Raw genomic sequence first — 57085 nt, forward strand, 5'->3', positions numbered from 1 at the left:
GGCCGCGACGTGCTGACCGCGATCGTCGCCGGCTATGAAGTGTGCTGCCGGCTCGGCAACGCGCTCGACCCGACCTCGCATTACGCCCGCGGCTTCCACCCGACCGCGACCGCCGGCACCTATGGCGCCGCGGCGGCGGCGGCGAAGCTGTTCGCCCTGTCGAAGGAGCAGATCATCTCCGCCTTCGGCGTCTCCGGCAGCCAGGCCGCGGGCTCGTTGCAGTTCCTGGTCAACGGCGCCTGGAACAAGCGCTACCAGGTCGGCGCCGCCGCGATGAACGGCGTGATCGCCGCGACGCTTGCGCGCAACGACTTCGTCGGCTCGAGCGAGGCCGTCGAGGGCAAGCACGGCCTGCTGGTCGGCTACAGCGACAATGCGCATCCGGACAAGGCGGTGGCGGGCCTGGGCCACACCTACGAGACGCTGAAGATCGGCGTAAAACCGTATCCGAGCTGCCGCTACACCCATGCCGCGATCGACGCGCTGATCGCGATGCGGCGCGAGCACAATCTGACCCCGGACCAGATCAAGAAGGTCGAGATCGGCCTGCACCGCAACGGCATCACGCTGACCGGCGACGCCGCCACCAAGCGCCACCCGACCTCGGTGGTCGGCGGCCAGTTCTCGATGTTCTTCACCGGCGCGATCGCGCTCGACCAGGGCCATTTCGGCTGGGACGATTACAACCGGCTCGGTGATGCGGCGATCGACGCGCTCGCCGACAAGTTCGACGTGGTGCAGGACGACCGCCTCGAGGTCGGGCGCACCCACCCGTTCGGCGCCCGCGTCTCGATCACCACCGACGACGGCGTGCATGAGCGCCTCTATGCCGATCCGTCGGGTGAGCCGACCTCGTTCCCCGATGCGCAGGCGATGCAGCAGAAATTCCTGACGCTGGCCCGCCCGGTGCTCGACAAGCGCGCCGACCAGCTCGCCGACGCGATCCTGACGCTGGAGCGGTTCGACCGCGTGGAGAAGGCGACGCAGCTGGGGCGGCAGTAGGGCTGCGCTCGCGCCATCCAGGCGGTGTCATCACCCGCGCATGCGGGTGATCCAGTGTTCCAGAGACAGAGGTGCTTGAACCGAGAGGCCGCGGCGTACTGGATCGCCCGGTCGAGCCGGGCGATGACAGTGTGGGTGGGGACACAGCTTCGCGTTCTCGCGACATGAATCGTCCGAGCTTTGCTCTTTCGTTCCGCTCTCCTCTCGCAGAGGGCGCAGGGAAAGCCGGGTGCCGATCGCACCCATGGGCCCCGTGCAAAGGTAGAAAGCACGGGGGTAGGACCACAGGTGTAACCGGAGCAATCCGGCTTTCCCTGCGCGATGGGTTACGGCTTATTTCGTGCTCTCCCCGGCGAGACTGGGCTTGTTTGTCACCGCCTTCGCAGAAACGCATTCGCGTTTCGCAAGGGGACACCGGCCGCTAGGGCGTCAGGACCACACGACTTCACCGTCCGCCTCAATCACGCTTCGTCCGTCGTGATCTCAGCGTCCACCGCATCCCACACCGCGTTCGTGACGACCGCGAAGCGCCCCTCGATCGGGTGAGACGGGCAAACCATACACTGAGTTATATTTCTGATAAAGCGAAATATTTTTACCGTCCTGGCTTGACCCGCCGGGCAACTCAGTGATTGAGCGCGTAAGGGAGCCACAGATGGAAGGGTTCCCTCCCCCTGAGGCTCGCCTACTCCGCGCCATCGATGATCACAAAATCCCCATCCGAATATTTCTGCCGGATCGCTTTCGCGGCCTGATATTCGGGGCAGGTGTAGCATTCCATCGCGGTAGCGCGATCCTTGAACTCGATGACGAAGTTGCGCTGGCGGGTCGCGCCTTCCATCAGCTCATAGGGACCGTTGCGCACGATGAAGTTGGCGCCGTATTTCGCGAACACCGGCATCGCGGCAGCGAGATATTCGGGATAGCGGGCTTCGTCGTGAACCGTGACGTGCACGATCCAGTAGGCTTTCGGCATGATGGTCTCCGGCTGAGGCAATCTGAGGGAACTGCGGCGCATCTGGTGCGAGATGCGCCGCGGCATCAGAAAATTCCTCACGCAGAGATTCAAATCACGATCGCGCGGGTGTGTGACGTGCTAGAGCTATTTCCGTTCCGATGGAATCGGAACGGAGCTCTAGATTCTTGTTTTGACGCGTTTTCTTCACGCGAACGGGTATCCACTTCGCTGGAAAACGCTCTAGTCAATTGCCGCCCGCGAGCCGCGCGCTGGTGGACGTCGCTGTGACGACGTCACGGACCAGGTCGAACACGCCGTCCGCCGCGGGCGGCATGTTCGGCGAGCGGCCGAGGCGGACGATGACGAGCCGCTGCGACGGCACGATCACGACATACTGCCCGATCGTGCCCTTGGCGAAGAAGGCGTCGCGCGGCATGCCGTGCGCGACACGATAATTGGCGCCAAAGCTGTCGCCGAGATTGGTCCAGAAGCCCGCGCCGATGCCGACCCAGGCATTCGCCGTCGGCGCGGCCGAATACTTCACCCAGCCTTCGGGCAGGATGCGTTTTCCCCCGACGACACCGTCATTGAGATAGAGCTGGCCGAGACGCGCCCAGTCGCGTGCGCTCGCCATCATCGCGCCCGATCCTTCCGGCGTGCCCACAGCATCGAACTGCATCACGACATTGCGCATGCCGAGCGGACCGAACAATTCAGCCCGCGCGAACCGTATCACATCGGCGGCGTGGCCACCGGCCGCGTTGCGGATCAGATGCGAGAGGATGATGAAATTGCCGTCGTGGTAATTCCACGCCTTGCCCGGCGCCGTCTCGAGCGGAATGCTCTCGGCGTACGCGGCCATGTCCGGCTCCATAAACTTCATCCGGTTGACCGGCTCGAGCGCGGAGGCCAGCGAGGCCTGCAGCGAGCTGCCGAGCGCGAGGCCCGCGGTGTGGCGCAGGAGCTGATCGACCGTGATCGCGTGGCGCGGATCCTTCGGATCCTGCCAGGCGGCGATCGGCACCGGCTGGTCGACCGCAAGCTTGCCGTCGCGCACCAGAATTCCGATCAGGGCCGAGATCACCGATTTGGTTGCGGAGAAGCCGAGCAGCGGCGTGTCGATGCCGATGCCGTCGGCATAGCGCTCGGCGACGATGCGGCCATCCTTCATGACGACGACCGCGCGGGTGCGGCGGAACGGCGGCTCGGCCGGTTCCGCAAAGGCGCGATCCAGCGCGGCCGCAAGCTGCGGGGTCTGTGGTGCAACGATCGCGGGACCGGCGATCTCGGGCAGCAACGCGGCCTGCGGCCTCGACGGCGGCAGCGGGCCATCGGCGAGCACCGCGCCGTGGTCGAGCGTGCAGCCGAGCCCCTCGCGATAGACTGCGTGGCTGCGGCCAAGCCCGAACAGCGTCACGGTGACGTCCTTGCGATCAAGGTCGACCTCGGTGTCCATCGCCCAGGTGATCAGGCTGGTTCCCGGCATCGCGTCCGTGGTCTCGGCCAGGTTTCGCTTCGGGTCGAGCCCGCTGACGAAGGTCTCCGAGCAGACGATGTTCGCAACAAAACCGGTCGCGACCCTAGGCACATCGCGGGCGCGGGCGGCAGACAGCGCCAACGCACCGAAAGCGGTGGTGGCGGCGAGAACAAGAAAGAGCTTTCGACGGGTCACGGGATCCTCCGGCAATGACGCGATGGGCGTGGCCGGGATAGGCCGCAGGGGGCACCAGAGCGCTCGCCGGATTTGGAATCGGGCTGGCCGACAAGTTGGGGCCGCTCGCCGATTCTGGAATTATCGCGTGATTACAATAGGCTGCGTAACAAGTCCCCTCTTCCCTTCTCCCCTTGTGGGAGAAGGTGGCGTGGACGCAGTCCACGCCGGATGAGGGGTCTCTATCCGCGGAGAGAGACCCCTCACCCGGCGCCTTCGGCGCCACCCTCTCCCACAAGGGGAGAGGGTGCAGCGGAGCCGGCGGCAACCCTCACACCACACCCGCCTTCACCTTTCGGTACTCCGTCGGGGTCACGCCGGTGGTCGCCTTGAAGGCGCGGTTGAAGGGGCCGAGCGACTGGAATCCGGCGTCCATCGCAATGGTGATGACGGGGACTTCAGCCTGCGAGGGATCGGCGAGCGCGGCCTTGGCTTCCTCGATGCGGTGGTTGTTGAGGAAGACGTTGAAATTGCGGTAGCCGAGCCGCTGGTTGATCAGCCGCCGGAGACGATATTCGGGGATCTTCAGCCGGGTTGCCAGCGTGCCGATCGTGACGTTGTCGTGGCGATAGACCCGCTCGTCCGCCATCAGCCGCATCAGGGCATCGACCAGCCTCTGGTCCGCCGCCTCCTCGACCGCGGCCGGCTTCGTCAGCACGACGGCCTCCGCCGGCACCGTGAACAACTCGGCGCCGTCGACGCGCATCATCGCCCAGGTGATTGCGGCCACGATGGCGGTGAGCACGGCCGCGTTCAGCAAATTGGCCCATTCCACTGTCACGCGGCTGCCGGCATAGGCGATCTGAAGCAGCGCGTTCATGCCGCCGTACAGCGCAGATGCGGCGACGATGAAGACGCGGACACGGCGGCGGCGCTCGACCAGATCTGCCGACCACGATCCGATGGTTTGCGCCACCGCGAGCGCAACGAAGACGAGCGTGAGCGAATTGACCATGATGATCGCGATCCGCGCGTGACCGGCGGGTGCGATCCACATGCAATTGACGAAGCTGTAGGCCACGACCGCGGCCCAGATCAGACCGTGCCACCAGCGTAGCTGAAACGCGTCATCAAACAGCGCGCGCGTGAACAGCCAGAACACCACGATATCGCCGGTCGAGAGCGCGATCAGTGGCGCATGCCAGTCCGAGACCGGCGGCCCGGCACCAATCGACGCGGTCACCGCATGCGCGGCCGAACCAAGCGCGAAGGCGGCCGCAAGGCGCCCGGACAGCACCTTGCGAAAATCAGTGAGCAGCAAGGCCGTTAGCACCAGCAGCAGCGCCACGGTGGCGCTGCGCAGGGAGAGTTCGAGTGCGGCCGATGTCATCGCCGAACAATCGTCGGTTGGACTGGTTTTTTCAAGATGGCTCGCGCTGCCAACGATCGCGCGTCGTCACCCAGATATCGACGACATCGCCCTCAAGTTGGCCCGGGCCCTCGTTGACAGCGCCGAGCCACCGCGCCACGGCCTGCGAGGCGACGTTGGCCGGATCGATGCAATGGATGATGCGGTCGACGGTGAAGTTGGCGAACACAAAGTCGATCGCGGCGCGCGCGGCTTCCACCGCATAGCCCTTGCCGCGATGTGCTTTGGCGATACCCCAGCCGACCTCGAAGCCCGGCCATTCCGGCGGATAATATGGGCCGACCCGGCCGATATAGCGGCTTGAGGATTTCTCCTCGACCGCGAACATGCCGAAGCCATGCAGCGCCCAATGGCCCGAGATGACGGCGGCATTGCGCCAGCCCTTCAGCTCCGAGGTGACCGGCTGGTGATCCGGCGTGATGAAGCGCGCCGTCTCCGGATCGGACAGCATCGCTGTGTTGTCCGCGATGTCGGACGCGCGCCACGGCCGCAGGATGAGACGCGCGGTTTCGATCACGGGACCATCGACCTGCAACAGTTTTGCGCCCGGCTTGATCAGAGAAACCATCGCCTCCTCCAGTTTCCAAGTTTACGCTGTTATCACGCGCGCTCACGCGTCAGAAGTATGTCGTCGTCCCGGCGAAGGCCGGGACCCATACCCACCGCTATCAGTTGGTGCGGAGAGCTGGGGCCACAGCGTTCGTAACGTAAGCATCCGTGGTTATGGGTCCCGGCTCGCGCGGAGCCTGTCATCGGACGGCGCTTCGCGCCGACCCGTTGGCTTGGCCGGGACGACGATTGGAGTATGATCGCGGCAAAAGAGAAGGAGACTTTCCATGAGCTGGCAGCCCTCGACCGATCCCGAACTCGGCGATAGCAAGACCTGCGACGCGCTGGATCTGATCATCGTGCCGCGCACCCGCGATCTCGGCGACGGCTTTGCGGTGCGCCGCGCGCTGCCGCATGGCAAGCGGCAGATGGTCGGGCCCTTCATCTTCTTCGACCATTTCGGGCCGGTGCAATTCCTCGCCGGCAAGGGCATGGACGTGCGGCCGCATCCGCATATCGGGCTTGCCACCGTCACCTATCTGTTCGACGGCAGCATCATGCATCGCGACAGCGAGGGCAACATCCAGGAGATCCAGCCCGGCGCGATGAACCTGATGACCGCGGGCCGCGGCATCGCGCATTCCGAGCGCACCCCCGACGTGCAGCGCCGCGATGGCCAGAAAATGCTCGGGCTGCAAAGCTGGATCGCGCTGCCTGCGGGCAAGGAAGAGATCGCGCCGTCGTTCCAGCATTATGGCGCGGGCGACCTGCCGATGATCTCCGAGCGCGACTTCACCGCGCGCGTCATCGCGGGCTCTGCCTTCGGCATCACCTCGCCGGTCAGCATGGTCTCGCCATGGTTCTACACCGAGGTGACCGCCCAGGCCGGCACCTCGGTGCCGCTCGACCCCGATCACGAGGAGCGCGCGATCTACCTGGTCGACGGCGAGGTCGAGATCGCGGGCGACCGCCATGAGGGACCGCGGCTGCTGATCTTCCGGCCCGGCGACCGCATCACCGTGAAGACGCTGCGGCCGACCCGCATGATGTTCTTGGGCGGCGACGCCCTGGAAGGGCCGCGCCACATCTGGTGGAATTTCGTCTCCTCCTCGAAGGAGCGGATCGAGCAGGCCAAACAGGACTGGAAAACCGGGCGTTTCGCGCAGGTTCCGCACGAACACGAGTTCATTCCGCTGCCGGAGTGAGCTATTTCCTGTGATAGTCTCTGGCGCCCGCACGCCTCGTGCGGGCGCACGTCTTTGCAAGCGACCTAGAAAGACCAAGCCGATGTCTGCGATGCTCTCAAGCGATTTGCCCCTGCCCCGGATCGGCCGCGGCAAGGTGCGCGATATCTATGCCGTCGGCGACGATCGGGTGCTGCTGCTCACCACCGACCGCATCTCGGCGTTCGACGTCGTGATGGCGGAAACCATTCCGATGAAGGGCGCGGTGCTGACCCAGATCAGCGCCTGGTGGTTCCGGCAGCTCGAAGGCACCGTGCCGCATCACATGATCAGCGCCGATGCCGACGAGATCATCCGCGCGGTGCCTGAGCTCAAGAACCATCGCGCCGACATCCTGGGGCGCGCGATGCTGTGCAAGCGCACCACCGTGTTCCCGGTCGAATGCGTGATCCGCGGCTACATCTCCGGCTCGGCGTGGAAGGAATACGCGGCCGACGGCACGCTTGCCGGCGAGAAGCTGCCGGCCGGCCTGGTCGAGAGCCAGAAGCTTGAGCCTTCGATCTTCAGCCCGGCGACCAAGGCTGAGGCCGGCCATGACGAGAACATCACGGTGGCGCGGGTGCGCGAGATCGTAGGCCTCGAGGTTGCCGCGACGCTCGAGAAGATGGCGCGCGACGTCTACGGCTATGGCGAACAGACCAGCCGCGCCCGCGGCATCATCATCGCGGACACGAAATTCGAGTTCGGGCGCGACAAGGATGGCCGCATCATCCTGATCGACGAGGTGATGACGCCGGATTCGTCGCGCTTCTGGGCGGTCGACGCCTACAAGCCCGGCCAGCCGCAGCCGAGTTTCGACAAGCAGCCGCTGCGCGACTATCTCGACGTCGAGCGCCACGCCGGCCGCTGGAACGGCGACGCACCCGCCCCGCCGCTGCCGGCCAGCGTGGTGGACGCGACCAGCAAGCGATACCTTGAAGCATATCGCCGCGTGACGGGGACCGAGCTGAAGGTTTAGCTACCGTCCTCATATTCGATCTATCACCGTCACTTTTGATCTATCACCGTCACCCTGAGGTGCTCGCGAAAGCGAGCCTCGAAGGGTCGACGGCCACCAGCGAGGCCGAGCATCCTTCGAGGCTCGCTCCGCTCGCACCTCAGGATGACGGGGAAAGAACGGCGTGCGCCGCGACGTCCACCCTACGGAATTGTGCTGTCTGTCACGGGATTGCGCGCACCTCGCCACTGATGTCACTCTCTGGGCACAACAAGAACAGCCCAGGGAGCGCCCCATGTCCGATGCCGATACCGTGCTCGTCGAGCGCGATGGCCCGATCACAATCATTTCCATCAACCGTCCGCACAACCGCAACGCCGTCGACGGCGCCACCGCGCGCAAACTGTATGACGCGTTTCTTGCCTTCGACGCCGATGCGAGCGCGTCGGTCGCGGTGTTCACCGGCACCGGCGGCTATTTTTGTGCCGGCGCCGATTTGAAGGCGGTGGCGGCAGGCGACCCAAACAAGAAGCGCGAGGTCGGCGGCCACAACACGATCGCGCCGATGGGACCGAGCCGGCTGCGGCTTTCGAAACCCGTGATCGCCGCGATCGAGGGTTTTGCGGTGGCTGGCGGCATGGAGCTCGCGCTGTGGGCCGACATGCGCGTGGTTGCCGAGGACGCGACCTTCGGCGTGTTCTGCCGCCGCTTCGGCGTGCCGCTGATCGATCTCGGCACCATCCGCCTGCCGCGGCTGATCGGCCATTCGCAGGCGATCGATCTGATCCTCACCGGACGCCCGGTCGGCGGCGCGGAGGCGCATCGCATGGGCCTCGCCAACCGATTGGTGCCGAAGGGCGAGACGCGCGCGCACGCGATCGCGCTTGCCAATGACATCGCCCGCTTTCCGCAAAACTGCATGCGCGCCGACCGCTTGTCGGCGCTGCGGCAGTGGGACCTCGACGAGGAAGAGGCGATCAGGAACGAGATGCGCGGCGGGCTCGATGTGATCGCCTCGGGCGAGACGCTGTCGGGCGCAACGCGCTTCGCCTCCGGCGTCGGTCGTCACGGCGCCTTCGGCAAGGAATAAGATCATCTGTTCCGACGGATGCGAGGCGGCCTCTCCACGCAGCAGAGGCCGCAGCGCCTGCCGCGGGCGTGAAGCCGATTCAGCCGAGCGATCAGCACGTTGCGCCGCGCGCGCGGGAAGTGTGACCACGCCGTAGGACAAGATCACATGCTGCCATGAGAAGCTTTGCCGATTTTTAACCTGACAACCCGCTCGCCGAATTGCATCGTTGAGATGACACAATCCCGGGGCGGCGACTGTCATGGAGCGGCTTATTGAAGTAAGAAGGCGGAGCGAAATATTTTCGCCAGCCTTCAATTTCAAAATGTTTCTTCGTTTCGCAAAAAAAATATCTTCGCTACGGACAACGCGCGCACTATCTCAGATCAAGATCGTCGAATTGCCTCGCCTCGGCGCAATCACCGGCGATGCGATGTCCGAGCGACCGGATGTTCTGCGGGATGTTTCAGCGACGGCGCTGGAACACATGCAGCGCTGTTTGCCGCAATCCTGGTCGGGGCTGACCCGCGCGGATCTCTTATACGTGTTTGCCTCAACTGCGGCGCATAATCTCAAGCCCTACGGCAAAGGATGCTCGTCGCAGGACTACAGTGAGCTGCTGCGCTCGGAGCATCTCGACTGCTCGAACTACGGCCTGCTGACCTATTACTTCTCGCGTCTTCTCCTCGGCGAAGCAGATCGCAGGCCGCTCTCCTTTGTCGGATGGGACGGAGGCGCCGTCGGAAATCATCAGATGCTGTTCCTGAGCGAACCCGGCAAGACGCCGCATCTGGCAATCGATCCGACCCTGGGCATCGCCTGCATCGCGAGCTTTGACGATATCGCATCGGGCAAGCCGGTTCCGGCTGATGCGATCGCGATCATCGGCGCGACGGAACAACTCAACGCTTCGAGAATTGTCTTCATTACGGCACTGCTGGAGGGGCAATTCCGACCATCCGATCTCCTGTACTATTTCCCGACCGTCGAGGACTATCTCACGCGGTACGGCAACCCGTTCGATTGGCCGACGCCGGCCATTTCCATCCTGCGAGACCGGCATTCCGGAGATCGTTGAAGCAGCCGCCAGCCGATGCACAGCGTCATCCACACCAGATCGCACAGCATTCTCGTTCTCTACGACCCGAATGCCCTGGCCACCGAATTCGTCCGTCAGCACCTGATGGCGATCCAGCGCCATTCGAGGCATGACGTGGCCTATGCCGCCGCGACGTTCGATTGCAAGGCCGACTTTCCACTCGAATTGTTCGATGCGCTTGTCATTCATTTCTCGGTGCGCATGCCGTTCGAAACGATGTCGCCCTCGTTCGTGGAGCTTGTGTCCAGGTTCAGCGGACCCAAGGTGCTGCTGATCCAGGACGAATACGACATGCCGCGGAAGGCATGCGCCTTGATCAGGAAGCTCGGCGTCGACACGATCTTCACGACCGTGCCCAAGCCGTTTGTCGAAAAGTTCTATCCGTCCGCCGAACTCCCGAACGTGAAGTTCAGATCCTGCCTGACGGGCTATGTTCCCGACGAACTGCCGTTCGAGTTGGCCACGCCGCTGGCGGAACGACGCCTCTGGCTCGCTTACCGTGGAAGAAAGCTGCCGATCTGGTACGGGCAATTGGGATTCGAAAAATCCACCATCGCGCAGCGGATGAAGGCTGAATGCGCCGCTCGCAATGTCCCTCACGACATCGAATGGGAGGAAGACAAACGAGTTAACGGCTCCGCCTGGTTCGCCTTCATGACGGATACGAGAGCCATGCTCGGGACCGAGAGTGGCGCCAATATCATGGACGCGTGGGGTGATATTCGCAGCAGTGTTGAGGCCACGGCAAGGGCGCATCCCGACCTCAGCGACGATGAGATCTACGCGCGCGTCGTGGCTCCGCACGAGAACAACGTCAGCATGGGCCAAATGAGCCCAAAATTCTTCGAAGCGATTGCACTGAAGACCGGGCTGATATTGTTCGAAGGTTCCTACTCCAATGTGATCCGACCCGACGAACACTACATTCCGCTCCGAAAGGACTACAGGAATCTGGATGACGTGCTGAAGCGGCTCGCCGACGTACCCAGCCTGCAAAAAATGGTCGATCGCGCCTATCACGACGTCATTCTAGGCGGCGCGTATGGCTACCACCGATTTGTCAGCGACATCGACGAGGCGATCGAGCAAGCCAGCACGCTTGGTCCACCGCGCGAGCGGCGGCCGACATTCGCGCTGGTGCGTATCGATGCGCAACAACAGAGCTGGTCGGCACTGACGCCGCACCTGCCTCTTACCGCACCAATTGAGCTGCGGTCGCCACAGCCGCATCCGCTCATCTCGGGCAAGGCCCGCGACCTCTGGCTGAGGCTGCCGGAACGGGTGAGAACGCCCTTGGCCAGCTTGTTCGGGCCCCCGGCAAGGCGCATCAGGGCGCTCATCGGCAGTGATAGCCATTGAGTGCGCGCGCGACGCGACAGACGTCAGTGCCCGTGCGTCGGCTCGTCGTGGATCGCTTCGCACACGACAGGCGCGGATGAAGCTGAGCGCGTCCGGGAGTGTGCGCGGTTACAAGAACCCCGGATTTCGCTTCGCTGCATCCGGGCTACGAAGGTCGGTTTAAACTACAGCAATCCGCGGCTTTCGCTTGCCGCGAGTTCGTCCATCAGCGCCTTGTCCTGATAGCGCGCGAGCGAGAGGCTGCGGGCGAAGGCCGGCACGGGCGCACCGACCACCGCGCGGGCACAGAGATCGCCAGTGGCACACGCGCCCATCGTGCCGTAGCCGGACAGCGCGGTGGCAAGGAACACGCCTGATGTCTTCGCCGCCCCGATCAGCGGCCAGTTCTCCTTCGTCATCGGATAGTAGCCGCCATAATGCACGCGGTCGCGCGGCAGCGCGCCGAGATAGCGCGCGAGCCGTGGCTGCAGCCGGCTCGCGGCGCGCAACACCACCTCGGGGAAATAGGGATTCAGCTCCGGCTCGCGGACCGGCTCCGTGGTCTGCTCGGCATTGAAGGCCCAACCGAGCTTGATCCACTCGCCATGATCGCCGCCATCAGGCCGGCAATGGATGCTGCCCGGCATTGGCTGCAGCAGGCGCGAAAATTCCGGCGCCGCGGACAGCGCCTCGCGCTCGTCATCGGACCAGGCCAGGGTCTGGCCGTCGAGATCAATCGCAAACGGCATTTTGCGATCGACCGCCCGGTTGCGGTCGGCGAACGCGATCTTCTGCTGCAGCACGTTGACGATCGGAAGCTGCTCGCCATGCATCGTCGCCACATGCGCGGCAAATGGGCCAGCCGCATTGACGATGATGTCGGCCTTGATGGTCTGTCTCGCGCCATCGGCCAGCACATCGACGGCAAAGCGATCGGTCCTCGCAATCCCGACGACTTTTGCCTGCTGGAATTGCGCACCCAGAGGTCGCATGGTCTCCAGCATGTACTGGCCGAGCTGCTGCCCGCTGATATCGCCGGCGCGGCGGATGTGCAGGGCGGTCGCGACCTCCTTGTCGAAGGACGGGTAATGCGCCGCGATCAGATCGCGGCCGAGCAGGACGTCGACACCTTCAGGGGCGGTCTGCCAGTCCGCCGAATGCGGCGGCAGATAGCCGCGGCTTGCGCCCTCATGCAGGCGGATCAGCTTTGCAGCCTGCTCGCCATAGCCGGCGTAGAGTTGCTGCAGCAATTCCTCAGGTCTCTCCTCGCGCGTGACCAGGAGATATCCGCGCCGCGTCATGTGGATGCGGTTGTCGCTGCGGCGCGCGATCTCTTCCATCAGGTCGGTGGAATGGTCCGTGAAATTGGCCATCGTCGGATGTGGCCACCAGTTGCGGTAATTCTCGCCCGACTGCGCCGAAGTCAGCGCCATCGGCTGTCCCTCATCGACGATCAGCAGACGCGCGCGCTTGTGCTGGACGGCGAGGTAATAGGCCGTGGCGATGCCGACGATGCCCGCACCGATCACCAGGATTTCGACGTCATTGGTCTTCACGCGTAGTCTCCCAAAGGCCCGCAGCGCGGCCTGTGACGATTCAAATTGTCCGAGCGATCAGGTGGAGCTAGCCCGGATCGCGTAACGCCTGACGCTGTGCCGATCGCAGCGTCTTCTGCGTTTCCTCGATATGCTCGCGCAGCAGCCGGACCGCCTTCTTGGCCTCGCCGTCGCGGCAGAATTCGAGCAACTTGTAATGCTCGCGTTGCGGACGTTCCTTGCCGGTCGCTTGCGACACCAGCGCCCGCGTGAAGCGGCCGACATGGCCGTAATTCGCCTCGATCATGCTGAGCAGCCGCGGGCGATTGCACGGCGCGTAGAGCGTGGCGTGGAATTTCCAATTGAAGGCGCCCCATTGCGCCGGATCAGGCTCAGCGTCGTAGGCGCGCAGGATTTTCGTCGCTTCCTCGAGATCGATCTCGCCCATGGCGGGGATCGCCAAGCGCAACGCATGACATTCGAGCGCGATCCGGATTTCGAGCAGCTCGATCACCTCGTCGATCGACAGGTCGGAGACGACCGCGCCGCGGTTGGGCAGGAACGTGACAAAGCCCTCGGCCTCGAGCTGGCGCAACGCCTCGCGCACGGGGATGCGGCTGGTCCCGAACCGCGCGGCGAGCTCGTCCTGACGCAGCTGCAATCCGGGCGCGAGCTCGCCCGAGCTGATCGCAGCCCGCAGCGCTTCGCGCACGGCATCCGGCGCGGAACCGTGGGGTCCGGCCGCTCGAGGGCTTGTTGCGGTTGCAGGTTCCATCTGACTGCTCTCTCGCTGGGTGACCTGGGGGAAGATATCCGACTAGGTAACGATTGTATAAAATCACTTTGCCGATTATGCAATGCTGTGTATAAAATCTAATCTTATCATATCCAATTCTGCCGACCACCGAGCATCATCCGATGAACCAGCCTCTCAAGCAGTTGATTTGTATAACCTTTCTTTCGATTGCGACGTCGGCACTGGCCCAATCGCCCGGCGGCACGCTGGCCAAGATCCGCGACGCCGGCGAGATCCGGCTCGGGCACCGCGACGTCTCGGTCCCGTTCTCCTATCTCGACGACAACCAGAAGCCGGTCGGCTTCGCCATGGACCTCTGCGCGCGGATCGTCGACGCGGTGAAGGGCGAGCTCAAGCTGCCCGCGCTGCAGACCAGGCTGCAGCCGATCCAGCTCTCCACCCAGATTCCGCTGATCGAGAACGGCACCATCGACATCGTCTGCGGTCCTGCCACCAACACGCTGGAGCGGCAGAAGGTGGTGGCCTTCAGCACCACGATCTTCGTGTCGAGCATCCGCGCGGTGGTGCAGAAGGACGCGCCGATCAAGAGCTTCGAGGATCTCGCCGGCCGGCCGGTCTCGCTGACCTCAGGCTCGACCTCGATCGGCCTGTTGAGCGCACGCGCCCAGGCCAACAACTTTCAGACCAAGAACATCCTGACGCCGGATCATGCCGCCTCGTTCCTCGCGCTGACCACCGGGCGCACCGATGCCTTCGTGATGGATGACATCCTGCTCGCCAGCCTGATCGCGGGCAGCCCCAACCCGGCGGACTGGCGCATCATCGACGACAGCCTGCGCACCGAGCCCTACGGGCTGATCATCCGCAAGGGCGATCCGGAGTTCAAGGCGCTGGTCGACAAGACGCTGGTCGCCATGATGAAGAGCAACGAATTCCACGAGCTCTACGCAAAATGGTTCACGCGGCCGATCCCGCCGAAGAACGTGAACCTGAATTTCCCGATGACCGCGCCGCTGAAGGACGCGGTCGCCAATCCGAACGACAAGGGCGTGTGAGGGAGCACTCCATCCGGCGGCCGAACAGGGCCCGGCCAGTCTCGCAATGACCCATCCCAAGCCGCGCGAGCACGGCGTTGTTGCGGCAAAGTCGCCGGTTCCCGTCAACCGCATGTTAGGCAGGAACCGAACTCTCAAGAAGAAACCTCGGGCCATTGTAACGTCTGTGAGTTTCGAATAGCGGCTCTTCATTGGGAAACGCCGCCATGTCCGTACCCAATCTCAAAATCCGCGGCCGCACGCTGCTCGCCGCCAAGGTCATCTTCAACTTCGGCCAATCCGCGATCGATTGCGTGGTGCGCCGGATCACCGACGATGGCGCGACCATCGAACTGGAAAGCGGGCTCGGGATTCCCGAGCACTTCCAGCTCTCGATCGCCAGCGAAAGCGCGGTGCTTGCTTGCAGGCGGACCTGGCAATCCGAAAAGCAGATCGGGGTCACCTTCGAACTGCAGCAGGTCGCCGACACCGCCGCGTCGAATGAGAAGGCGTCAGGCGAGCATGGTGGAGATCAGGTCGTGCGCCGCCAGATGCTGGCCCTGCGGGCGGCGCTCGATCAGGTGCCGCTCGGCATCGTTCTGCTCGACCCGAGGCTGAATGCCCGTTTCATCAACCAGGCGTTCCGGCGGATGTGGGCGTTGTCCGACGCGGTCGCCGACCGGCATCCATCCTTTGCGGAGCTGATCTTCCACGGGCGCGATACCGGCGCCTATGACATTCCGGCAGACCGGATCGAAGCCTATGTCGCCGAGCGCATCGAGCGCGTCGCGCGGAACGAGAGTTTTCAGCTCGATCTGCGTCGCAGCAAGGGCGACGTCATCCGCATGCAATGCACGCCGCTGCCCGACGGCGGCCGGATGCTGAGTTACATGGAGGTCACCGATATCGTCCGTCAGTCGGATGAGCTGAAGGCACTGCGCGACGCGCTGGAAGCCGTGCAGGACGGCGTGCTGCTGCTCGACAGCGAGCTCAGGGCGACATTCATGAATCAAAAAGTACGGCTATTCTGGGAGATCGACGAACAGGAGGCGGCGACACGTCCGACCTATGCCTCGTTGATCACCCGCGCGCGGCGGGCGGTCGATCCGCATGCATCGCCGAAGGAGCTCATGGGCTTTGCGAGCAAACGGATCGCCGAGGTCAAGGCAGGCGATCATGTCCGCGAGCTGCAGACCCCCGACGGCCGCCGCCTCCGGGCGCATTGCACCACCATGGCCGGTGGCGGCCGCATGATCACCTATTACGACGTCACCGATCTGATCCGGAATGCGGAGCAGCTCGAGCGGCTCGCGACCACCGATCCGCTGACCGGTCTCTTCAACCGGCGGCACTTCCTATTCACGCTGGATGCCGAGTGGAGCCGCTTCCAGCGCTACCACCGCGCGATGTCGGTTCTGATGGTGGACATCGATCACTTCAAGAACGTCAACGACCGCTATGGCCACGCCATCGGCGACGAGGCGATCAAGGCCATGGTTGGCGCCTGCCTGCACGGCAAGCGGAAATCCGACATTGTCGGCCGGGTCGGCGGCGAGGAGTTCGCCATCGTGCTGCCGGAGACGAATCTGTCGCGCGCCAGGATCGTTGCGGAGCGCGTCCGCAAGCGCATTGCCTCCCAGACGCTGCGCGTGCGTGATGCACCGTTCCAGATCACGGCGAGCATCGGGATCGCCGAAGCCTCGCTCAGCATGGCCGGCACGGACGCCCTGATGAGCGCCGCCGACCAGGCGCTGTATCAGGCGAAGGCGCAGGGGCGGAATTGCTGCGTATGCTGGACACCGCCGTCGCCGACGCCGCTGGCTGCGGAGTAGCATCGCGGCCAGAGATCGTCGGCGAGGGCCGCGATCACGTCGAAGTTCCGTCGCCCGGCAATCGCCGCTTGCCAGATGCTACCGCGCCTGTTTCAAAAGACTTACCGCAACGCGAAGCGAACTCGGACAACCCAGATCGCCGCTCCGCTGACCAGCGCGCCAAACATGACGTAGTAGCTTGGCGAAAGCGGGTCACCGCTTATCGAACTGAGGCCCGTCAGCACGAAGGGCGTAGATCCGCCAAAGATGGCCACGCCGAGATTGTAGCTGAGCGCAAGACCGCTCGTACGCATCCTGGCCGGAAAGATCTCGGCCATCAGCGCGGGCAATGGCGCAAAATAGAGCGCAATGACGAGGCCCAGCAGACCTTGCACGGTCACCAACGTGCCGAGCGTCGGAGACTGCTTCACCACGGCGAAGGCCGGGTAGGCCAAGACGAGCGCCGCAACGGTTCCGATCGTCATGGTCGCAGTACGGCCGATAAAGTCGGACAACGCGCCAATGACCGGGGAGAGAAGGAAGATCACGAGGCCGGTGACCACCGTGCCAACAAAGGCAGTCGCCGGCTCCATCTGGAATTGCTTCGTTGCATAGGTGGGCATGAAGACCGCCATCCAGATTGTGATCGTGGCCAGCACGATCAGCCCGGACGCGACCAGAACCCGCATCTTTTCCGACCGAAACATCTCGAGAGCCGGCTGCTTGGCTTCCGTCGGCTCAGAGAATTCAGAGGACTCGATCACGGCCCGGCGAATGTAAATCCCTATCGGGCCAAGCGCGGCGCCGAACAGGAAAGGCACACGCCAACCCCAGGTTTCGAACTGGTCGGGTGAAAGACCCCACGTAAGCAGCGCGCCGAATGCGGATGCCAGCCCGAGCGCAAAACCTTGCGTGGCTGTTTGCCAGCTTGCGACGTAACCTCTTCGACGGGGATCGTGTTCGGCGAGGAGCGCAGTCGCGCTGCCAAACTCACCCCCGGCCGAGAAGCCCTGCAACACCCGGCCTGCCACAACCGCTATTGGCGCAAGCACTCCTGCAGAGGCGTAGCTTGGCGCCAAAGCGACGATGAGCATGCCCGCGGTCATCAATAGAAGCGAAAGGCTCATCACCTCCCTTCTACCGATCTTGTCGCCCAGATTACCGAGATAGACCGCGCCAAGCGGCCTCACGAAAAACGTGACACCGAACGTACCCAGAAAGAGCAGAAGCGACGAGGTGTCATTGGTCGCCGGAAAGAACAGCTTTGCGATCGTCCCAGCCATCGTGCCGTAGATAATCAGATCAAAGCACTCGAACATGTTGCCGAGCGATGCGGCAACGATGGTCTTACCGGCCTGCTCTTGCACGCGCGGTAGTTCAGCCGTCATTTCTGCCATGCTTGTCCCCATCCGATATGCCGCATACCGCCTGCGGTGCGCAGGCTTTCAGGCCCAACTGCCCTGCAATAGGGGGTAATCGGCCGCAGCCGATTACCCAGCCCAATTTTCAATGCCGGTGTTTTCCGGAGCGCTTCGGGCTTCCGAAAACTATGCGCCAAATGCCCGCATCGGTTTGCGTTCGGACGCTTCGGGACCGTCAACGTTGACGACGGTCTCGCCCTTCCCGAGGCGAACGAATACGTAGCGAACGTCGTCTCCTCCTTCGAGGATCTGACAGCGATGGATCGCGCGGCGCGGAAAGTAGGCGTAATCGCCCTTGCCCATCTCGAAGGACCGGGCACCATTTTCGCCGAAGTCGACACGGATCCGGCCGGAGAGCATGTACATCACGCTGTCGAACTGTTCGTGGTGATGCCATTGGCTGGGCTGGTCGAGAGCTGTCACGTGACACTCCCCGACCCACAGGTCACCAACCTCAAGGGCTTTCTTGCGGTTCTGACCCGGGGTCAATGGACCATCAACCAGCTTGTCTGCGGTGATATATCCGATCTCTTGAAAAAGGCCTGTGCTCACGGTTGTTTCCTTGCGACGTTGGCGACGATGCACATCTTGAAAGATGCCGCAGTTAGCCTAGGCTGTTCGGATGCAGATAAACTGCCAATTCCTGTCGCCAACGCGACAAGCGGAGATCCTTCCCTTCGAGACCGCGCCGCGGCCGATCGTAGGATTCGCTTGCGATTATCCCTCGGGCCTGGCGACCGGATTTCACACGCATCCACGCGCGCAATTGCTCTACGCGACGTCGGGCGTCATGCGCGTGGAGACGCCGGAGTCCAACTATGTCGTGCCGCCGACGACAGCGCTGCTTGTGCCGGCGAATGCGCAGCATGCCATCAGCATGGACGGCCCCGTCACGATGCGCGCGCTGTTTCTGCGGGAAGACGCGGCCACCCGCGTAGGCTGGAAATCAAAAGTCATCGCGGTGTCCGGATTGCTCCGCGAAGTTATCGTGGCTGCCTGTGCTGAACCGGTCGAGTGGTCGCTGGATGGCAGAGGCCAACATCTCGCGGAGCTCGCGCTTGACGAGATCGCCAAAGCGACACCGTTGCCGCTCGGCTTGCCTCTTCCAAGAGATCCGCGCTTGCGCCGCGTGATCTCTGCGCTTCGTTCGCATCCTCACGACGCGAGGAGCCTGGAAGAATGGAGCGAGGTCGCCAATGCGTCCAGTCGAACCCTCGCTCGAGTGTTTCGCGCCGAAACCGGGCTAAGCTTCCGCCAATGGCGTCAGCAGGCGCGATTGACCGAGGCATTGAGCGCGCTGACGTTGGGCGTCCATCCTGCAAAGGCCGCTGCAATCGCCGGCTTCAACAGCGCGCCTGCTTTCGGGGCTGCATTCCGCGAGTTGTTCGGGATAACGCCAGGGCAAGCACGATCGCTTCGTTCTGGCCCAACCCGATAGAAGCTGGAGGGCAGGCCAGAACAATGTTCCAGCCTGCTCCACAATCGGCAGCCGCCCCCTGACGGCGACACCAGCCGACTGGTGTCACAACGCGATCGACTCGTTCGGCATGCGATGTCGCGGATCAGACCCCCGCCATCATCACGTATTTGATCTCGACATATTCATCCATGCCGTGGCGCGAGCCTTCGCGGCCGAGGCCGCTTTCCTTGACGCCGCCGAACGGCGCGACCTCGGTCGTGATCAGGCCGGAGTTGACGCCGACCATGCCCGACTCCAGCGCTTCGGCGACGCGCCAGACGCGGCCGATGTCGCGCGAATAGAAGTAGGAAGCGAGGCCGAACGGCGAGGCGTTGCACATTGCGATCACATCGGCTTCCTCCTTGAAGCGGATCACCGGTGCGAGTGGACCGAAGGTTTCCTCCTGCGCAACAAGCGCGTCGGGCCGCACATCCGACAGCACGGTCGGCTCGAAGAAGCTGCGGCCGAGCGACGAGCGCTTGCCGCCGGTCACGATCTTGGCGCCGCCCTTCACGGCATCGGCAATATGGCGCTCGACCTTTTCGATCGCCTTCATGTTGATCAGCGGGCCCTGGGTTACGCCTTGCTCGGTGCCGTCACCGATCTTCATCTCCGCGACCTTCTTCGACAGCTTCGCGACGAACTGATCGTAGATCTTGTCCTGGGCATAGATGCGATTGGCGCAGACGCAGGTCTGACCCATGTTGCGATACTTCGAGACGATGGCGCCTTCGACGGCGGCATCGATATCGGCATCGTCGAACACCACGAAGGGCGCGTTGCCGCCGAGCTCGAGGCCGAGCTTCTTCACGCCGACCGACGCCTGCCGGTACAGGATCTTGCCGACGTTGGTCGAACCGGTGAAGCCGACGAAGCGCACCGCCGGATGTTCGCACAGCACCTTGCCGATCGGCGGCGCATCACCGGTGACGATGTTGAGCACACCCTTGGGCACGCCGGCCTTCTCGGCCAACACAGCGAGCGCGAGCGCCGACAGCGGCGTCTCGTTGGCGGGCTTCAGCACCACCGTGCAGCCCGCGGCCAGCGCCGGCGAGACTTTCCGCGTGATCATCGAGTTCGGGAAATTCCACGGCGTGATGGCGCCGCAGACGCCGATCGGCTGCCGGATCGCCAGCAAACGGGCATCGGGACGCTGGGTCGGAATGGTCTCGCCATAGACGCGGCGGGCTTCCTCCGCGAAGAATTCGACATAGGCGGCGCCGATATCGACTTCGCCGAGCGCTTCCGCCAGCGGCTTGCCCTGCTCGGAGGTCAGGATCAGCGCGAGGTCCTCGCGGTTGGCGATGATCAGGTCGAACCATTTGCGCAAAATGTTGGAGCGCTGCTTGGCGGTCAGCTTGGCCCAGGCCGGGAATGCGCGCTCGGCGGCCTCGACGGCGCGGGTCGCGTCATCGGCGCTGAGCTGCGGGATCTTGATCAGTTCGACGCCGGTTGCCGGATTGTTGACGGCAAATTCTGGCGTGCCGACCCAGGCGCCGTCGATGTAGCAGCGGTCGCGCAGCAGCGACGGATCTTTCAGGCGGTCCTGGAGGGAGGCTGCGGATTGCGTGGCGCGTGCGGCAACGGGCGGGGTCATGGCGTTACTCCTCGAATTTCCTTGGATTTACTCGAATTTCCCGGGATTTTCTCTTGGGCGTATTCGCGGCCTATATAGGCCGGAACGCGCCGCGATGCACCGGCGGCGGGCGCGACCCTGCGTCGAGGAATAGGGAGAGCTGGCGCGGAGTTTACGCGGCGTTGCGCGCGGTCAGAGCGCGCCGCCGGACATATAGGTTTCGCGGCGGCCGATCATGCGCTCGGCGGCGGCCTTGGCATTCGCCTTGGTCGACGTCGCGCAAGTCCGGTACTCGAGGTCGGCCTGCGCCCGCGCATCGCGGCGGCCGAACCAGGATTTGGCGCCGGTCTGCAGCAGCGCCAGCGCCTGTGCGACATTATCGACTGCCTCGAACGAGTGCAGTGCACCGGTACCTGCGTAGCGGACTTCGTAAAGACCCGGGCTGATCGGCGCCTCGATATTCTCGCCGCGGCCCGGCCGCGGGTAGCGCTTCCATTCACTCCATGTCGAAATCATTTGTTGCGTCCCCGCAAGGCGGGAAATGACGAATCTTTTCGTCAAATCCATCCCAATCCGCCGCACCGTTTGTGCAACGATCTGAATGCGTTATTGCAAAAAATCACGTACGAAAATCAATTTGCCGATCACGTTACCGTGGCCCGCCCCAGAGGTCACCCGGACTTGCGCGGAGTCCACCACAAAATCTGCGCGCGTGGTGAACATCCGTTAGCGTTTTCGAGCGAAGTGGACACCGGTTCGCGTGAAGAAAACGCGTCAAAACAAAAATCTAGAGCCCCGTTCCGATGCAATCGGAACGGAAAAGGCTCAAGGCAAGGCCGCCCGTCGCGGCTCCCGCCTTCACGACATCGCGACATCATCGCATCGCCCCCGCCTTGCGGGAGCGGAAAAGCCGGAGGATGATCCGCCCACTTCAAAACAATAAACCCCACCGGAGGAAGCCCCCAATGCAAAGCAAGGCTCAGATCGATCAGGTATTGCGTCAGAAGAGCGAGGCAAAGGAGATTCCCGGCGTCGTCGCAATCGCGGCCACCGGCAAGGACGTGATCTACCAGGGCGCGTTCGGCAACCGCGACCTCTCCAAGAGCGATCCGATGACGGCGGACAGCGTGTTCTGGATCGCCTCGATGACCAAGGCCGTGACCTGCGCGGGCGCGATGCAACTGGTCGAGCAGGGCAAACTCTCGCTCGATGAGCCGATCGGCAAGCTGCTGCCCGATCTCGCCGCACCACAGGTGCTGGAAGGCTTCGACACCAAGGGCGAGCCAAAGCTGCGGCCGGCGAAAACGCCGATCACGCTGCGCCAGCTCATGACCCACACCGCCGGCTTTTGCTACGACCTGTGGAACGCCGACATGGGCAAATACATGGAAAAGACCGGCACGCCCGGGATCATCTCGTGCCTCAATGCCGCGCTGAAGACGCCGCTCGCCAACGAGCCCGGCACACGCTGGGAATACGGCATCAATATCGACTTCGTCGGCAAGGCGGTGGAGGCGGCGAGCGGCAAGAAGCTCGATGCGTATTTGCGCGACCACATGTTCGCGCCGCTCGGCATGAGCGACACCGGCTTCAAGATATCCGACGACATGCGCAAGCGGCTGGTCGGCATGCATGCGCGCGGCGAGGACGGCGCGCTCGCGGCAATCCCGTTCGAGCTCGAGCAGAATCCTGAATTCCACATGGGTGGCGGCGGCCTCTATTCGACCGCGGCCGACTACATCAAGTTCTGCCAGATGATCCTCAACAAGGGCAAAGGCAACGGCAACCAGCTGCTGAAGGCCGAGACCGTCGCGGCCATGGGGCAGAACCAGATGGGCGACATCAATGTCGTCAAGATGACGACGGCGGCGCCGCCCTACACCAACGACGTCGACCTCTATCCCGATCAGGTGAAGAAGTGGGGGCTGAGCTTCCTGATCAACACCGCCAAGACGCCGGAAGGCCGCAGCCCCGGCAGCCTCGCCTGGGCGGGCCTTGCCAACACCTATTACTGGATCGATCCGTCGCGCGACGTCTGCGGCGTGATCCTGACCCAGCTGTTGCCGTTCGCCGACAAGCACAGCCTGGAAGCCTTCGCAGGCTTCGAGAAGGGCATCTATACCGGGCTCGACGCCGGCAGCGGGCAGCGAGCGGCCTGAGATTTCCGTCGCCGAACGACGGAGCCCATCGCTCCACAAACTCGTCATGCCCGGGCTTGTCCCGGCCATGACGAGCCTGGAACAACGGCCCTGCAGGAAGGGGTTTTTCACACCCGCCATAGGTCGGGCCTGTCCTGTCGGAGCCAAACGACTAAGATCGCGCAAAAAGCGCGGCGACACGAGCACGACCACGAGGAGGACGATCTTGGCACCCGGGATCCTGGCACCCAAAATCTTGGCACCCAAGGCAGACAGCTATGTCTGCGGCATTTCCGATACGCCGCTGCTCGGTGAAACCATCGGCCGCAGCCTCGACCGCGCACGGGCGCGCTGGGGCGACCGCGAGGCGCTGGTCTCGCCCAGCCACAATGTGCGCTGGACCTGGAACGAATTCGCCTGTCACGTCGAGGCGCTGGCGGCAGGCTTCCTTGCGCTCGGGCTGACACGCGGCGAGCGGATCGGCATCTGGTCGTTGAACCGGCCGGAATGGACGCTGACGCAATTCGCCGCCGCGAAAGCCGGACTGATCCTCGTCACCATCAATCCGGCCTATCGGCTCAGCGAGCTCGAATTCGCGCTCGGCAAGGTCGGCTGTGCCGCGATCGTGACCGCGACCGCGTTCAAGACCTCGGCCTATATGGAGATGCTGAACACGCTGCTGCCCGAGCTTGCAAGCGCGCAGCCTGGCCATTTGCGATCGGCGCGGCTGCCGCAATTGCGCGCCGTGATCCAGATCGGCGGGCCGGCGGCACCAGGCACCATTCCATTCGAGCAAGTGTCGCAGATGGGCGGCGAGCGCCATCGCGAGCAGCTTGCCGCGCTCGGCGACAGCCTGCAGTTCGACGATCCGGTCAATATCCAGTTCACCAGCGGCACCACCGGCTCGCCGAAGGGCGTGACGCTGACCCATCACAACATCCTCAACAACGGCTATTTCACCGGCCGCGCCATGCGCCTGACCGAGCAGGACCGCATCTGCATTCCGGTGCCGCTCTATCACTGCTTCGGCATGGTGATGGGCAATCTCGCCTCGGTCACGCTCGGCACCACCATGGTCTACCCCGGCGAAGGTTTTGATCCGCTGGCGACGCTTGCGACGGTCGCGCAGGAGAAATGCACCACGCTGTACGGCGTGCCGACCATGTTCATCGCCGAGCTCGACCATCCGGACTTCGCGCGCTTCGATCTGTCGTCGCTGCGCACCGGCATCATGGCCGGCGCGCCCTGCCCGATCGAGGTGATGAAGCGCGTCAACACCGAGATGAACATGCGCGAGGTGACGATCGCCTACGGCATGACCGAAACCAGCCCGGTGAGTTTCCAGAGCGCGACCGACGATCCCCTGGAGCGCCGCGTCTCCACCGTCGGCCGCATCCATCCGCATGTCGAGGTCAAGGTCGTCGACCTCGACGGCAAGGTGGTGCCGCGCGGCGGACGCGGCGAGCTCTGCACCCGCGGCTACAGCATCATGCTCGGCTATTGGGACGAGAAGGAGAAGACCTCAGACGTGCTCGACGCCAATGGCTGGATGCACACCGGCGACCTCGCCGTGATCGACGACGAGGGCTATTGCAACATCGTCGGCCGCATCAAGGACATGGTTATCAGAGGCGGCGAGAACCTCTATCCGCGCGAGATCGAGGAATTCCTCTACCGTCACCCGAAGATCCAGGACGTGCAGATTTTCGGCGTCGCCGACCAGCGCTACGGCGAGGAATTGTGTGCCTGGGTCAGGGTCCGCCAAGGCGAGACGCTGACTGCCGACGAAGTCCGCGCCTTCTGCCAGGGCCAGATCGCCCACAACAAGATTCCGCGCTATGTCGAGTTCGTCGAGGAATTCCCGATGACGGTGACCGGCAAGATCCAGAAATTCGTGATGCGCGATGCGGTGGAGCAGCGGCTGGGGCTGAAGGCGGCGAAGACGGCGTGATGTCTCTTCTCCCTCGCCCCGCTCTTGCGGGGAGAGGGTTGGGGTGAGGGGCCGCCTCCGCAAATTCGTAGGCAATGAGTACGCGGAAGCCCCCCTCACCCGGAACGCATCATGCGATGCGTTCCGGCCTCTCCCCGCAAGCGGGGCGAGGCAAGAAAAGATCGGCGCTTAAACCAGCAGCCCGTTCCCCTTCGCCAGATCCTTCAGCGACACCAGCGGCCGCGCGCCGATGTGCTGGATCACTTCGGCCGCCGCGAGCGCGCCGAGACGGCCGGCGTTCTCATGGCCGACATTGCGCACGAGACCGACCAGGAAGCCGGCGGCGAACAGGTCGCCGGCGCCGGTGGTGTCGACGAGTCTGTCGATCGGATAGGCCGGCGCTGACACGACGCCATCCTTCGAGACGACCACGCAGCCCTTCTCGCTGCGGGTCACGACACCGAGCTTGGTGTCCTTGCCGAGCTGCTTCAGCGCGGTGTCGAAATCCGAGGTCTGGTACAGCGAGTGCAGTTCGGACTCGTTGGAGAACACCAGGTCGACAATGCCCTTGCGCATCAGGTCGAGGAATTCGTCGCGGTACCGATCGACGCAGAACGAATCCGACAGCGTCAGCGCGACCTGACGGCCGGCGCCGTGCGCGATCGTCGCCGCCTTCACGAAGGCGTCCTTGGCGTTCTTCGGATCCCAGAGATAGCCTTCGAGATAGATGATGCCGGCGGCTGCGATCTGCGCCGGATCGATATCGTCGGGCGTCAGGTCCTGCGCGGCGCCGAGATAGGTGTTCATGGTGCGCTCGCCGTCCGGCGTCACCAGGATGTAGCAGCAGCCGGTGGCCGGGCCGGTCTTGGCCGGCGTGGTGTCGAAAGTGACGCCGGCGGCGCGGATATCGTGGACATAGAGCCGGCCGATCTGATCGTCCTTGACCTTGCCGACATAGGCGGCGCGGGCGCCGAGATTGCCGACGCCGACGATGGTGTTGGCAGCCGAGCCGCCCGACATCTCGGTCGCCACGCCCATATCGCCGTAGATCGCGGTGGCGCGCGCTTCGTCGATCAGCTGCATCGAGCCCTTGGTCATGCCGTGACGGGCAAGGAATGCCTCGTCGGTCTGCACCAGCACGTCGAAGATCGCGTTGCCGATCCCGAGAACGTCATATTTTGCGTCAGCCATAGACCTGCCCTGTGTTAACGCCACCCAACAAGAGCCGCGACCTATCACGTTACGCCTCGGGGCAGCAAGCAGGGCTCGATGTTCCGTCATCCTGAGGTGCGAGCCTCTTCGGCGAGCCTCGAAGGATGAATCGGCCAGAGTGGGGCCGTGCATCCTTCGAGGCTCGCTACTCTCGCACCTCAGGATGACGGGGTTGGTAGAGTGCCGCTGGCAGCAGGGCCCGCGACTGATATAGATGCGCGATGTTCCGCTCCTTCCTCACCGTCTCCTCGGGAACGCTGGCGTCACGGCTGCTCGGCTTCGTGCGCGATTCCGTGATCGCGGCACTGCTTGGCGCGGGTCCGGTGGCGGATGCGTTCCTGGCGGCGTTTCAGCTGGTCAATGTGGTGCGGCGGCTGTTGTCCGAGGGTGGGCTGAATGCTGCGCTGGTGCCGGCCTGGCTCAAGGTTCGCGATAGCGATGGTGACGCGATGGCGCGCGCCTTTGCCGGCCGCGTGCTCGGCACGATCAGCGCCGCTGTGATCGCGGCCGCGCTGGTGATCGGCGTCGTGATGCCGCTGGTGATCGCGGCGATCGCGCCCGGATTTGTCGGCCGCGACACGCTGCAATTGGCCGTCGACGCCGCCAGGCTGATGCTGCCCTATCTCGCCTTCGCCGGCCCGGTCACCGTGATGATGGCGCTGCTCAACGCGCAGGGGCGCTTTGCGCTGACCGCGTTCTCGCCGCTGTTGTTCAACATCGCGCTGATTTCAGTGATGGCCGTGCTGCTGGTGCGGCAACAGGAGCCGGTGCAGGCCGCGCTGGTGATGGCGGCAACCATCGGCGTTGCCGGCTTGCTGCAGCTCTCGATGCTGGCGCTGCGCGGCGCAAAACTCGCCTCGCCGCTCCGCATCTCCTTCGATCCCGACATGCGCGGCTTTCTCGGCCGCGCGATCCCCGGCATGGTCGCGAGCAGCGCGCCGCAATGGCTCATGGTGGCCGGCGCTGTGATCGCATCGACCTCGCCGTCGGCGGTGTCCTGGCTCTATTTCGCCAACCGCCTGCTCGAGCTGCCGCTCGGCATTGTCGGCGTCGCCATGGGCAGCGTGCTGATCCCGGAGATGACGCGCGCCGTGCGCAGCGGCGAACCCATCGCGATCGCGCATGCCGAATCGCGCGCGCTGGAGCTTGCGGCCGGGCTGGCGCTGCCGGCGACGCTCGGCCTGATGGTGCTGAGCGGCCCGATCGTGCGGATGCTGTTCGAGCATGGCGCGTTCACCGCAGCGGATACCGCGGCCACCGCGCAGGCCCTGGTCTGGCTGACGCTCGCGCTGCCGGCGCATGTGCTGGTGAAGGCGCTGTCGCCAGCGTTCTTTGCGCGCGAGGACACGCTGACGCCGCTGTTTGCGACGCTGAAGGCCATTGTGGTCGCGATCGCGGCCGCCTTCCTGTTCGGCCATATCTTCGGGGCGAGCGGAATTGCCGCGGGCATTGCGCTCGGCGCCTGGAGCAATGCGCTGGCGCTGACCCGCAAGGGCGCCGCGAGCTTCGGCTTCTCGATCGACGCCGACGCGCGCCGCCGGCTGCCGCGCATCCTGGGCGCGGCGCTTGCGATGGGCGTGCTGCTGTGGCTCACGGCGGGTGCCCTGCCGACGGGCAGCCACGGTTTGGTGCAGGCCGCCTCCCTCCTCGCCCTGATCGCAGCCGGTATTGCCGGCTACGGGCTGTTCTTGCAGCTTTTCGGCGTCACCGGCTGGCGCGAGGCGGTTAACGCCGTCAGGCAAAGGCGCCCCGCCTGACTTGCGCGGACGGTGCTTAAATGGCAAACGACGCCGCCAGAGCCTTTTTCCGTTCCGATGGAATCGGAACGGGGCTCTGGACTCTAGTTTGACGCGTTTTCTTCACGCGAACCGGTGCCCACTTCGCTCGAAAACGCTTCTGAAGCCGACCATTTCCGGGAATCGAGACCATGGCGTTCGTTGAACGGGTTTTCTCAGGCGTCCAGCCGACGGGCAATCTGCACCTCGGCAACTATCTCGGCGCCATCGTCAACTTCGTGAAGATGCAGCAGACCCATAACTGCATCTATTGCGTCGTCGACATGCATGCGATCACGCAGGGCGTTGAGGTCTGGGGCGGCCCGGCCGAGCTCGCGCGCAACACCCGCGAAGTGACCGCGGCCTTCATCGCCTCCGGCATCGATGCCAGGAAGCACATCGTGTTCAACCAGAGCCAGATCGCCGGCCATGCCGAGCTGACCTGGATCTTCAACTGCGTCGCCCGGATCGGCTGGCTGAACCGCATGACGCAGTTCAAGGAGAAGGCCGGCAAGGACCGCGAGAACGCCTCCATCGGCCTCTACGATTATCCGGTGCTGATGGCCGCCGACATCCTGCTGTACCGCGCGACCCATGTGCCGGTCGGCGAAGACCAGAAGCAGCATCTGGAGCTGTCGCGGGATATCGCGCAGAAATTCAACAACGACTTCGCGGATTCGATCCGCGGCCACGGCTTTGCCGACGGCCTGCTCTTCCCGCAGCCCGAGCCGCTGATCACGGGGCCAGCGACCCGGGTGATGAGCCTGCGCGACGGCACCAAGAAGATGTCGAAATCGGACGCCTCGGACAATTCGCGCATCAACCTCACCGACGACGCCGATACCATCGCGCAGAAGATCCGCAAGGCGAAGACCGATCCGGAGCCGCTGCCGTCGGAGGAGAAGGGCCTGGAGCCGCGGCCCGAGGCCGACAATCTGGTCGGCATCTACGCCGCGCTCGCCGGCATCTCCAAGCAGGAGGTGCTGACGCAGTTCGGCGGCGGGCAATTCTCCAGCTTCAAGAACGCGCTGGTCGAGGTGTGCGTCGCAAAACTGGCGCCGATCGCCTCCGAGATGAAGAAGCTGGTCGCCGATCCCGGCCATGTCGACGCGGTGCTGGCCGACGGCGCCAACCGCGCCCGCGGCATCGCCGACGAGACCATGCGCATCACCAAGGACATCGTCGGCTTCATCCGTCCGCGCTAGGGAGAGCGTTCAACGAACGCTGTAGGTTCGTGAGGACACCCGATTACGTCAGAGACGGCTGGTGTCTTGAAGATGGCGAGGAATACCATCGCGCGGCTCCGGCAACCTTTCACATCCCGGATCTGGCGCTGCGGCGCCTTCTCCAGCCTGGCGACCTCACCAAGTTGATCTTCAAGATCGCCGTCGAGGGTGACGAACACGGGGCCGTGGAGCGAATGTGGGTGATCGTCCGCGAACGTACCCCGACCGGCTATATCGGGATGCTGGACAACCAGCCCAACTCGATCGCAGAAAACGATCAATTCTGGCTCGGAACCGAGTTGCCGTTCGAGTATCGGCACATCATTGCGGTCGCCCACGCCGATGAGGCCAGTGTCGCACTTGCGAAGGCGCCCGCTCCTATCCCGTGGGATCGCGCAAGCTAGAACGCGCTCCGACGCTGCAACGCCGCTTGTCGGAAACGGCCGCGCCGTGGCACCATGGGCCTTGTTTGAGCATGATCTGGTTCGGAAAACCGCTTCACACTTTTCGCTGACGCGGCCTCCGGCTCCGGATCATGCTCGTGGCCAGCACCGGGACATGCATGACCACCCAGCGACGAAGCTACGAGACAGGTCACAAGCCGAAATGCCTCGTCATCGTTGACGACACGGCGGAATGGGACCGCGCGGTCTATTACGCCAGCCGGTGGGCGATCCGGGTTGGCGGTGGCGTCCTGATGCTGCGGGTGATCGAGACCGAGGACCAGAACCAGCAATGGCTCGGGGTGGCGGACATCATGCGCGCGGAGGCCGAGGAGGCCGCCAACGAGGCGCTCGACCGCGCCGCCGGCCGCGCCGCCGGCCGCGCCAACGGGATCGCCGCGATCACCCCGGAGCGGGTGATTCGCGAGGGCGACCCGACCGAGCAGATCCTCGACGTGATCGACAAGGACGTCGATATCGCGATGCTGGTGCTGGCCGCCAATCCGGGCGCCGAGGGGCCCGGGCCGATCATCACCACCATGGCCAAGACCGTGGGGGCATTCCCGATCCCCGTGACCATCGTGCCCGGCGGCCTGTCTGACGCCGAGATCGACGCCCTGTCCTAGCGTTATCGGCCCCGAAACCGCTCCAGAGCATGGATGCGGGCCTGGAACCGCGGTTTTGCGGCTTGATCGCGGGCTTTTTAATTGCCATCTGGTGGGGGAACCCAACGCGCCGGCCTTGAACCGGCGACGCCGGAGACAGCAAATGTTCATCCAGACCGAAGCCACACCCAATCCCGCCACCCTGAAATTCATTCCGGGCCGCACGGTGCTCGACAGCGGCACCATGGAATTCTCATCGCCGGAATCCGCCGCGCGCTCGCCGCTCGCCGAACGGCTGTTCGCCGTTTCCGGCGTCACCGGCGTGTTCTACGGCGCCGACTTCGTCACCGTCACGAAAGCGGACGGCGACTGGCAGCACCTCAAGCCAGCGATCCTCGGCGCCATCATGGAGCACTACATGTCCGGCGCGCCGCTGCTCGCCGACGGCACCGCTGGAAGCGACGACGCGCGCGACGAGGAAGACGAGTTCTTCGACGAGGCAGACGCCGAGACGGTCGAGCAGATCAAGGACCTGATCGAGACCCGGGTGCGCCCCGCAGTCGCCAATGACGGCGGCGACATCACCTTCCGCGGCTTCAAGGACGGCATCGTCTATCTCAACATGAAGGGCTCCTGCGCCGGCTGCCCGTCATCGACCGCGACCTTGCAACACGGCATCCAGAACCTGCTGCGGCACTTCGTGCCCGACGTGCAGGAAGTCCGGCCGATGTGATGGAGCGGCGAATGGCGCGTGGCGAATGGCAAATAGCGTTCTCCTGTAATTGCCAATTCGCCATTCCCTATTCGCTATTCGCCCTCCCATGATGATTCTCGCCATCGATACCGCGCTCGACGCCTGCTCCGCGGCGGTGCTCGACACCACCTCAGGCAATACCATTGCCATCGAATCCCAGGCGATGCAGCGCGGCCATGCCGAGGCGCTGATGCCGCTGCTCGCTCGGGTGATGAAAGAGAGCGGCATCGGCTTTGCAGGGCTTGACCGCATCGCCGTCACCACCGGCCCCGGCAGTTTCACAGGCCTCCGCGTCGGCCTCTCGGCAGCGCGTGGCCTCGCGCTGTCAGCGGAAAAGCCGACGGTCGGGCTGTCGACGCTCGCGGCCTACGCCGCGCCCGTGGTTGCCGAGAATGGCGAGCACGCGATCCTGTCGGCGATCGATGCGCGGCACGACCACGTCTATTTCCAGCTGGTGGGCGGCGACGGCAGCTTGATGCTCAAGCCAAAGGTTGCGCCGATCGCGGAAGCGCTCGAGGCCGCACAGTTCGGCGCGCTGCATCTTGTCGGCAACGCCGCCAATATCCTTGCCGAGCGCTGGCCTGCGGACGCCACACCGCCGGTCAAGGTCGACAGGCAGCCAGCGCCTGACATTACCTGGGTTGCCTGGGTCGGCGCGGCCGTCGATCCCGACACTGCACCGCCGCGGCCGTTCTATCTGCGCGCACCCGACGCGAAGCCGCCGAAGGATCGCCTCGAAGTCAGCACGCCGCCATCGACATGACCGGCTGGCTGTCACGATGGTGGGGCGGCGGCACGCCCGCGGTCGAGCCCGCATCCCTGCGTGACGCGGCGCGGCTCGCGCAATTGCACGGCGCGTCGTTTCACCGCGGCTGGGGCGAAGGCGAATTCGAAACGATGCTGACCGAGCGCAACACGCTGGTGCACCGGCTGCGGCAGGGACGCAAGGTGATCGGCTTTGCCGTGTCGCGGATGGCGGCGGACGAAGCGGAAATCCTGTCGATTGCGATCGATTCCAATCAGCGCGGGCGCGGCCTGTCGCGCGACCTGCTGCTGACCCATCTCGGCCATCTTGCCGGCCGCGGCATCCGCACCATCTTCCTCGAGGTGGAAGAGAACAATCAGCCGGCGCGGCGGCTCTATGAAAGGGCCGGATTCGGCGTGATCGGCCGCCGCGAACGCTATTACAAGCAGCCCGGCGGGGAACATTTGAACGCGCTTCTGATGCGGCGCGACTTGTCGTAACATCCGCGCGATGGCAGAAAAGGCCCCGCTCTGCCACCCAAGGTTTGAAGAATACGGCCGAAACCCATGACCACGGTGAAAATCCCGCCTGCGCATAAAAATACCGGCATCGAGGCGCGCTGCGCCGCGACCGGTATGCGCATGACCGAACAGCGCCGCGTGATTGCGCGGGTGCTGGCGGAGGCCATGGATCACCCTGATGTCGAGGAGCTGTACCGTCGCTGCGTCGCGGTCGACGACAAGATCTCGATCTCGACGGTCTATCGCACCGTCAAGCTGTTCGAGGACGCCGGCATCATCGAGCGTCACGACTTCCGCGAGGGCCGCGCGCGCTACGAGCAGATGCCCGAGAGCCATCACGACCACCTGATCAACCTGCGCGACGGCAAGGTGATCGAGTTCACCTCCGAGGAAATCGAGAAGCTGCAGGCCGAGATCGCGCGCAAGCTCGGCTACAAGCTGGTCGATCACCGTCTCGAGCTTTATTGCGTCCCGCTCGACGAAGACAGCAAGTCGTAAACCGGGTGGGCTTCGATCTCGTCATCTTCGATTGCGACGGCGTGCTGGTCGACAGCGAGGTGATCTCCTGTCGTGCGCATGCGGAAACGCTGACCCGTCACGGCTTTCCGATCACGCCGGATGGCGTGCTGAAGCGTTTCCTCGGCGTCTCCGACCGCGAGGCGCGGCGGATCGTGGAGAGTGAAATCGGCCGTGCGTTGCCCGACACCTTCGAGGCCGAGGTCAAGCATGCGACACTCAGTCTCTATGCCGACGATCTCAGCGCCATCGCGCATGTCGGCGACGCGATCGCCGCGCTCGATTTGCCGAAATGCGTGGCGTCGAGCGGCACACCGGAAAAGATCCATCACGGCCTGACCTGCGCCGGGCTCTACGACCAGCTCGCGCCGCATATCTTCTCCGCCACGCGGGTCAAACGCGGCAAGCCAGCGCCCGATCTCTTCCTGTTCGCGGCCGCCCAGATGGGCGCGAGCCCTTCGCGCTGCGTCGTGATCGAGGACAGCGTGGCCGGCGTCACCGGCGCCCGCGCCGCCGGGATGACCGTGCTCGGTTTCCACGGCGGCAGCCATTGCACGGCTGATCATGAGGACCTGCTGCGTCAGGCCGGCGCCGCCGTCACATTCGCCGATATGCGCCAATTGCCCGATTTGATCGCTAGAATCGGGGCTGAAGTCCAGATCGCCGGCTGAGCCCACTCCGTCATTCCGGGGCGCGACCGTAGGGAGCGAACCCGGAATCTCGAGATTCCCCGATGCACAATTGTGCATCTGCGGTCTGGTCCTTCGGACCATCCCGGAATGACGGGTTGGACCGCTGGCTTTTCGCCGGTTTAGGCTATATTTCAGCCCCGGCGCCCCGACGGCGCCGTTTCCTTTCCGCATTCAGGGTTCCATGACGACGCCGCGCAAGCTGCACATCAAGTCCTATGGCTGCCAGATGAACGTCTACGATGCGCAGCGCATGGTGGACACGCTGGCCAGCGAGGGCTTTGTCGAGACCGCGAGCGCTGACGACGCCGACCTCGTGATCCTCAACACCTGCCACATCCGCGAGAAGGCGTCGGAGAAGGTCTATTCCGAGCTCGGCCGGCTCCGGGTCGCCAAGGATGAGGCCGCGCGCCAGGGCCGCGAGATGAAGATCGCGGTTGCCGGCTGCGTCGCGCAGGCCGAGGGCGCCGAGATCATCCATCGTGCGCCGACCGTCGACATCGTGGTCGGGCCGCAGAGCTATCATCATCTGCCCGCACTGCTGAAGCGCGCCAAACAAAACGGCCGCGCGCTGGAAACCGAATTCCCGGTCGAGGACAAGTTCGGCTTCCTGCCGCAGCCGAAGCCGGAGGCGATCCGCGCCCGCGGCATCTCCGCCTTCGTCACGGTGCAGGAAGGTTGCGACAAGTTCTGCACCTTCTGCGTGGTGCCCTATACGCGCGGCGCGGAAGTCTCGCGTCCGGTCGCCAGGATCATCGACGACGTCAAGCAGCTCGCCGACAACGGTGTGCGCGAATTCACGCTGATCGGACAGAACGTCAACGCCTATCACGGCGAAGGCCCCGATGGCCGCGTCTGGCCGCTCGGCAAATTGTTGCGGCGGCTTGCGGAAATTCCCGGCGTCACACGGCTGCGCTATTCGACCAGCCATCCCCGCGACGTCGACGACGATTTGATCGCGGCGCATCGCGATTTGCCCGAACTGATGCCGTTCGTGCACCTGCCGGTGCAATCGGGGGCGGACCGTATCCTCGCGGCCATGAACCGCAAACATACCGCCGATGACTACCGGCGTGTCATCGACCGGTTCCGTGCCGCGCGGCAAGACATTGCTTTTTCATCAGATTTTATCGTGGGCTTCCCCGGAGAGACTGAGGAAGAATTTTCCGCCACTCTCGCGCTTGTCACGCAAATCGGGTACGCTGCGGCATATTCATTCAAGTATTCGCCACGGCCGGGCACGCCGGCGGCGGAGATGCGGGAGACGGTGTCAGCAGCCGAGATGGACGAACGCTTGGGGCGGCTTCAGGAACTGATCGACAGCCAGCAGTCGGCCTTCAACCGGGCCGCGATCGGCACGACGGTGGAAGTGCTGTTCGAGCGCGCCGCGCGCAATCCGGGCCAGATCGTCGGCCGTACCGCCTATTTGCAGCCCGCCCACGTGATGGCATCGCCCGACATTATCGGCCAGGTCCGCTCCGTGAGGATCGACAGCCTCGAGCGTTACAGCCTGATCGGCGAGCTGGCCACGACAGCCGCACCAAATTTCATCTCGCAGACCATTGGAGCCTGAAATCCTTGCCCAAAAGCGCATCGGATTCGCCTTCGCTTGCTCCCAGCCGCAAACCTGACCGCGACATGCAAATTCCACCTGAGACCCAGGTCGTCATCGATTTCGACGACAACCGCGCCGCATCCGCACTGGTCGGCCCCTACGGACAGAATCTGGCGCTGATCGAGCGGCGGCTCGGCGTCGTGGTCGATTCCCGCGGCAATCACCTCACCATCGCGGGCTCCCGCGACGGCTGCGACGCTGCGCGGCGGGTGCTCGAGACGCTCTATGCGCAGGCCGTCGAGGGCCACGATCTCGATCAGGGCGAGGTCGAAGGTGCGATCCGGGCCGTGATCGCACAGGGATCGCTGTTCGAGTTCGACAACAAGACCGCCAAGCCGACTTTCGAGACCATCAATCTGCGCAAGCGTCCGGTGCGCGCCCGCACCGCGGCGCAGGACTCCTACATCCGCGCGCTGAAGCGGCACGAGCTGGTGTTCGGCGTCGGTCCGGCCGGCACCGGCAAGACCTGGCTCGCGGTCGCTCATGCGGCGCAATTGTTCGAGCGCAAGGAGGTCGATCGCATCATCCTGACCCGGCCCGCGGTCGAGGCCGGCGAGCGGCTCGGCTTCCTGCCCGGCGACCTCAAGGAGAAAGTCGATCCGTATCTGCGCCCGATCTACGACGCGCTGTACGATCTGATGGATGCCCGCGTGGTCGAACGCGCGCTGCAGGGCAACGAGATCGAGATCGCGCCGCTCGCCTTTATGCGCGGCCGCACCCTGACCAATGCCGCCATCATCCTCGACGAGGCGCAGAACACCACGACGATGCAGATGAAGATGTTCTTGACACGTCTTGGCGAGAACAGCCGGATGATCGTCACCGGCGACCCGTCGCAGGTCGACCTGCCGCATGGCCAGGCTTCGGGGCTCACGGAAGCCGTGAAGCTGCTCGATGGCGTCGAGGGCATTGCCCAGGTGCATTTCAAGGCCGAGGACGTCATCCGCCATGAATTGGTGGCGCGCATCGTGGCCGCCTATGAGGGATTGCCGCAAAAGCCGGCAAACGCCAGATCTTGAGACCAATAGCTTCGGCCGCAAGCCCGCACGACGCGGGTTCCGGCCATAACGCAGATTTTGAAACGACCGTGTCTGCTCTTCCTGCAACCGAGGTTCTCGTCACCGCCGACTGCTGGCAGGCCGAGCCCGACGCCGACGCGGTGATCCATCGCGCGATCGAGGCTGCCGCCGCGATCGCCGATGCCGATGTCGCAGACGCCGAGCTTGCAGTGATGCTGACCGACGACGCCGGCATCCGCACGCTGAACGCCAACTGGCGCAGCATCGACAAGCCGACCAACGTACTGTCGTTTCCGGCGCTGCAGCCCGAAGGCGCCGGCGGCGAGGACGATGCCCCGCGCATGCTCGGCGATATCGCGATCGCCTATGAGACGACGCGGCGGGAGGCCGATGAAGAACAGAAACCGTTCGACCATCATTTGAGCCATCTCGCGGTGCATGGCTTCCTGCATCTGATCGGTTACGACCACGAGAACGACGACGATGCCGAGGACATGGAGGCGCTCGAGCGCGAGATCCTCTCTTCTCTCGGCATTCCCGACCCCTATGCGGATCGGACCGCCTGACATGCCGGATTCCGAACCAACGCACGACAATCCGCGCAACGTGGGCAACCTGCCCGCCGTCGTGCACGAAGGCGAGGTGCAGCGTCCCGCCGCCGAGGGCTGGCTGGTGCGCGCGATCCGTACGCTGTTCGGCTGGAAGGCCGGCTCGGTGCGCGACGACCTGCAGGTGGTGCTCGACGCCTCGACGCCCGACGATGTCGGCTTCTCGGCGATCGAGCGCACCATGCTGCGCAACATCCTGTCGCTGAACGAGCGCCGGATCGCCGACGTCATGGTGCACCGCGCCGACATCGTCGCAGTCAAGCGCGACATTCCGCTCGGCGAATTGATGAGCCTGTTCGAGAGCGCGGCGCATTCGCGGCTCGTCGTCTACAACGAGACCCTCGACGATCCCGAGGGCATGGTGCACATCCGCGACCTGCTCGCCTTCATGACCGCGAAGGCGCGGGTCACCGATGCGACCAAGACGCGGCGCAAGAAGCCGTTCCCGGCAGGGCTCGATCTGCGCACGGTCGATCTCGCGCTGCCGCTGGCGGACGCCAATATCATCCGCAAGCTGCTCTACATCCCGCCGTCGATGCGCGCGATCGACCTCTTGGCGCAGATGCAGGCCTCGCGCATCCATCTCGCGCTGGTGGTCGACGAATATGGCGGCACCGACGGGCTGGTGTCGATCGAGGATATCGTCGAGCAGATCGTCGGCGAGATCGACGACGAGCACGATTCGGACGAGCCGCCGTCGATCGTTCGCCAGGCCGACAACTCCTTCATCGCCGACGCGCGCGCCAGCCTCGACGATGTCCGCTCGGTGATCGGCGATGATTTCGTGATCGGCGAGGCCGGCGAGGAGGTCGAGACGCTCGGCGGCTATCTGGTGTCGTTCGTCGGCCGGCTGCCGGTGCGCGGCGAGGTGATCTCGGGGCCCGGCAATTACGAGGTCGAGGTGCTCGACGCCGATCCGCGGCGGGTCAAACGGGTGCGAATCAGCGCGCGCAAGGAGCGGCCGACGCCGCGCAAGGAGCGCGAGCGGCGCCGCGAGCAGACCCCGGACTCCGGAACGCCACAGGCGAATGACAATTTGCCGCCGCCCGGCGAGGGAGCCGGACCGCAGTGAGGCTCTCCGACCGGCTCCGATCGATCGGCCTTGCGGTCATCCTGACCTGGGGGTGGAAGCGCGCCGTCCTCGCGCTCACGGCCGGCGCGTTGTCGTCGCTGGCGATGGCGCCGTTCAACGCCTGGCCGGTTCTTTTTTTGACCTTCTCCATCGCGGTCTGGCTGATCGACGGCGCTGCTGCCGGACGCTGGCGCGGCGTGCCCGCGGCGGCGATGTCCGGCTTCTGGTTCGGCCTCGGCTATTTCGTGCCGGGCCTGTACTGGATCGGCTACGCGTTCTTCGTCGATGCGCAGACCTTCGCCTGGCTGACGCCGTTCGCCGTGCTCGGCCTGCCGGCCTATCTTGCGCTGTTCACCGCCTTCGGTTTCGCGCTGGCGCGGCTGATCTGGCCGCGCGACGCCTCGCGCGTGCTGGCGCTCGCGGTCAGCCTGACGATATCGGAGTGGCTGCGCGGTCATCTCCTGAGTGGCTTTCCGTGGAATGCGTTCGGCTACGCGCTGACCGAACCATTGGCGCTCGCCCAGACCGCGTCGCTGATCGGGCTGTGGGGCATGACGTTCCTGGCGGTCGCGATCTTCGCAAGCCCAGCCGTGCTGATCGACGGCGCCTCACGCGGCCGCAAGCCGTGGCGCGCACCGGTCGCAGCCGTGCTGGTTCTGGCGGCGATGCTGGCGTTCGGCGCGGTCCGTCTCGCGCAGGAGCCGACCAGGATGGTCGACGGCGTCAAGCTCCGCATCATGCAGCCCGATTTGCAGCAGGACGCCAAGTTCAACTACTCCGCCAAGGCGGCGGTGATGCAGAAATATCTCACTCTGTCGGATCGGGCCTCGGGGCCGCACTCCACGGGCGTGAGCGATTCCACCATCCTGATCTGGCCGGAATCCGCGTTTCCGTTCTTCCTGACCAAGGAAGCCGACGCGATGGCGCAGATTGCCGACCTGCTGCCAAAGGGAACCGTGCTGATCACGGGTTCGGTGCGTGCGCCCGATCTGCCGCCCGGCGTCCGCGTCACGCGCGCCTACAATTCGATCTACGTCATCGACCACGATGGCAGCGTGCTCGCGGTCTACGACAAGCTGCATCTGGTGCCGTTCGGCGAATATCTGCCGTTCCAGGACTGGATGGAGAAGCTCGGCTTCGAGCAGCTGACCAAGATGCAGGGCGGCTACATTCCGGGCACCATCCGCCGGACCCTCGACATTCCGAATGCGCCACGCGCTTTGCCCCTGATCTGCTACGAGGCGATCTTTCCCGGCAATGTGGTGAGCCGCGATGACCGTCCCGGCTGGATCGTCAATGTCACCAATGACGGCTGGTTCGGAATCTCGACCGGCCCCTATCAGCACCTGCAGCAGGCCCGGCTGCGCTCGATCGAGGAAGGCCTGCCGATGGTGCGTGCCGCCAATACGGGCGTCTCGGCCATCATCGACCCGGTTGGCCGGATCGTCGCACAGCTTGGGCTCGGCATCGAAGGCGTGCTCGATGCCGGCCTGCCCACGGCCCTGCCGCCGACGATCTATGCGCGCATCGGGAACATCCCCGCCGCTGTGATTGTGATCACAGCGCTGGCGTTCGTGCTGCGGCGCCGTTTTGTGAGGCGAAAAGCCTGACCACGCATATCGGCAGTTGTCGCCGAACCCGAAAAAGTGTCGAAATTTACCTCAGCGCGATTCCACCAGTTGACAGATCGACCGTGCACTTCGCATTGTACGGGTCCACGCGAAATCACAAGCCAAGTCAGCCCCTTTGCGCAAATTGTCCGCATTTCGTCCCGATCCTCCTTGCAGGATTTGACGGCACCGGCGCCTGAGGCATACTCCACTTCCAACTTGCCTCAGCCACGGGCGCGCAATCCCTTAGGAGAGTTGGAAATGTCCACCAAAGCGCCCAATCCTGTTGACAAATATGTCGGCAGCCGCGTCCGCATGCGACGCATCATGCTCGGCATGAGTCAGGAGAAACTGGGCGAGGCGTTAGGCCTGACGTTCCAGCAGGTGCAGAAATACGAGAAGGGCACCAATCGTGTCGGCGCCAGCCGGCTGCAGCAGATCTCCGAAATCCTGCAGGTGCCGGTCTCCTTCCTGTTCGACGGCGGCCCGAGCGGCGTCAGGACCGAGAACGGCTTCAGCGAGGGCGCCTCGCCGAGCTATGTCTCCGATTTTCTGGCAACCGCAGAGGGCCTAGCCCTGACACGGGCCTTCACGCGCATCGCCGACGCCAAGCTTCGCCGCAGCATCGTCGAGCTGGTCGAGCAGATCGCGGCGCGCGAGGCGTCCGAACAGGCCTGATCCGGCCATATCCGTTTGAGAGAACTTCAAATCTGGAATATGTCATTCCGGCGCACGCTAACGCGCGATCAGTCATCGCGCTTTAGCTCGTTGTTTGAGCATGATCTTTTCGGAAAACCGCTTCGCACTTTTCCGGATCATGCTCGCGTGCGCTGAATGATAAAGCGAACTCACAGGCAGCAACAACATGTCCAGCAACCCGTTCGAAACCACGTCGATTCTCGACGGCATTCGCCGCTGGGTCGAGATCGAGTCTCCGACGGAGCGGCCGGATCAGGTCAACAGACTGGCTGATCTCGTGGCCTCTGAATATCGCGACCTGCCGGCCACCGTCGAGCGCATTGCGGGACGTGACGGCTGCGGCGATCATTTGGTCGCACGCTCGTCCTGGGGGCAGGACGCACCGGGCATTCTGGTGCTGAGCCATCTCGATACAGTTCATCCGATGGGATTCATCGATCGGTTACCATTCAAGATCGAAGGCGACAGCGCGTTCGGCCCCGGCATCTACGACATGAAGGGCGGCGCCTATCTCGCCTATCATGCGTTCCGGCAGATTTGCGCCGCTGACGCGCGCCCGCTCGGCATCACCCAGCTCTACGTCTCGGACGAGGAGATCGGCAGCCCGACCTCGCGGGCGCTGATCGAGGCCGAGGGCCGCAAGGCCAAATATGTGCTGGTGACCGAGCCCGCGCGCGACGGCGGCAAGATCGTCACCGGGCGCAAGGGCGTCGCGCGCTTCGACGTGCATATCAAGGGCGCGCCGGCGCATGCCGGCACGCGCCCCGAGGACGGCCGCAGCGCGATCCGGGAGCTCGGCCATGTGATCCTGGCGCTGGAGGCGATGAACGATCTCAAGCGCGGCATCACCGTCAATGTCGGCGTCGTCCGCGGCGGCACCAAGCCGAACGTGATCGCCGAGGAGGCCTACGCCGAAGTCGATCTGCGCGTGCCGACCATCGCCGACGCCGACGAGCTGGTGCCGAAGATCCTCGGAATCACCTCGCGCACCGAGGGCGTCAGCGTGAAGGTGACAGGCGAATTGAACCGTCCGCCCTACGAGAAGAGCAACGCCGGCGCCGCGCTTTACGAACATGCCAGGGAGCTTGCCGCCGAACTCGGCTTCGAGCTGCTCGATGTCTTCACCGGCGGCGGCTCCGACGGCAATTTCACCGCGCCGCATACCGCAACGCTCGACGGTCTCGGCGTCGACGGCAAGGGCGCGCATACCCATTACGAGCAGCTCTATGTCTCGTCGATCGAGCCGCGCGCGCGGCTGCTCCACCGCCTCTATCAAACGCTGCGATGATATCTGCGCCTGACGACAATGATCGTGATCCATCCGACGACGGCGCGATGGCACATTCGCGCGGCTCGTTCTTCGGGCGGCGCAAGGGTCACAAGCTGCGCGCGCACCAGGCCGACCTGATCGACACGCTACTGCCGCATCTGGCAGTCGACATCTCGGCTCCCGCGCCTGCGACGCTGACCGAATTGTTCGATGACGGGATCGGGGATGTCAGGCTCGAGATCGGCTTCGGCGGCGGCGAGCATCTGATCGCGGAAGCACAGGCATTTCCGGCGACGGGCTTCATCGGCTGCGAGCCCTATGTCAACGGAATGGCGAAGATCCTGACCCAGATCGAGGCGCAGAATGTCGGCAACATCCGCCTGTTCGCCGGCGACGCGGCCGAGCTGTTGGCCTGGGCACCGCCACGCGCGCTCGCGCGCATCGACCTGATACATCCCGATCCCTGGCCGAAGCGGCGGCACTGGAAGCGGCGCTTCGTGCAGGATGCAACGGTCGCTGCAATGACACGATTGCTGCCGCCGGGCGGCGAATTCCGCTTCGTCAGCGACATCGACGATTATTGCGCCTGGACGCTCGCACATCTGATGCGCTCGCCCGACTTCGCCTGGCTCGCCGAGCGCGCGATCGACTGGCAGCAGCCGTGGCCCAACTACACGATGACGCGCTACGGCGCCAAGGCCGAGCGCGAAGGGCGCAAGGCGGCGTATCTGCGATTTCGCAGGCTCTGACGCGGACTATTGGTTGGCCAGCCGCGCCTTCCTGACGTCGGTCGCCTCCCACACCATGCGCTTGCCGCGCTCGCGACCGAGCAGCTCGATCGGATCGTGATTGTCGATGTGGCCGAACTGGCCCTTGTAGACGCTGTAGCCGCACAATTCCTGCAGGCGGCGCGGAAAGCGCGCCGCGGTCTCGCGCGGAATCCCGAGCTGCAAATTTTCCTGCTGCCGCATCCAGCCCCAGCAATAAGCGCAGGAGAACGCAAAGCGCCTGGCGTCGCTGGTGTTGGCGCCGCCGCCGTGCCACAGCGCGCTGTCGAATAGCATCACGCTGCCGGCCGGCATCGTCGCGGTGACGGCGTCGTAATCCTTGCCGTATTCCGGCGACGAATCGAGTTTGTGGCTGCGCGGAATGATCCGCGTCGCGCCATTGTCGTCGCGGAAATCCGACAGCGCCCAGATCGCATTGATCGTGATCGGGATGTGCGGCCGCGGTAGCGGGATCAACTGGGTGTCTTCATGAATCGGCTGCGCCACCTCGCCGGGGCCGAGCACCAGCGAGCAGAACGACGACAGCAGGCATTCCTTGTCCAGCACGCGTTCGACCACCGGCAGCACGTTCTCATGCAGCGGCACTTCCCAGAACAGATCGTCATAGGTCAGGAGGTTGTTGATGCGCAACGTCTTGAAGCCCTCGAACGACGTTCGGGCGGGTGCGAGATTGTGCTCGCTCTCGATCCGCAGCACCGCCGCTTTCAATCCCTCGACCAGCTCCGGCGAAGCGGCACGCTCGATCACCGTGTATCCGTCGTCGCGGATCCGCGCGGCGTGCGATTGGATGTCGGCGTCCGTCAGCATGGCGATCTCCCAATTGGCACTGTGTCGCGCCTTGCCGAAAGCATAGCGGAACGGCTTTAGTCGGTCACCCCCGCGCAACGGCTTTGCCGTTGCGCGGGGATGACGGAATCAAGAGCTTGTTGGCGTGCCTATCGCGACTTCCAGAAATCCACGACGCGCTGCGCGGTCGACGGCATCAGGCGAACGAAATTCACGCGCGCACCTTCGATATCGGCAGGCGACGGCACACGGTTGGGCCCGAGCCGCATCAGGATCAGGGCGCGCACGGTCGGCCATTCGAAGCCGACCGTCTTGCCGGCGATCAGGATCGGATCGTAGCGATCGCCGGAGATCAGGCGGTCGAGCGTGACGATCTTCACGCCGGTCATCGCGGCGAGCGCCGCCACGCATTCCTCGTATTTGAACGCCTTTGCGAAGCCTGCCACCGCGGCCTCGTTCAATTCGCCGGCGCGATGCAGCGCCAGGATCGCGCGCTGCGCGGCTGCGAAATCGCGGCCGACGACCTCAGCGACGACACCTTCGATCTCGTTCATCGCCAGCTTGATCTCGGCCTGCCGCTCCGGCTTGGCGACGCTATGCAACCGACGGCGGATCACGTCGATCGAGCCGGCCAGCAGGCTCTTCAAATGTTCGGGCGGAAGATCGTCGCGGCGTCCGATCCTCAGCGTCAGCACGCCGTCCTGGCCGGCGCGACGCACCAGCGTCGCAAAGGAATCGTCGGAGAACGCGGCGCCGGCATTGCCGGCGGCGCATCGGATCACGTCGCGATCGCCGCGACGGATGATGACATCGGTCAGTGCGGTCGAAAGCCTTGACCGCTCGGCCATCGCAAGCAGATGACCCTGGCCCTTGGCATTGGCGATCTCGACTAGCACCCGATCGTCGATGACGGGTGATTTGCGCAGCAGCGGGCCTGCGATCGCGACGTCATCCTCACGGGCGAGTTGCCCGACCAGGTGCCGCGGCGCATTGGCGAGCGGCGCGAGCCGCTCGGCGAGATCGATCCGTGCCGCGAGCTCGGCATGCGGGACCAGGCTGGTCAGCACCCCGTCGAACAGGTCGATATGGTCGGGGCGAAAGCTCCCGGCGCCCTGCAGGAACAGCTCGCCGAGCCGCCGTGCGGCCTCGGCGCGGCGCTTGGGGTCGCCGCGGCGAACGATGTCGTCGAGTTCCGGGATCAGCGCAGGGGCTGTCGTCATGAGCCTTGTCCAAACCGGCGGCTTCTGCCGGTTTTCGGCAATCTATGGTCCCGTTCGTAAACGGAGGGTTAGGTCGAATTTGCCCCCGGGAAGCGGCAAAATCGCGTTCCGCGCGAAACGGAGGCCTTGCCGGCCCCGGGCAAAAGAGCTATATCCACCGCAACTTATGGTATCTCATACGATCGCGTAGGAGAGTGGGCCCCCCGGGACCCGCTCTTTTTTATTACCTGACGGGACCCAGCGAGGCCGGGTTCGGTTTGGGTAGCGTTAGCGGCCACTTAAGGCCATTTGAACAACACAACAGACCTCAGCAGCCTTTGGACCTCAGACAGCCTTTGACACTGGATATGACCGAACCGACCGCCACGCCCGTGGACACCGAACTGCTCGCCGAGCCGCGGCTCGTCGTCGAGCCCGGGGTCGCGGCGCGTGTCGCTGCGGTCGCGGCCCCGGTGCTGCAGGGCATGGGCTATCGCCTGGTGCGCATCAAGGTCTCGGGCGACGCCGGCTGCACGGTGCAGATCATGGCGGAACGGCCCGACGGCACGATACAGCTCGAGGATTGCGAGGCGATCTCGCGCGCGCTGTCGCCGGTGCTCGATGTCGCAGACCCGATCGAGCGCGCCTACCGGCTGGAGATCTCGTCGCCCGGCATCGACCGCCCGCTGGTGCGCCGTTCCGACTTCGAGCGCTACACCGGTCATCTCGTGAAGATCGAGATGGCGGTGGCGCATCAGGGCCGCAAGCGGTTCCGCGGCCTGCTCGCCGGCGTCGAGGGCAATGCGGTACGCATCAAGCGCGACGATCCGCGCCCCGGCGAGGACGCCGAGGTCCTGCTGGTAATGGAAGACATCTCTGACGCGCGGCTGGTGCTGACCGACGAGCTGATCGAGGAATCGATGCGCCGCGGCAAGGCCGCCGAGCGCGAGCTGCGCCGCGAGCTTGGCCTGGCGCCGCCGCAGCCGGCCCACGCCAGGAAGAGCGATCCCGCGAAGAGTCAGAAGCCGAAACCCAAGCCTGGTAACAAGCCCGGCACGAAGCCGGCTCCGACCAACACCAAAAAGCACCGGCTCGCCGCCGAACGCGCGCGCCGTGGCGAGATCGATCCATCCGAAGGAGACTAAGCCATGGCAGTCAGCGCCAACAAACTCGAACTGCTGCAGATCGCAGACGCAGTTGCGCGCGAAAAGTCGATCGACCGCTCCATCGTGATCGCGGCGATGGAAGACGCCATCGCCAAGGCCGCGCGTGCCCGCTACGGCAGCGAGACCGACGTCCATGCCGAGATCGACGCCAAGAAGGGCGAGCTTCGCCTGACCCGCCACATGCTGGTGGTCGAAATCGTCGAAAACTCCTCCAACCAGATTTCGCTGGCCGACGCGCAGCGCGCCAATCCAGGCGCCCAGGTCGGCGACACCATCGCCGATACGCTGCCGCCGCTGGAATATGGCCGCATCGCCGCGCAGTCCGCCAAGCAGGTGATCGTGCAGAAGGTGCGCGAGGCCGAGCGCGACCGGCAGTACCAGGAATTCAAGGACCGCATCGGCGACATCGTCAACGGCATCGTCAAGCGCGTCGAATATGGCAGCGTGATCGTCGACCTCGGCCGCGGCGAAGCGATCGTGCGCCGCGACGAGATGCTGCCGCGCGAAGTGTTCCGCAACGGCGACCGCGTCCGCGCCTATATCTTCGACGTCCGCCGCGAGACCCGCGGTCCGCAGATCTTCCTGTCGCGCACCCATCCGCAGTTCATGGCGAAGCTGTTCGCGCAGGAAGTGCCGGAAATCTATGACGGCATCGTCGAGATCAAGGCGGTTGCCCGCGATCCGGGCTCGCGCGCCAAGATCGGCGTGATCTCGCGCGATTCCTCGGTCGACCCGGTCGGCGCCTGCGTCGGCATGCGCGGCTCGCGCGTGCAGGCCGTGGTGAACGAGCTGCAGGGCGAGAAGATCGACATCATCCCGTGGTCGCCCGACATCGCGACCTTCGTGGTCAACGCGCTGGCGCCGGCCGAAGTCGCCAAGGTCGTGATCGACGAGGACCGCGAGCGCATCGAGGTCGTGGTTCCCGACACCAACAACCAGCTGTCGCTGGCGATCGGCCGCCGCGGCCAGAACGTCCGCCTCGCCTCGCAGCTGACCGGCTGGGACATCGACATCCTGACCGAGCAGGAAGAGTCGGAGCGCCGCCAGGCCGACTTCGAGAACTCGACCCGCGTGTTCATGGAAGCGCTCAATGTCGACGAAGTGGTCGGCCAGCTGCTCGCTTCAGAAGGCTTCACCTCGGTCGAGGAACTCGCGCTGGTCGACGTCAAGGAACTCGCCGGCATCGAAGGTTTCGACGAGGAGACCGCCACCGAGTTGCAGACCCGCGCCCGCGAATATCTGGAACAGCTTGAGGCCGAACTGGAAGCCAAGCGCAAGGAACTCGGCGTCGAGGACGCCATGAAGGACGTGCCGGGCGTGACCGGGAAGATGCTCGTGAAGCTCGGCGAGAACGACGTGAAGACCGTCGAGGACCTCGCCGGCTGCGCCACCGACGATCTGGTCGGCTGGACCGAGCGCAAGGAAGGCGGCGAGCCGACCAAGCATGCCGGGTTCCTCGATGGCATCGAGGTCTCGCGCGACGAGGCCGAGGCCATGATCATGCAGGCTCGCGTGAAGGCCGGCTGGATCACCGAGGCCGACCTCGCCAAGCCTGCTGCTGAGGAGGCCGAGGCCGCCGAAGCAGAAGCGGCGACCTAAGGAGATGGCCCACGGATGCTGGCTCAGCCTGACCCCGATCTCGACGATGGACCGCGGACGCAGAAGTCCGCGACCACGCGGATGTGCGCGGTCAGCCGCGAGGTGCGTCCGATCGACGAGCTGATCCGGTTCGTCATCGCCCCCACCGGCGAGGTGATCCCGGACCTCAAGCGCAAGCTGCCCGGCCGCGGATTGTGGGTGTCCGCATCGCGGCGCAGCGTTGCGGAAGCGGTCCGTCGTCACCAATTTAGCAAGGGATTCAAGCGTGACGTCCGCGTTGCGCCGACCCTTCCCACCGACACCGATGCACTCCTGGTGCGCAGCGTTACCGAGGCCCTGGCGATGGCCGCCAAGGCCGGTCAGGTCGTTTCGGGCTTCGGCAAGGTCGAGGACGCACTCAACCGGAACGAAACTGCAGCCCTGATCCACGCTTCGGACGGCGCCGCGGACGGAATCCGCAAATTGGACGCGATCGTCCGGCAAAGGGGCGAAAAACGTGGTGAATCGCCGGTAATCCCCGTCGTCAATGTTTTGACGTCGGAAGAATTGGATTTGGCACTTGGGCGGTCAAATGTGATACATGCTGCGCTGCTCGCGGGCCCGGCGAGCAAGACGTTCCTGTCGCGCTGCCAGATGCTGGTCCGATACCGGATGGCCGACGACGACAAGACCGCCGAAGCGGCCAGAAATTCCAGAGCGTGATCCGGGAAGGCGGACGCCGTCTTTCCGACCGGATCATGCTCAGCAAGAGACGACGTTGAAGGATTTGTGCGGCACACGCACAGCGAAACGAGATTAGGACTGCTGAATGGTTGATACCAAGACCCCTGGCGACAAGACTCTGAGTGTCCCGAGCAAGACGTTGTCGCTGAAGCCGCGCGTCGAGACGGGCACCGTGCGCCAGAGCTTCAGCCACGGCCGGACCAAGCAGGTCGTGGTCGAGAAGCGCGGCAAGCGCCGCGTCGGTGGCGACGGCCCGGGCGAGGCGCATGCGCCGGAACCCGTGGTTGCAAAGCCTGCGGCGCCCCCTGTCGCCAAGCCGCCGCTCGGCCGCCCCGCGGCCCCGCCGCAGCGTAACACCCGCTCCGGCGTGGTGCTGCCGACCTTGACCGAGGACGAGCGTTCCGCGCGCGCCAATGCGCTTGCCGACGCCCGGCAGCGCGATGTCGAGGAACGCCGCCAGGCCGAAGAGGAAGCCAAGCGCCGCGCCATCCGCGAGGCTGCCGAGAAGACGGAGCGCGAAGCCGCCGAGGCCCGCCGCAAGGCGGAAGAGGAGCGCCACCGCCACGAGGAAGAGGCCAAGCGCAAGGCCGAAGTCGAGGCCAAGCGCCGCTTCGGCGAGGGCGAGGCCAAGCCCGGCGCGGCGCCAGCCGCAGCTCCGGCCCGGCCCGCCGCAGCCGCACCTGCGTCTTCTGCGCCGGCAGCCCGGACACCGGCAGCCCGCCCGGCGACCACGACGACCACGCGTACCCCTGCCTCCGCGCCGAGACCCCCGGCGGTTGCCGCCGAGGCGGACGAAGACGAAGCTCCGCGCATGGTGCGCCGCCCCGGCGGTGCCGTGCGTCCGGTCGCCGCGCCGAAAACGACCCATAAACCCGCTCCGCAGAAGGAGCGCGGCCGCCTCACCTTGACCACCGCGCTCAACGCCGACGACGTGCGCGAGCGCTCGATCGCCTCGTTCCGCCGCCGTACCCAGCGTCTGAAGGGGCACGCGTCCAACGAGCCGAAGGAAAAGCTGATCCGCGAAGTCATTATCCCGGAAGCCATCGCGATTCAGGAACTCGCCAACCGGATGTCGGAGCGCGCAGTCGACGTCATCCGCATGCTGATGAAGCAGGGCGCGATGCACAAGATCACCGACGTGATCGATGCCGACACCGCGCAGCTGATTGCCGAGGAGCTCGGCCATAGCGTCAAGCGCGTCGCTGCCTCCGACGTCGAGGAAGGCCTGTTCGACGTTGTCGACGATTCCACCGACACCGAGCCGCGTTCGCCCGTGGTCACGGTCATGGGCCACGTCGACCACGGCAAGACCTCGCTGCTCGATGCGCTGCGCCACGCCAACGTGGTGTCCGGCGAAGCCGGCGGCATCACCCAGCATATCGGCGCCTATCAGGTGACTTCGCCGGAAAGCGGCAAGAAGATCACCTTCATCGATACGCCCGGCCACGCCGCGTTCACCGCGATGCGCGCCCGCGGCGCCAAGGTCACCGACATCGTCGTGCTGGTGGTCGCCGCCGATGACGGCGTGATGCCGCAGACGATCGAGGCGATCAACCACGCCAAGGCGGCCAAGGTGCCGATGATCGTGGCGATCAACAAGATCGACAAGCCCGATGCACGGCCCGAGCGCGTCCGCACCGAGTTGCTGCAATATGAAGTGCAGGTCGAATCGCTCGGCGGCGACGTCGTCGACGTCGAGGTCTCGGCCAAGAACAAGACCAATCTCGACCGGCTGCTCGAGATGATCGCGCTGCAGGCCGAAATCCTCGACCTGAAGACCAATTCGGAGCGTCCGGCCGAAGGCACCGTGATCGAAGCCAAGCTCGATCGCGGCCGCGGTCCGGTCGCAACCGTGCTGGTGCAGCGCGGCACGCTGCGCATCGGCGACATCATCGTGGCCGGCGCCGAAATGGGCCGCGTCCGTGCACTGATCTCCGACCAGGGCGAGAATCTCGACGAGGCCGGGCCGTCCGTGCCGGTCGAGGTGCTCGGCTTCAACGGGCCGCCGGAAGCCGGCGACCGTCTCGCCGTTGTCGAGAACGAAGCCCGCGCCCGCCAGGTCACGAGCTATCGCGCGCACCAGAAGCGCGAGAATGCGGCGGCCTCGATCTCCGGCATGCGCGGCTCGCTCGAGCAGATGATGTCGCAGCTCAAGACCGCGGGCCGCAAGGAGTTCCCGCTGATCGTCAAGGCCGACGTGCAGGGCTCGCTGGAAGCGATCCTGGGCTCGCTGGAAAAGCTCGGCACCGACGAAGTCGCCGCCCGCATCCTGCATGCCGGCGTCGGCGGCATCTCGGAGTCCGACGTCACGCTGGCGGAAGGCTTCAACGCCGCGATCATCGGCTTCTCGGTCCGCGCCAACAAGGAAGCGGCGGCCGCGGCCAAGCGCAACGGCATCGAGATCCGCTACTACAACATCATCTACGACCTCGTGGATGACATCAAAAAGGCGATGTCCGGCCTGCTCGCGCCCACGCTGCGCGAAACCATGCTGGGCAACGCGCAGATCCTGGAAGTGTTCAACATTTCCAAGGTCGGCAAGGTCGCAGGTTGCCGCGTCACCGACGGCACCGTGGAACGCGGCGCCAATGTGCGCCTGATCCGCGACAACGTCGTGGTGCACGAAGGCAAACTGTCGACGCTGAAGCGCTTCAAGGATGAAGTGAAGGAAGTGGTCGCCGGCCAGGAATGTGGCATGGCGTTCGAGAACTACGGCGACATGCGTGTCGGCGACGTGATCGAGTGTTACCGCGTCGAGACGATCCAGCGCTCTCTGTAAGTCCAAATCTTACGAAGCGCAGATCTTACTAAGCGTTGGGTCCATTTAACTGAAAATGCGACGACGTGGCCGGACTTTAGTCCGGCCACCCGCGCATTGTCTGATTGAAAGCAAAGCTAAGACATTGATGCCCGCGGCCACGGCCTGCGGGCGCGACGGTTTTGGAAGAAGGTCATGCCCCGTCAAAAGAAGAGTTCCAGCCCCGGCGGCTCACAACGTCAACTGCGCGTCGGCGAAACGGTTCGCCATGCGGTTGCCGAGATTCTGTCGCAGGGTGAGGTTCACGATCCCGATCTCGAAGGCCACATCATCACCGTTCCCGAGGTGCGAATGTCGCCGGATCTGAAGCTCGCGACGATCTACGTGATGCCGCTCGGCGGCCGCGACACCGACACGGTGATCGCCGCGCTCGAGCGCAACAAGAAGTTCCTGCGCGGCGAGATCGCGCATCGCGTCAACCTGAAATTTTCACCCGACATTCGCTTCCGCGTCGATGAGCGGTTCGACGAGGCGGAACGCATCGAGAAACTATTGCGAACACCTGCGGTGCAGCGAGACCTTGCACCCGATTCGGACGACGAGTGATGACTGTGATGACGACCAACAGCGTTGCCGACGCGAAGGATTCCGACGCGCGCGACGCTGAGCGGGATGGTTTTGCCGGGCAGCGCAGCGACGAGCCGCGCCGCACCAACAACGACCCGCGCCAGAGGCAGGGCAAGCAGAACCAGCAGCCGCGCCGCGACAAGCGCGACGTCCATGGCTGGGTGGTGCTCGACAAGCCGATCGGCATGACCTCGACGCAGGCGGTCGCCGTGCTCAAGCGCCTGTTCCAGGCCAAGCGCGCCGGCCATGCCGGCACGCTCGACCCGCTCGCCTCCGGCGGGCTGCCGATCGCGCTCGGCGAGGCCACCAAGACCGTGCCGTTCGTGATGGACGGCCGCAAGCGCTACCGCTTCACGGTGTGCTGGGGCGAGGAACGCGACACCGACGACACCGAGGGACGAGCCGTCAGGACCAGCGAGAGCCGGCCGACTGCCGATTCGATCCGGAACCTGCTGCCGCGCTTCACCGGGGTGATCGAGCAGATCCCGCCGCAATATTCGGCGATCAAGGTGCAGGGCGAGCGCGCCTATGATCTGGCGCGCGACGGCGGGACCGTGGACCTGAAGCCCCGCCCGGTCGAGATTCACGAATTAACCCTTGTAGAACATGGAGATAACGGCCAATCCGTGTTCGAGGCCGAGTGCGGCAAGGGAACCTATGTCCGGGCCCTGGCCCGCGATATGGGCCGGATTCTGGGCTGTTTCGGCCATATCTGCGCGCTGCGGCGGACCCTGGTCGGTCCGTTTACCGAAGCGGACATGATTCCGCTGGAACAGTTGGAGGCTTTGTGCAATAGAGCCGCGTCTGGCGAGGGCAGCCTCGCCGACGCGCTTTTGCCCGTTGAGACCGCGCTGGACGACATCCCGGCACTGGCCGTCACACGGGCTGATGCGGCAAGGCTCCACAGGGGCCAGGCCGTTTTGTTGCGCGGACGGGATGCGCCCAATACTAGCGGCACAGTCTATGTCACGGTGGCAGGCCGACTTCTCGCGCTTGCCGAAATTGGCAATGGCGAACTCATCCCCAAGCGCGTGTTCAACCTGAACGGACTGACCGCCAGTCCGGCTCGCAACAATGAAAGTAACTGACGATGTCGATTACCGCGGAACGCAAAGCGGAAGTCATCAAGACGAATGCCAACAAAGCCGGCGACACCGGCTCGCCCGAGGTTCAGGTCGCGATCCTGTCGGAACGCATCAATAACCTCACGGAGCACTTCAAGAGCCATGTGAAGGACAACCATTCACGCCGCGGCCTCCTGAAGCTCGTGTCGACGCGTCGCTCCCTGCTCGACTACATCAAGCGCAAGGACGAGGCGCGCTACAAGGCGCTGCTTGAGAAGCACAACATCCGTCGTTGATTTTGAGAAGCACGCGCGCGGGGTTCGCGCGCGTTTTCGCATGATCGTCCGTGAACTCGGGCTTTCGAATTGTCGAAAGATGATCATGCGCACCAGCATGGCAATCGCGCCATGCACACTAGCGTTCAGCAGCAATCCGGCCGCTGGACCGGGCAAGATGCCCAGATGACCGAAAGGATGGACGCCATCCGAAATCCACGGACCATGGCAGGATCGCCGGATACTGGTCGCGACAGCGCATCAGTGTCTCGCCGTCTTGGCATGGTCTTTGTGTTTCAGGGCGCCGTGCTTTCGTGAAACCATGAAAGAAAACCGAAATGTTCAATTCGCATTCCGTCGAAATCGACTGGGGTGGACGTCCCCTTAAACTAGAAACCGGCAAGATCGCCCGCCAGGCCGACGGCGCCGTGCTGGCGACCTACGGCGAGACCGTGGTGCTCGCCACCGTCGTCGCGGCGAAGTCGCCGCGCGAAGGCGTCGACTTCCTGCCGCTCACCGTCGACTACCAGGAGAAGACCTACGCCGCGGGCCGCATTCCCGGCGGCTATTTCAAGCGCGAGGGCCGTCCGACCGAGAAGGAGACACTGGTCTCCCGCCTGATCGACCGCCCGATCCGTCCGCTGTTCGTCGACGGCTGGCGCAACGAGACCCAGGTGATCGTCACCGTCCTGTCGCACGACATGGAGAACGATCCGGACATCGTGTCGCTGGTGGCTGCCTCCGCCGCCCTGACGCTGTCGGGCGCGCCGTTCAAGGGCCCGATTGGCGCCGCACGCGTCGGATTCGCCAATGACGAATACGTGCTCAACCCGACGCTCGACGAGATGACCGAGACCCAGCTCGACCTGGTCGTCGCCGGCACCGCCGACGCCGTGCTGATGGTGGAATCGGAAGCCAAGGAGCTCAACGAAGACGTGATGCTCGGCGCGGTCATGTTCGGCCACCGCCACTTCCAGCCGGTGATCAACGCGATCATCGAGCTCGCCGAGAAGGCCGCCAAGGAGCCGCGCGAAGTCACCACGATCGACAATTCGGAGATCGAGAAGGAAATGCTCGGCATTGCCGAGCAGGAGCTGCGCAAGGCCTATGCGATCCCGGTCAAGCAGGAACGCTATGCCGCAGTTGGCGCCGTCAAGGAGAAGGTGCTGGCGCACTTCTTCCCGGAAGGCCAGGAGCCGAAATACGACAAGCTCCGCGTCGCCGGCGTCTTCAAGGAACTGGAAGCCAAGATCGTCCGCTGGAACATCCTCGACACCGGCAAGCGCATCGACGGCCGCGACGCCAAGACCGTGCGCAACATCGTTGCCGAAGCCGGCGTGCTGCCGCGCGCCCACGGCTCGGCGCTGTTCACCCGCGGTGAGACCCAGGCGATGGTCGTGACCACGCTCGGCACCGGCGAGGACGAGCAGTACATCGACGCGCTGTCGGGGACGTACAAGGAAACGTTCCTGCTGCACTACAACTTCCCGCCCTACTCGGTCGGTGAAACCGGTCGCCTCGGCGGCACCAAGCGCCGCGAGATCGGCCACGGCAAGCTCGCCTGGCGCGCGATCCACCCGGTGCTGCCGCCGCATCACGAGTTCCCGTACACGATCCGCGTGGTCTCCGAGATCACCGAATCGAACGGCTCGTCCTCGATGGCCTCGGTTTGCGGCGCCTCGCTGTCGCTGATGGACGCCGGCGTGCCGCTGAAGCGGCCGACGGCCGGTATCGCCATGGGCCTGATCCTCGAAGGTCAGCGCTTCGCGGTGCTGTCGGACATCCTCGGTGACGAGGATCATCTCGGCGACATGGACTTCAAGGTCGCCGGCACCGACCAGGGCATCACCTCGCTCCAAATGGACATCAAGATCGAGGGCATCACTGAGGAAATCATGAAGGTTGCGCTTGGCCAGGCCAAGGATGGGCGCATCCACATCCTCGGCGAGATGGCCAAGGCCCTGACCGCGGCGCGCGCCGAGCTCGGCGAATACGCACCGCGCATCGAGACCTTCAAGATCGCCACCGACAAGATCCGCGAAGTGATCGGCACCGGCGGCAAGGTGATCCGCGAGATCGTCGAGAAGACCGGCGCCAAGGTCAACATCGAGGACGACGGCACCGTGAAGGTCGCCTCCAACGACGGCGAGGCGATGAAGGCCGCGATCAAGTGGATCAAGTCGATCGCCTCCGATCCGGAGATCGGCCAGATCTACGAGGGCACCGTCGTCAAGGTGATGGAGTTCGGCGCGTTCGTGAACTTCTTCGGCGCCAAGGACGGCCTGGTCCACATCAGCCAGCTCGCCGCCAACCGCGTGCAGAAGACCTCGGACGTCGTCAAGGAAGGCGACAAGGTCAAGGTCAAGCTGCTCGGCTTCGACGATCGCGGCAAGACCCGCCTGTCGATGAAGGCGGTCGACCAGGAGACCGGCGAGGACCTTGAGGCCAAGCAGAAGCCCGACGCACCGGCGCCGCGCGAAGCCGCCGGCGAGTAAGCCAGGGCAAATTGTTACCAAATCGACTGTGATGAAAAGGGCGGCCCGGTGGCCGCCCTTTTTAGTTTGTGGAGGTCGGACGCAAATCAATCTCCGCTGATCGCAATGCGCGGTTTTGACCCGGCATTGTGACCGACATTGCTGGAACCCGTTCACAACTTGCGCCTAATATCAGGGCGCCTTCCCAGCACGGAGATTCACGATGCCCTTGATGTCCCGACGCCATCTAATCATCGCAGCGACCGGCATCGCCGCGGCCGCCGCCTCGTCGCGCACAGCGTTCGCACAGGCCGCGGCGCAAGCGCCCAGCGGGCCGTTCAAGATCGATCCGCTGACCTACCCGACCAATGCGCTGGAGCCGCATATCGACGCCAGGACGATGGAAATCCATCACGACCGGCATCACCAGGCCTACGTCACCAACCTCAACAATTTCGCCAAGGACAATCCGCAGATCGCGGAGAAGCCGCTCACCGACGTGCTCGCCAATCTCGGCAATGTGCCGGACGCGATCCGCACCGGTGTCCGCAACAACATGGGCGGCCACGCCAACCACACGATGTTCTGGCAGATCATGGGGCCGAACGGCGGCAAGGCTGACGGCGAAGCGCTCGCCGCGATCGACCGCGACCTCGGCGGCATGGAGAAATTCCAGACCGATTTCAATGCCGCGGGCGGGCGCGTGTTCGGCTCCGGCTGGGTGTTCGTCACCGTGACCAGGGACGGCAAGCTCGCGATCGAGACGCGGCCGAACCAGGACAACCCGATCATGGACGGCAAGCGCGCGCTGCTCGGCAACGACGTCTGGGAGCACGCCTATTATCTGACCTATCAGAACCGCCGGCCCGATTACCTCAAGGCGTGGTGGAACACGGTGAACTGGAAGGCCGTGGCCGAGCGCTATGCGGCAGCAAAGGCCGGCACGCTCGGGGTATGAGCCGCTAAGGCTCGCTGGCCACAAGCGGCCGCGCTAGATTTGAAAGCCCCGCGAGACGCTCGTGGGGCTTTCTTGTGGGGCCTTCTTCTTGGGAAGACCCGGCTATGCGCCCGGAGAAACCGACGATGACGCTGCCGACCATCCGCCCCGGCCGCCCCGGCGAATATGACGAGATCGCGCGCATCTGGATGGAGAGCTGGACCTCGACCGGGCTCACACCACGGAGCGATAGCCTGTTGAGCGATCTGCGCGCGCGCCTGCGCCGCGAGATCGACAATGGCTGGAGCCTGTTCGTCGCCGACGATCGCGGCACCATCGCCGCGATGCTGGCGCTGCATCTGCCGACCTTGCTGCTCGACCAGCTGATGGTCGCGCCAAGCCATCAAGGCCGCAACCTGGGGCGCCATTTGCTCGCCTTCACCCGCAAGCAATTGCCCGACGAGATCTGGCTGAAATGCGTCCGCGAGAACGACAAGGCCTGGCGCTGGTACGAGCGCGAGGGCTTTGTGTTCGAGAAGGAGGAGCCCAATCCGGCGACCGGTTTCATGATGAAGCACTATCGGTGGAAGGGAGCGTAGTGCGCGGAACCTTGATGCGGCCTGCGAGCCGATCAATCGGTCGCAGCCAGCGAGGTTGACCAATATATTGGTCAGAAGCCGCGCGATCGATCCCATGTCTCGTGCGTTGCCAATCTGAGCCAGACGCGCGATGAATGGCCGCTGTCCGACCACGCGATGAAAGGCTCAAGCACCATGATCAAGCTGTACTGGTCGCCGCGCTCGCGCTCGTTCTCCGCCATCTGGCTGCTGGAGGAATCCGGCCTCGCTTACGAACGGGTGCTGACCGATATCAGCACCGGCGCGCAGAAGTCGCCGGACTTCCTCAAGATCAACCCGATGGGCAAGGTGCCGGCGCTGACCGACGGCGACGCGCAACTCGCCGAGGCGGCGGCGATCTGCGCCTATATCGCCGACCGCTATCCGGAGACAAAGCTCGCGCCGGCAACGACGGATCCGAAGCGCGCACGCTATCTGCAGTGGCTGTTCTTCTCGCCGAGCTGCATCGAGCCGGCGCTGATCCAGCTCTTCACCAAGTTGGAAGTGCCGACCAGCACCGCATCCTGGGGCAGCGCGGCGCAGGTGTTCGACGTGCTAGACGCCGAGCTGCAAAAGGGGCCGTGGATTCTCGGCGATCAGTTTTCCGCCGCCGACATCGCGATCGGCGCGGGGCTGAATTTTGCGGTGCGCGTGTTCAAGATGGTGCCGCCGCGGCCATCGTTCGATGCCTACATCGAGCGCTGCGTGGCGCGGCCCGCATTCCAGCGCGCGGAGAAGATCGCGGCGGGGTGAGGC

52 protein-coding genes (1 of these 52 only partly in view) are annotated in these 57085 nt (G+C 64.6%); 39 read left to right on the top strand and 13 right to left on the bottom strand.

The genetic code is table 11. The annotated features are described in order from the left end of the window. Nucleotides 1-1002 carry the 3' portion of an MmgE/PrpD family protein gene (locus WDM24_RS41500; RefSeq protein WP_338829817.1) on the top strand. 369 nt of this gene lie to the left of the window's left edge, so only the last 1002 of its 1371 coding nucleotides appear in the window; its start codon lies off the left edge, out of view; it ends in the stop codon at nucleotides 1000-1002. Between the two features lie 685 nt (nucleotides 1003-1687). Here the strand turns inward: WDM24_RS41500 and WDM24_RS41505 are convergent. The 4 genes from WDM24_RS41505 to WDM24_RS41520 all read right to left on the bottom strand — a co-directional run bounded on the left by WDM24_RS41505 (nucleotide 1688) and on the right by WDM24_RS41520 (nucleotide 5608). After that, a complete protein-coding gene (locus WDM24_RS41505) occupies nucleotides 1688-1978 on the bottom strand; it encodes a DUF1330 domain-containing protein (RefSeq protein ID WP_338694346.1) in 291 nt (96 codons plus the stop codon). A gap of 226 nt (nucleotides 1979-2204) precedes the next feature. Next, nucleotides 2205-3632, bottom strand: a complete 1428-nt coding sequence (locus tag WDM24_RS41510; RefSeq protein WP_338829819.1) for a serine hydrolase — start codon at nucleotides 3630-3632, stop codon at nucleotides 2205-2207. Between the two features lie 310 nt (nucleotides 3633-3942). Continuing rightward, nucleotides 3943-5001 (bottom strand): helix-turn-helix domain-containing protein, encoded by a 1059-nt coding sequence (locus WDM24_RS41515; protein ID WP_338829820.1) that lies wholly within the window; start codon nucleotides 4999-5001, stop codon nucleotides 3943-3945. Nucleotides 5002-5032: 31 nt separating this feature from the next. Beyond that, complete coding sequence (locus tag WDM24_RS41520) at nucleotides 5033-5608, bottom strand: GNAT family N-acetyltransferase (RefSeq protein ID WP_338829821.1); 576 nt, start codon at nucleotides 5606-5608, stop codon at nucleotides 5033-5035. Between the two features lie 268 nt (nucleotides 5609-5876). Between WDM24_RS41520 and WDM24_RS41525 the strand changes: the two genes are divergently transcribed. From WDM24_RS41525 to WDM24_RS41545, 5 genes are all read left to right on the top strand, one after another. Continuing rightward, nucleotides 5877-6794 carry a pirin family protein gene (locus tag WDM24_RS41525; RefSeq protein ID WP_338829822.1) on the top strand — a complete coding sequence of 306 codons (918 nt, stop codon included), beginning with the start codon at nucleotides 5877-5879 and terminating at the stop codon, nucleotides 6792-6794. 82 nt (nucleotides 6795-6876) lie between these two features. Next, nucleotides 6877-7791, top strand: coding sequence for a phosphoribosylaminoimidazolesuccinocarboxamide synthase (locus tag WDM24_RS41530; protein WP_338829823.1), 915 nt, complete (start codon nucleotides 6877-6879; stop codon nucleotides 7789-7791). 274 nt (nucleotides 7792-8065) lie between these two features. After that, nucleotides 8066-8860 carry a crotonase/enoyl-CoA hydratase family protein gene (locus WDM24_RS41535; protein WP_338829824.1) on the top strand — a complete coding sequence of 265 codons (795 nt, stop codon included), beginning with the start codon at nucleotides 8066-8068 and terminating at the stop codon, nucleotides 8858-8860. 241 nt (nucleotides 8861-9101) lie between these two features. After that, nucleotides 9102-9917: a hypothetical protein gene (locus WDM24_RS41540; RefSeq protein WP_338829825.1), complete on the top strand. Its 816-nt coding sequence runs from the start codon at nucleotides 9102-9104 to the stop codon at nucleotides 9915-9917. A gap of 15 nt (nucleotides 9918-9932) precedes the next feature. Continuing rightward, nucleotides 9933-11297 carry a hypothetical protein gene (locus tag WDM24_RS41545; protein ID WP_338829826.1) on the top strand — a complete coding sequence of 455 codons (1365 nt, stop codon included), beginning with the start codon at nucleotides 9933-9935 and terminating at the stop codon, nucleotides 11295-11297. Nucleotides 11298-11461: 164 nt separating this feature from the next. On the opposite strand, the gene WDM24_RS41550 is transcribed toward WDM24_RS41545, so the two are convergent. Continuing rightward, nucleotides 11462-12832 carry an FAD-dependent oxidoreductase gene (locus WDM24_RS41550; protein ID WP_338829827.1) on the bottom strand — a complete coding sequence of 457 codons (1371 nt, stop codon included), beginning with the start codon at nucleotides 12830-12832 and terminating at the stop codon, nucleotides 11462-11464. Nucleotides 12833-12899: 67 nt separating this feature from the next. Next, nucleotides 12900-13523: a GntR family transcriptional regulator gene (locus WDM24_RS41555; protein ID WP_338829828.1), complete on the bottom strand. Its 624-nt coding sequence runs from the start codon at nucleotides 13521-13523 to the stop codon at nucleotides 12900-12902. A gap of 206 nt (nucleotides 13524-13729) precedes the next feature. Here WDM24_RS41555 and WDM24_RS41560 point away from each other — a divergent pair, with 206 nt between their 5' ends. Both WDM24_RS41560 and WDM24_RS41565 read left to right on the top strand, forming a co-directional pair. Beyond that, a complete protein-coding gene (locus WDM24_RS41560) occupies nucleotides 13730-14623 on the top strand; it encodes an amino acid ABC transporter substrate-binding protein (RefSeq protein WP_338829829.1) in 894 nt (297 codons plus the stop codon). 206 nt (nucleotides 14624-14829) lie between these two features. Next, nucleotides 14830-16434, top strand: a complete 1605-nt coding sequence (locus WDM24_RS41565) for a diguanylate cyclase (protein ID WP_338829830.1) — start codon at nucleotides 14830-14832, stop codon at nucleotides 16432-16434. A gap of 101 nt (nucleotides 16435-16535) precedes the next feature. Here WDM24_RS41565 and WDM24_RS41570 read toward each other — a convergent pair whose 3' ends face one another. Beyond that, nucleotides 16536-17810: an MFS transporter gene (locus WDM24_RS41570; RefSeq protein ID WP_338829831.1), complete on the bottom strand. Its 1275-nt coding sequence runs from the start codon at nucleotides 17808-17810 to the stop codon at nucleotides 16536-16538. Nucleotides 17811-17960: 150 nt separating this feature from the next. Next, complete coding sequence (locus WDM24_RS41575) at nucleotides 17961-18386, bottom strand: cupin domain-containing protein (protein WP_166299962.1); 426 nt, start codon at nucleotides 18384-18386, stop codon at nucleotides 17961-17963. A gap of 70 nt (nucleotides 18387-18456) precedes the next feature. On the opposite strand from WDM24_RS41575, the gene WDM24_RS41580 reads away from it, so the two are divergent. Continuing rightward, complete coding sequence (locus tag WDM24_RS41580; protein ID WP_338829832.1) at nucleotides 18457-19272, top strand: helix-turn-helix transcriptional regulator; 816 nt, start codon at nucleotides 18457-18459, stop codon at nucleotides 19270-19272. 124 nt (nucleotides 19273-19396) lie between these two features. Here the strand turns inward: WDM24_RS41580 and WDM24_RS41585 are convergent, their stop codons facing one another. After that, entirely contained in the window at nucleotides 19397-20890 is a 1494-nt protein-coding gene (locus WDM24_RS41585; RefSeq protein ID WP_338829833.1) for an NAD-dependent succinate-semialdehyde dehydrogenase, read from the bottom strand. A 171-nt stretch (nucleotides 20891-21061) separates the two neighbouring features. Further along, the gene (locus WDM24_RS41590; protein ID WP_338694321.1) at nucleotides 21062-21385 is read right to left on the bottom strand and encodes a hypothetical protein; all 324 of its coding nucleotides are present in this window, start codon (nucleotides 21383-21385) and stop codon (nucleotides 21062-21064) included. Between the two features lie 449 nt (nucleotides 21386-21834). Between WDM24_RS41590 and WDM24_RS41595 the strand changes: the two genes are divergently transcribed. Beyond that, a complete protein-coding gene (locus WDM24_RS41595) occupies nucleotides 21835-23028 on the top strand; it encodes a serine hydrolase domain-containing protein (protein WP_338829834.1) in 1194 nt (397 codons plus the stop codon). A 235-nt stretch (nucleotides 23029-23263) separates the two neighbouring features. Beyond that, nucleotides 23264-24958, top strand: coding sequence for an AMP-binding protein (locus WDM24_RS41600; protein ID WP_338832538.1), 1695 nt, complete (start codon nucleotides 23264-23266; stop codon nucleotides 24956-24958). A gap of 168 nt (nucleotides 24959-25126) precedes the next feature. Here the strand turns inward: WDM24_RS41600 and WDM24_RS41605 are convergent, their stop codons facing one another. Beyond that, nucleotides 25127-26128: an adenosine kinase gene (locus WDM24_RS41605; protein ID WP_338829835.1), complete on the bottom strand. Its 1002-nt coding sequence runs from the start codon at nucleotides 26126-26128 to the stop codon at nucleotides 25127-25129. Nucleotides 26129-26370: 242 nt separating this feature from the next. On the opposite strand from WDM24_RS41605, the gene murJ reads away from it, so the two are divergent. The 17 genes from murJ (at nucleotide 26371) to WDM24_RS41690 (ending at nucleotide 42065) form a co-directional block, all read left to right on the top strand. Next, a complete protein-coding gene (gene murJ, locus WDM24_RS41610; RefSeq protein ID WP_338829836.1) occupies nucleotides 26371-27906 on the top strand; it encodes a murein biosynthesis integral membrane protein MurJ in 1536 nt (511 codons plus the stop codon). Between the two features lie 170 nt (nucleotides 27907-28076). Then, on the top strand, nucleotides 28077-29129 hold the full coding sequence (gene trpS, locus WDM24_RS41615) for a tryptophan--tRNA ligase (protein ID WP_338829837.1): 1053 nt from the start codon (nucleotides 28077-28079) through the stop codon (nucleotides 29127-29129). 29 nt (nucleotides 29130-29158) lie between these two features. Next, a complete protein-coding gene (locus tag WDM24_RS41620) occupies nucleotides 29159-29554 on the top strand; it encodes a hypothetical protein (RefSeq protein WP_338829838.1) in 396 nt (131 codons plus the stop codon). Between the two features lie 158 nt (nucleotides 29555-29712). Continuing rightward, nucleotides 29713-30219 carry a universal stress protein gene (locus tag WDM24_RS41625; protein WP_338829839.1) on the top strand — a complete coding sequence of 169 codons (507 nt, stop codon included), beginning with the start codon at nucleotides 29713-29715 and terminating at the stop codon, nucleotides 30217-30219. Between the two features lie 142 nt (nucleotides 30220-30361). Further along, nucleotides 30362-30931: a NifU family protein gene (locus tag WDM24_RS41630; protein WP_092120642.1), complete on the top strand. Its 570-nt coding sequence runs from the start codon at nucleotides 30362-30364 to the stop codon at nucleotides 30929-30931. An 88-nt stretch (nucleotides 30932-31019) separates the two neighbouring features. Continuing rightward, nucleotides 31020-31715, top strand: coding sequence for a tRNA (adenosine(37)-N6)-threonylcarbamoyltransferase complex dimerization subunit type 1 TsaB (gene tsaB, locus WDM24_RS41635; RefSeq protein WP_338829840.1), 696 nt, complete (start codon nucleotides 31020-31022; stop codon nucleotides 31713-31715). After that, complete coding sequence (rimI, locus tag WDM24_RS41640; RefSeq protein WP_029082422.1) at nucleotides 31712-32197, top strand: ribosomal protein S18-alanine N-acetyltransferase; 486 nt, start codon at nucleotides 31712-31714, stop codon at nucleotides 32195-32197. The genes tsaB and rimI overlap by 4 nt, the downstream gene beginning before the upstream one ends. 66 nt (nucleotides 32198-32263) lie before the next feature. Continuing rightward, nucleotides 32264-32716 (top strand): Fur family transcriptional regulator, encoded by a 453-nt coding sequence (locus WDM24_RS41645; protein ID WP_029082423.1) that lies wholly within the window; start codon nucleotides 32264-32266, stop codon nucleotides 32714-32716. 5 nt (nucleotides 32717-32721) lie between these two features. Next, entirely contained in the window at nucleotides 32722-33405 is a 684-nt protein-coding gene (locus WDM24_RS41650) for an HAD family hydrolase (RefSeq protein WP_338829841.1), read from the top strand. Nucleotides 33406-33607: 202 nt separating this feature from the next. Next, nucleotides 33608-34996, top strand: a complete 1389-nt coding sequence (gene miaB / locus WDM24_RS41655) for a tRNA (N6-isopentenyl adenosine(37)-C2)-methylthiotransferase MiaB (RefSeq protein ID WP_338829842.1) — start codon at nucleotides 33608-33610, stop codon at nucleotides 34994-34996. A gap of 65 nt (nucleotides 34997-35061) precedes the next feature. Further along, nucleotides 35062-36057 carry a PhoH family protein gene (locus tag WDM24_RS41660; RefSeq protein WP_029082426.1) on the top strand — a complete coding sequence of 332 codons (996 nt, stop codon included), beginning with the start codon at nucleotides 35062-35064 and terminating at the stop codon, nucleotides 36055-36057. A gap of 68 nt (nucleotides 36058-36125) precedes the next feature. Beyond that, on the top strand, nucleotides 36126-36623 hold the full coding sequence (gene ybeY, locus WDM24_RS41665) for an rRNA maturation RNase YbeY (protein WP_029082427.1): 498 nt from the start codon (nucleotides 36126-36128) through the stop codon (nucleotides 36621-36623). 1 nt (nucleotide 36624) lies between these two features. Further along, complete coding sequence (locus WDM24_RS41670; protein WP_338829843.1) at nucleotides 36625-37737, top strand: hemolysin family protein; 1113 nt, start codon at nucleotides 36625-36627, stop codon at nucleotides 37735-37737. Next, nucleotides 37734-39347: an apolipoprotein N-acyltransferase gene (gene lnt, locus WDM24_RS41675; RefSeq protein ID WP_338829844.1), complete on the top strand. Its 1614-nt coding sequence runs from the start codon at nucleotides 37734-37736 to the stop codon at nucleotides 39345-39347. The genes WDM24_RS41670 and lnt overlap by 4 nt, the downstream gene beginning before the upstream one ends. A gap of 261 nt (nucleotides 39348-39608) precedes the next feature. Further along, on the top strand, nucleotides 39609-40025 hold the full coding sequence (locus WDM24_RS41680) for a helix-turn-helix domain-containing protein (protein WP_029082430.1): 417 nt from the start codon (nucleotides 39609-39611) through the stop codon (nucleotides 40023-40025). Nucleotides 40026-40212: 187 nt separating this feature from the next. Beyond that, nucleotides 40213-41334, top strand: coding sequence for a M20 family metallopeptidase (locus tag WDM24_RS41685; protein ID WP_338829845.1), 1122 nt, complete (start codon nucleotides 40213-40215; stop codon nucleotides 41332-41334). After that, nucleotides 41331-42065 carry a tRNA (guanine(46)-N(7))-methyltransferase TrmB gene (locus WDM24_RS41690; RefSeq protein ID WP_414645657.1) on the top strand — a complete coding sequence of 245 codons (735 nt, stop codon included), beginning with the start codon at nucleotides 41331-41333 and terminating at the stop codon, nucleotides 42063-42065. Before WDM24_RS41685 ends, WDM24_RS41690 begins: the two co-directional genes overlap by 4 nt. 6 nt (nucleotides 42066-42071) lie before the next feature. On the opposite strand, the gene WDM24_RS41695 is transcribed toward WDM24_RS41690, so the two are convergent. Beyond that, a complete protein-coding gene (locus tag WDM24_RS41695) occupies nucleotides 42072-42911 on the bottom strand; it encodes a phytanoyl-CoA dioxygenase family protein (protein WP_338694294.1) in 840 nt (279 codons plus the stop codon). Nucleotides 42912-43039: 128 nt separating this feature from the next. Further along, nucleotides 43040-44110, bottom strand: coding sequence for a DUF2336 domain-containing protein (locus WDM24_RS41700; RefSeq protein WP_338829847.1), 1071 nt, complete (start codon nucleotides 44108-44110; stop codon nucleotides 43040-43042). A 347-nt stretch (nucleotides 44111-44457) separates the two neighbouring features. On the opposite strand from WDM24_RS41700, the gene rimP reads away from it, so the two are divergent. The 11 genes from rimP to WDM24_RS41755 all read left to right on the top strand — a co-directional run bounded on the left by rimP (nucleotide 44458) and on the right by WDM24_RS41755 (nucleotide 57082). Then, a complete protein-coding gene (gene rimP, locus WDM24_RS41705) occupies nucleotides 44458-45234 on the top strand; it encodes a ribosome maturation factor RimP (protein WP_338829848.1) in 777 nt (258 codons plus the stop codon). A gap of 3 nt (nucleotides 45235-45237) precedes the next feature. After that, nucleotides 45238-46854 carry a transcription termination factor NusA gene (nusA, locus tag WDM24_RS41710; protein WP_166299995.1) on the top strand — a complete coding sequence of 539 codons (1617 nt, stop codon included), beginning with the start codon at nucleotides 45238-45240 and terminating at the stop codon, nucleotides 46852-46854. A 15-nt stretch (nucleotides 46855-46869) separates the two neighbouring features. Further along, the gene (locus WDM24_RS41715; RefSeq protein ID WP_338694286.1) at nucleotides 46870-47556 is read left to right on the top strand and encodes an RNA-binding protein; all 687 of its coding nucleotides are present in this window, start codon (nucleotides 46870-46872) and stop codon (nucleotides 47554-47556) included. Between the two features lie 106 nt (nucleotides 47557-47662). Next, nucleotides 47663-50356: a translation initiation factor IF-2 gene (infB, locus tag WDM24_RS41720; RefSeq protein ID WP_166299999.1), complete on the top strand. Its 2694-nt coding sequence runs from the start codon at nucleotides 47663-47665 to the stop codon at nucleotides 50354-50356. A gap of 174 nt (nucleotides 50357-50530) precedes the next feature. Further along, nucleotides 50531-50941 (top strand): 30S ribosome-binding factor RbfA, encoded by a 411-nt coding sequence (gene rbfA / locus WDM24_RS41725; protein ID WP_029082439.1) that lies wholly within the window; start codon nucleotides 50531-50533, stop codon nucleotides 50939-50941. After that, nucleotides 50941-52050, top strand: coding sequence for a tRNA pseudouridine(55) synthase TruB (truB, locus tag WDM24_RS41730; RefSeq protein WP_338829849.1), 1110 nt, complete (start codon nucleotides 50941-50943; stop codon nucleotides 52048-52050). Before rbfA ends, truB begins: the two co-directional genes overlap by 1 nt. Before the next feature lie 2 nt (nucleotides 52051-52052). Further along, a complete protein-coding gene (gene rpsO / locus WDM24_RS41735) occupies nucleotides 52053-52322 on the top strand; it encodes a 30S ribosomal protein S15 (RefSeq protein ID WP_016844725.1) in 270 nt (89 codons plus the stop codon). Nucleotides 52323-52639: 317 nt separating this feature from the next. Next, nucleotides 52640-54796: a polyribonucleotide nucleotidyltransferase gene (pnp, locus tag WDM24_RS41740; protein WP_166300003.1), complete on the top strand. Its 2157-nt coding sequence runs from the start codon at nucleotides 52640-52642 to the stop codon at nucleotides 54794-54796. A gap of 202 nt (nucleotides 54797-54998) precedes the next feature. Next, on the top strand, nucleotides 54999-55733 hold the full coding sequence (locus WDM24_RS41745) for a superoxide dismutase (protein ID WP_338829850.1): 735 nt from the start codon (nucleotides 54999-55001) through the stop codon (nucleotides 55731-55733). A 125-nt stretch (nucleotides 55734-55858) separates the two neighbouring features. Continuing rightward, nucleotides 55859-56311: a GNAT family N-acetyltransferase gene (locus WDM24_RS41750; protein ID WP_338694283.1), complete on the top strand. Its 453-nt coding sequence runs from the start codon at nucleotides 55859-55861 to the stop codon at nucleotides 56309-56311. A 174-nt stretch (nucleotides 56312-56485) separates the two neighbouring features. Then, nucleotides 56486-57082, top strand: coding sequence for a glutathione S-transferase family protein (locus tag WDM24_RS41755; RefSeq protein WP_338832539.1), 597 nt, complete (start codon nucleotides 56486-56488; stop codon nucleotides 57080-57082). Nucleotides 57083-57085: the final 3 nt, after the last annotated feature.

This window comes from Bradyrhizobium sp. 27S5 (assembly GCF_037217225.1).
GTDB classification, from domain to species: Bacteria; Pseudomonadota; Alphaproteobacteria; order Rhizobiales; family Xanthobacteraceae; genus Bradyrhizobium; species Bradyrhizobium septentrionale.

What these genes read in the sequence shown, in the direction of transcription:
- WDM24_RS41745 (WP_338829850.1), top strand. Translation starts at nt 54,999, where the DNA reads ATGCCCTTGATGTCCCGACGCCATCTAATCATCGCAGCGACCGGCATC.
- rbfA (WP_029082439.1), top strand. Translation starts at nt 50,531, where the DNA reads ATGCCCCGTCAAAAGAAGAGTTCCAGCCCCGGCGGCTCACAACGTCAA.
- WDM24_RS41630 (WP_092120642.1), top strand. Translation starts at nt 30,362, where the DNA reads ATGTTCATCCAGACCGAAGCCACACCCAATCCCGCCACCCTGAAATTC.
- rpsO (WP_016844725.1), top strand. Translation starts at nt 52,053, where the DNA reads ATGTCGATTACCGCGGAACGCAAAGCGGAAGTCATCAAGACGAATGCC.
- WDM24_RS41505 (WP_338694346.1), bottom strand. Translation starts at nt 1,978, where the DNA reads ATGCCGAAAGCCTACTGGATCGTGCACGTCACGGTTCACGACGAAGCC.
- WDM24_RS41625 (WP_338829839.1), top strand. Translation starts at nt 29,713, where the DNA reads ATGACCACCCAGCGACGAAGCTACGAGACAGGTCACAAGCCGAAATGC.
- WDM24_RS41580 (WP_338829832.1), top strand. Translation starts at nt 18,457, where the DNA reads ATGCAGATAAACTGCCAATTCCTGTCGCCAACGCGACAAGCGGAGATC.
- truB (WP_338829849.1), top strand. Translation starts at nt 50,941, where the DNA reads ATGACTGTGATGACGACCAACAGCGTTGCCGACGCGAAGGATTCCGAC.
- trpS (WP_338829837.1), top strand. Translation starts at nt 28,077, where the DNA reads ATGGCGTTCGTTGAACGGGTTTTCTCAGGCGTCCAGCCGACGGGCAAT.
- WDM24_RS41700 (WP_338829847.1), bottom strand. Translation starts at nt 44,110, where the DNA reads ATGACGACAGCCCCTGCGCTGATCCCGGAACTCGACGACATCGTTCGC.
- WDM24_RS41520 (WP_338829821.1), bottom strand. Translation starts at nt 5,608, where the DNA reads ATGGTTTCTCTGATCAAGCCGGGCGCAAAACTGTTGCAGGTCGATGGT.
- WDM24_RS41750 (WP_338694283.1), top strand. Translation starts at nt 55,859, where the DNA reads ATGACGCTGCCGACCATCCGCCCCGGCCGCCCCGGCGAATATGACGAG.
- infB (WP_166299999.1), top strand. Translation starts at nt 47,663, where the DNA reads ATGGTTGATACCAAGACCCCTGGCGACAAGACTCTGAGTGTCCCGAGC.
- WDM24_RS41680 (WP_029082430.1), top strand. Translation starts at nt 39,609, where the DNA reads ATGTCCACCAAAGCGCCCAATCCTGTTGACAAATATGTCGGCAGCCGC.
- WDM24_RS41530 (WP_338829823.1), top strand. Translation starts at nt 6,877, where the DNA reads ATGTCTGCGATGCTCTCAAGCGATTTGCCCCTGCCCCGGATCGGCCGC.
- WDM24_RS41645 (WP_029082423.1), top strand. Translation starts at nt 32,264, where the DNA reads ATGACCACGGTGAAAATCCCGCCTGCGCATAAAAATACCGGCATCGAG.
- tsaB (WP_338829840.1), top strand. Translation starts at nt 31,020, where the DNA reads ATGATGATTCTCGCCATCGATACCGCGCTCGACGCCTGCTCCGCGGCG.
- rimP (WP_338829848.1), top strand. Translation starts at nt 44,458, where the DNA reads ATGACCGAACCGACCGCCACGCCCGTGGACACCGAACTGCTCGCCGAG.
- WDM24_RS41565 (WP_338829830.1), top strand. Translation starts at nt 14,830, where the DNA reads ATGTCCGTACCCAATCTCAAAATCCGCGGCCGCACGCTGCTCGCCGCC.
- WDM24_RS41690 (WP_414645657.1), top strand. Translation starts at nt 41,331, where the DNA reads ATGATATCTGCGCCTGACGACAATGATCGTGATCCATCCGACGACGGC.
- WDM24_RS41660 (WP_029082426.1), top strand. Translation starts at nt 35,062, where the DNA reads ATGCAAATTCCACCTGAGACCCAGGTCGTCATCGATTTCGACGACAAC.
- pnp (WP_166300003.1), top strand. Translation starts at nt 52,640, where the DNA reads ATGTTCAATTCGCATTCCGTCGAAATCGACTGGGGTGGACGTCCCCTT.
- WDM24_RS41585 (WP_338829833.1), bottom strand. Translation starts at nt 20,890, where the DNA reads ATGACCCCGCCCGTTGCCGCACGCGCCACGCAATCCGCAGCCTCCCTC.
- murJ (WP_338829836.1), top strand. Translation starts at nt 26,371, where the DNA reads ATGTTCCGCTCCTTCCTCACCGTCTCCTCGGGAACGCTGGCGTCACGG.
- WDM24_RS41695 (WP_338694294.1), bottom strand. Translation starts at nt 42,911, where the DNA reads ATGCTGACGGACGCCGACATCCAATCGCACGCCGCGCGGATCCGCGAC.
- miaB (WP_338829842.1), top strand. Translation starts at nt 33,608, where the DNA reads ATGACGACGCCGCGCAAGCTGCACATCAAGTCCTATGGCTGCCAGATG.
- WDM24_RS41535 (WP_338829824.1), top strand. Translation starts at nt 8,066, where the DNA reads ATGTCCGATGCCGATACCGTGCTCGTCGAGCGCGATGGCCCGATCACA.
- WDM24_RS41540 (WP_338829825.1), top strand. Translation starts at nt 9,102, where the DNA reads ATGGAGCGGCTTATTGAAGTAAGAAGGCGGAGCGAAATATTTTCGCCA.
- WDM24_RS41515 (WP_338829820.1), bottom strand. Translation starts at nt 5,001, where the DNA reads ATGACATCGGCCGCACTCGAACTCTCCCTGCGCAGCGCCACCGTGGCG.
- rimI (WP_029082422.1), top strand. Translation starts at nt 31,712, where the DNA reads ATGACCGGCTGGCTGTCACGATGGTGGGGCGGCGGCACGCCCGCGGTC.
- WDM24_RS41685 (WP_338829845.1), top strand. Translation starts at nt 40,213, where the DNA reads ATGTCCAGCAACCCGTTCGAAACCACGTCGATTCTCGACGGCATTCGC.
- nusA (WP_166299995.1), top strand. Translation starts at nt 45,238, where the DNA reads ATGGCAGTCAGCGCCAACAAACTCGAACTGCTGCAGATCGCAGACGCA.
- WDM24_RS41755 (WP_338832539.1), top strand. Translation starts at nt 56,486, where the DNA reads ATGATCAAGCTGTACTGGTCGCCGCGCTCGCGCTCGTTCTCCGCCATC.
- WDM24_RS41560 (WP_338829829.1), top strand. Translation starts at nt 13,730, where the DNA reads ATGAACCAGCCTCTCAAGCAGTTGATTTGTATAACCTTTCTTTCGATT.
- WDM24_RS41715 (WP_338694286.1), top strand. Translation starts at nt 46,870, where the DNA reads ATGCTGGCTCAGCCTGACCCCGATCTCGACGATGGACCGCGGACGCAG.
- WDM24_RS41605 (WP_338829835.1), bottom strand. Translation starts at nt 26,128, where the DNA reads ATGGCTGACGCAAAATATGACGTTCTCGGGATCGGCAACGCGATCTTC.
- WDM24_RS41570 (WP_338829831.1), bottom strand. Translation starts at nt 17,810, where the DNA reads ATGGCAGAAATGACGGCTGAACTACCGCGCGTGCAAGAGCAGGCCGGT.
- WDM24_RS41595 (WP_338829834.1), top strand. Translation starts at nt 21,835, where the DNA reads ATGCAAAGCAAGGCTCAGATCGATCAGGTATTGCGTCAGAAGAGCGAG.
- WDM24_RS41590 (WP_338694321.1), bottom strand. Translation starts at nt 21,385, where the DNA reads ATGATTTCGACATGGAGTGAATGGAAGCGCTACCCGCGGCCGGGCCGC.
- WDM24_RS41525 (WP_338829822.1), top strand. Translation starts at nt 5,877, where the DNA reads ATGAGCTGGCAGCCCTCGACCGATCCCGAACTCGGCGATAGCAAGACC.
- WDM24_RS41670 (WP_338829843.1), top strand. Translation starts at nt 36,625, where the DNA reads ATGCCGGATTCCGAACCAACGCACGACAATCCGCGCAACGTGGGCAAC.
- WDM24_RS41545 (WP_338829826.1), top strand. Translation starts at nt 9,933, where the DNA reads ATGCACAGCGTCATCCACACCAGATCGCACAGCATTCTCGTTCTCTAC.